This window comes from Dorea sp. D27, from assembly GCF_001185345.1.
Taxonomy (GTDB): Bacteria; Bacillota; Clostridia; order Lachnospirales; family Lachnospiraceae; genus Extibacter.
In genome coordinates, this window is the sequence record NZ_KQ236746.1 from 23,553 (window position 1) to 81,223 (window position 57,671).

The window sequence follows — 57,671 nt, forward strand, 5'->3', positions numbered from 1 at the left end:
CGGCCTCTTGTTTTCTGTTTTTGTTGCATCATATGCAACTCCATTTGCAGAATACAAAACTTTGATTCACACTTTAAAATCATATTTCGCCGGCGGGAAAAGAAAGCCGCGTCTATTGCTATTTTGCGCCGTGCATCTGTATAATACAGGCAAGTTAAAGCATGGAGGAGGAGAAGGACCATGAATACAAAAAACGCTTCATCTACATTCTGCTAGGGCCTGTTATATTTGCCCTGTCAGCCCTGCTGCTTAAGGATGCCCTCACGCTTCGGGGCGCACAGGCAGTAGGTACTGCGTTTTGGCTGATCTTCTGGTGGATAACACGTCCCGTACATATTACGGTTACTGGTATCATGCCCGTTGTCGTCAACGCAATATTTAATATCGTCCCCATGGCATCGGTCACTGCACAATATGCATCTGACAGTATTATCCTGATTTTCGGTTCGACTCTCATATGCCTGCCCTGGGCGGCATGCGGGCTGGACCGTAGGGTTGCGCTGAAAGCACTGTCCCTGATCGGGCCATCCATGAAGTCGCAGATTACGGTCTGGCTCCTTGCAAGCATCGTGCTTTCCATGGCGCTGCCAAACGTAATGGTCTGCGCTTTGTTCACACCGATTGCGGTGGCGATGCTGTCAGCAGCAGGATATGACGATATTCCAAATTGTGCCCCTGCGATACCTATCTTACTTGCCATTGGATGGGGAGTCAGCCTGGGCGGGTCCGGCACACCGCTCGGCGGGGCGATGAACCTTGTCGCAATCTCCTATCTGGAGGAATTTACCGGGCACGAGTTCATGTACATAGACTGGGTGGTACGTGTCTTGCCTTATCTCGTCATCGCTGCGGCTGTCCTGCTGATCAGTATGCTGCTGATGCCGATGAAAGTAAAAAGGTTAGATGGTACGAAGGAATACTTTGTAGAGAGCTACCGGGAACTTGGACCTATGAAGAGAGATGAAAAGATCTGCTCTGTACTTTTCATCGTTGCCATGTTAGCCGCATTTACCCGCCCTCTGTATGCTGATATCTTACCTGGCCTTGCGCCGGCCTATGTATATCTTACGCTTGGCTGCCTCTGTTTCTTCATCACGGCATCCGATAAAGGCTTCCTGCTGAAATGGGAAACAGCGCAGAAAGGAATGATGTGGGGGATGATGATTCTCTTCGCAGGAGGTATGGCGCTCGGAAAGCTTATCAACGACTCTGGTGCAACGGCCAGGATTGCAGACATCGTGTCCAACCTGGCCCTGGATGGGGGACTGCTGACGGTTGTCGTCTTAGTCATCTTTACACGTATGATATCCGAGGTGACTAACGGTACGACGGCTGCCGCCGTGTCTGTACCTATTGTATTCGGCTTTACAAGCGAGCTTGGACTGAACCCGATACCTTACTGGTTCATAACCACACTAGCTTATAATGCGGAATTCCTGCTGCCGTTAAGCGTTCGTGCAATTCCCGTCGCTTACGGGCTGGATGCGAATAAGATGCTGAAATACGGTACCCCTATGACCATCATAAGCATGGTCGTTGTTGTTATCTTCGGCTATGCGGCTCTTAAGCTGTGGCCGATGTTCGGTGAACTGCCGTATCTTATTAATTAGCAAGTCATAAAAAAAGAAAAGGATAGGAGTGGTCTGACATGAATGAGACAAAACAAAGTGGAACAAAGACAGTAGAGGAACTGGTGTTACGTTCAAGAGCAGCACAAGAGCAATTTGCTTTTGCAACGCAGGAGGAGGCAGATGCCGCGGCCCGCGCAATCTGTAAAGTAATCTATGACAATGCAGAGATGCTCGGCCCTATGGCGGCAGAAGAGACACGTCTTGGCAGTGTGGCGGATAAGATTACCAAGTGCCGAATGAAGTCCGCACTCATCTGGAACAGCCTGAAAGGGAAGAAATCCGTAGGTATCATCAACAGGATAGAAGACCGACGCATGATTGAGATTGCCAAGCCTATGGGCGTCGTTGCCAGTATCGTACCTTCTACGAACCCAGTCGTTACGCCGATGAGCAACGCGGCTTTTGTGCTTAAGACCCGCAACTCCGTTATCTTTGCCCCACATCCACGGGCGGTTAAGTGCACAAAGCTTCTCGTGGATATGTTCCGCACAGAACTTGCGAAGCTTGGATTTCCTGAGGATCTTGTGCTTGGACTGGAGCAGGTATCCATCGAAGACAGTGGCAGGCTCATGAGTTCGGCTGATGTTATCGTTGCCACCGGCGGCATGGGTATGGTGAAGGCGGCGTATTCAAGTGGGAAACCGGCGTTTGGCGTAGGGGCAGGCAATGTCCAGTGCATTGTGGACCGTGACGTGGATCTGGAGGATGCAGTATCAAAGATAATCATCGGGCGCAGCTTTGACAACGGCCTTATCTGCCTGGGAGAACAGACAGCCTTTATCCCGGAAGAAAAATTCGATGCATTTATAGGAGAAATGGAGAAGCAGGGGGGCTATTACGTTGCACAGCCTGCTCTCGTGGAGAAACTGCGCGAAGGCATATTCCCCGGCGGCGGCGCTATCAGCCGTGACGTGGTAGGCCTCACGGCTGAACAGGTGGCGGCGAATATCGGCCTTGATGTGCCGGAGGGCACCCGTGTTATCGTTGCGAAGGCAAACGCTCTTGGGCATGGGGATGTCCTCTGCCGTGAAAAGATGTGTCCGGTCCTCACCGTGTATCCTTACGGTACATTTGAAGAAGGGGTGGCCATGATGGTAGAGAACCTCAACTGCGAAGGGAAGGGCCACAGCATCGGCATCCACTCCAACACACCGGAACATGTGGAGTATGCCGCGATACAGTGTTCGGTATCCCGCGTGATTGTAAACCAGCCTGCCGGTACTACCGGCGGAGGCAGCCCGACAAATGGATTCACTGCAACGACTACGCTAGGCTGTGGTTCCTGGGGCAACAACAGTTTCAGCGGGAACCTCGATTATGTTCATCTTATGAATATCACACGTGTCGGCTACCCTTATGAGGAGTCCTACCTTCCAGATCCAGAACTGGCCTGGCAGTAATGTACAATGCCTGTTACCAGTATGAATCAATATAGTATCAGCGCCACAGTACCGTATGAGATGCGGTGCCGTGGCATATAGAAAGGAAGCAGCCTATGGATTACTTAGAAATAGAAGGAAAAGCCCAGTTAGAACGCTTCGGCATTCCCATCAACGAAAGCATACTGCTGACGGATGATGAAGTGCCGGACCGTGTTACCTATCCGTGCGTGCTGAAAGGCCAGATTCTATCCGGAAAACGTGGCAAAGCAGGAGCGGTACGCGCTGTAAAGACAGAGGAAGAATTGCTTGAAGTCAAGAAAATCATTGAAGGGATCCGTATAAACGAACGTACGATGGAAGGCATCATCGCCTGCAGCTTCCTGCCTATCGCGCAGGAGTATTATCTGGGCATGACGCTGGATGTAAAGAACCGTGCCATGATAATGCTGTTTACTCCATATGGAGGAATGGACATTGAAGAACTTGCGGCATCTGCTCCTGAGAAACTGCTGCGTTTTGACTGTACTGCAGGCTTTGACGCCCAGGCATTCGTGGCGGAGGCTTCGGTCTTTGAACTCCCGGACACCCATATGAACCAGGTTGCGGATATTGCAGAGAAGCTTTGCAATGCCTGTTTTGCGCTGGATGCGACAACGTTTGAGATCAATCCCCTTGCAGTCCTTAAAGATAACAGCCTGCTTGCCATTGATGCAAAGCTGGTCATCGATGACAACAGCCTTTACCGCCAGGACGACTATACGATACTTCCACGCACCGCACAGCGAAAATCCCGTCAGGAAGCTGAAGCAGAAGCCCACGATCTCACCTATGTCGAACTGGACGCAGAAGGGGATATCGGCACGATGGCAGGCGGCGCCGGTATCGGCATGGCGACGATGGACACCATCCGCCACTACGGCGGCCGTGTGAACAATTTCCTTGATCTCGGGGGCGGCGTGACGGCAGAGAAAACGTACCAGGCCATGAGAATTCTGCTTCAGAATGAAAGTACAGACTATATTCTGGTAAATGTCTTTGGGGGCATCAACAATTGTGCGGATATGGCGGTCGGAATCTCTCGGGCCTGCAACGAACTTGGCATTCAGAAGCCGGTTGTCGTTAAAAGCCGCGGCTTCAATCAGGAACAGGGCTGGAACATATATGAAAAGCTCGGCTTTGCACAGACAAAGTATGGTACGACGGACGAGGCGGTGCAGACATTACTCAGATTGAAGGAGGGAAAGGAACATGAGCATATTAATTGATCAGGATACCTCCATGTTGATTATCGGCATTACGGGAAAACAGGGCAGGATTCACTGTAAGCATACATTGGAGAGCGGTGCTAAGCTCCTTGCAGGTGTTGCGCCGGGAAAAGGCGGTCAGACGGTAGAGGGCGTCCCGGTATTTGAGACTGTTGCCGAAGCCCGCGCCACATTTCCGGAAATCCGCGCCGCTATGCTTCTCGTTCCAAAGCAGTTTGTGCTGGAGGCAGCACTTAAGGCGCTGCGGGAAGGGATTGAGCTGCTGGTCATCGTTACAGAATTTGTTCCTGTCATGGATGCGCTGAAGATTGTGCATGAAGCGAAGCAGCTGGGGGCGAAAATCGTGGGGCCCAACACGATAGGAGTGATTTCACCAGGCAAGTCAAAGCTCGGGATCATGCCTGACTACATCTACGGTAAAGGGCATATCGGCATCATTTCCCGCAGCGGCACGCTCACCCATGAAACAGCCTCCAACCTGACATTCAAAGGGTTTGGCCTCTCCACTTGCGTAGGAATCGGCGGTGATGCTATCATCGGTATGGACCATGCGGATGTGATGGAACTATTCGCACAGGATGACGAGACAGATGCCATAGTCATCATTGGGGAGATCGGCGGCACGAGCGAGGAGATGGCGGCAGCCAAGATAAAGGAGATAGGACTTAAAAAGCCGGTCTGTGCCTATATTGCGGGTATGCATGCACCGGAGAACAAACGTATGGGGCATGCAGGTGCTATCGTAAGTGGAGGTATGGGCACTGTGAAGTCCAAGATCGCCGCACTTGAAGAAGCAGGCGTAGTCATCTGTCCGACCCTTGGCAAGATCGTGGAATTCATAAGTGAATATAATGCCCGTACAGGCGGAAGGATGCAGTCGCTGAAACCCCAGATTGATTAGGAAACGGATGTTGCACCCGTCAGCAGTGGCTGTCCGTTATGAAGGAGGAGAAGAATGAAAGATTATAGTTTTAAAATACCACAGAACATTGAATTTGGTATGGGAAGTTTGAAGAAGCTTCCTGATATATTGGATAAGAGCCAGTCAGATAGTGTTCTGCTCGTCTCGGACCGAGGTCTCGAACAACTGGGGGTAGTAAAGAAGGTCCAGGATATCATTGAGGCCGGAGAAATCAAATGCACGGCATATCTGGATGTCATTCCGAATCCGACGGTAGATGTTGTAAACGCTGCGGCAGCGCTTTATAAGGAATGCAAGGCGACAGGCATCGTTGCACTTGGAGGAGGCAGTTCCATGGATGTGGCCAAGGCCGTAGGGGTGCTCGTCAACTACGGCGGAAATATTACGGAATACGAGGGTTTTGACACTGTTCCAGGCCCGATTGTTCCGATAATCGCGATTCCGACGACCGCGGGGACAGGAAGCGAAGTGACGGCATCGTCCGTCATCACAGATGAAGCCAGGAATTATAAGCTGTCTGTAATCAGCTATGAGCTGCTGCCGAAATATGCAGTGCTCGATCCGGAGCTTATCATGACAGCACCCGCATCTATCGCCGCTTCCTGTGGGGTGGATGCGCTGATTCATGCTATGGAGGCATACATCTCCACAAAGGCTTCTCCATTTTCGGATGCAATGGCGGAAAAAGCGATGGAGCTGATTGGACACAATATCCGTAAGTTTGTGGCGAACAGACAGGATGAAGATGCCGCTTGCGCCATGATGGCAGGCTGCAACTTTGCCGGAATTGCCTTTGCATGGGCAAAGCTTGGTAACGTGCATGCCATGAGTCATCCGGTAAGTGCTTATTTCCACATTGCACACGGTGTTGCCAATTCCATACTCCTTCCAACGGTACTTGAGTTCAATGCACTTGCTGACAATGGACGTTATGAAGTGATGTATAACTACATCAGTGAAGGCGGCGGGGCAGCAGATAGCTTTAGACCGGAGATGCTTGTGGATGAGATAATAAAGCTGAATGCTGACCTTGGAATCCCGAAAACGCTTTCAGATGTAGGAGTAAAAGAAGAACTGATTCCGGTCATGGCTGAAGATGCCATGAAGAGCGGAAATATCCTGGCAAATCCGAGACAGACGAATGTGAAGGATATCATTGAATTATATAAGAAAGCACTATAGGGCAACCTGTAATTGCCGGCACGCTGTGTGTTTGGAGAAAATTCCAGACACCCGGCGTGTCTTTTTGGGTTATAATGAAGCTGCAGGCTCCTGCCTGTTCAGAAGACGGAGGTGTCAGAATGAAGCAAGATGTGAAGATAGCGGTGATAGGACTAGGCGGTGTGGGGGGATATATTGGGGCCGCTCTGGCAGATACGTATGAGAATGTAACGTTTGCCGCAAGGGGCGGTCGGAAAGAATCCCTCGAAGAGAAAGGGCTTATCCTTCATAGCGATTGCCTGGGGGAACGGATCGTATACCCGAAGCAGGTGGTGGAGAGCGTGAGAGAGCTGCCGGCGCAGGACTTTATATTCGTATGTGTGAAGAATTATACTCTGGAGGAAGTGTGTGATGATATCCGTGAAGCCGCCGGTGAGGACACGGTAATCATTCCGGTTATGAACGGTGCAGATCCGGGGGCAAAGGCCCGCCGGCATATCGGGAGGGGAACGGTACTGGATTCTCTGATTTATATCGTCTCATATATGGATGAGGCTTATGAGGTTATCCAGAAAGGTGATTATGCGCATATCCATATCGGTCTGGAGAATCCGGACAGACAGGAGCGGGATATGATGAATGAGGCAGCGGAGCTGATGCGCAAGGCAGGCCTCGACTGCCGGATAGATGAAGACATACAGAAGGCAATCTGGAAAAAGTATAGCCTGAACTGTGCGTTTAACGTCATGACAGCCTATTATTCTACAGATACGGAAGGAATCCGGGGCATCCCTGAACGGCTTGCAGATTTTAAAGCTATCCTGTATGAAGCACGTGAGGTGGCAAGGGCAAAGGGGATTGACCTGTCGGACACGTTTTTGAACCGTCAGCTGGAGCATTTTATAAAGGTACAGGAGCCGGACGCTTCGAGCTCTCTTTGCCGGGATATGGATGCCGGCAGAAGATGCGAACTTGAGACATTCAGCGGATACCTGGTCAGCGAGGCGGAGCGTCTTAACATAGCTGTTCCGGTATCAGAACGATATTATGAAGGGTTAAAGGAGAAGCAGATACAACCTGAAGGCAGATAGCTTTCGTTAAAGTGCGTGGTATCATTCGGGCTTCTTGTGGCTTCGGGTGGATTTTCCCCCCGCCGCATGCTATAATTTTTAATAAACGCAGAGACGTATGAGGGGAAAAGGAGGTGCGGCGGGATGAATCTGGTATTCTATTGGTATTACTGCCTTCCGGTTCTTCTGGCTGTGCTGTATGGCTGTATGCTTTATTATGTCGTACCGCCACGGGGCCTTCCGGTCTGGAAGCTGCGTCGGGACCTGTCTTTGATCCTTCTGGCAGAGGGAGTGCTCGTAGCGGCGTGGCTCTCCAAGGGCTTTCCGCTGCCGGTATTCTATGCCCTGACTTATCTTATACAGGCTGCGGCTACATGTATTAGAAGGAATGTACAGATAAGGTACTGGTTTTTTATAAATTTGAATTTTGTCAATATGATGGTGCTTCATATGGCGTTTACCGGCTTTGCCTCCCTTGTCCGGGGCCCGGCTATGTATACGCTGATGGCAGATGCCGTTTGGCGTACCGCCAGCGTCACTTTCGTTCTGGCAGTCTGTATGATAGAAAATCTAATCTTTCTGTCTCATAGGCGCCTTTTTTTCCTGCTTGTTATTGAAGCGAAGAGCGATGAAGCTCGCCCTTTCATGGCGTTTCTCTCGTTCTGCACCGGCTATCTGCTGCTGGACAGCCTGCTATGCGAAGCAGAGCTTATGTCGGCATATCCTGCCCTTTTCCTTCTAGGCAGCAGCGCCGTGCTGACATTCTGCATTCTCCGCTTCTTAATGCGTATCCGTACGATTATGCGCGAGGAATATCTCAGGAAAGAGCATGATGAGTTGTCAGCCAGGCTAAAATCGGCGAAGGAAAGCGCGGGCAGCCTGAAGCGCATGACAGAACGGGATGCCTTGACGGGGGCGTTCTCACGGAGATACCTGATAGACTATATAGACAGGATGCTAGAGAAGGATCAATTATTTTCTCTTGCTTTTCTCGATCTGGACGGGCTTAAACTGCTCAATGACAAGGAGGGTCACGATGCCGGAGACCATTATCTGATCATGTTTTCCAGAGAGATAGAAGCAAGGATCGGTTCCGGCAGCCTGCTTTCGCGTGTCGGGGGAGATGAATTTATCGTATTTATGCCGGATACTGCGGCAGAGGCGGCGGACAGGCGGATGGAGACAATCAGGGAGATGCTGGAGTCTGGGTATTGGGTAAGGCCGATGCATTTTTCTTATGGCATTACGACATATATGCCGGGAGACCAAAAAGAAGCGGACGCCTTATTAAAAGAAGCGGATCGGGCGATGTACCGGGATAAGATTTACCGGCGCTAAAGAGAAGGGAGGTCCAAAAGACATGTATATTAATATTATCGTGGCGGTATCTTACTTCTATTTTAACTGGAGCTATTTCAGGCTCGTTTCCAAGGTCCTCCGTTTTCCGCCCATGCCGAAGATTTTTGTAGCGGGGTCCTTTCTTGTGAACTACGCCATGTTCTTCCTGTGCAGTATCTTACAGTTCAACCTGCTTGTGAACTGGGGCCTGTTTTTTCTGGTGCTTTTGACGGAGTCTTTTTTTTATTGCAGGAAGGAGTTCCAGACGGCGCTTTTCTTTTCGATGAACGGTATACTGTATGGGCTTACGATTAATGTTTTCTGCCGTTGTGCAGTCGCGATATACAGCTCGCAGCCGCTCATGTCTTTTGACAACAGTATCACCAGCCTGAAGGCGCTTCCGGTATTTCTTGGATTTCTGTTCGGAGGTGTCGTATTTCATATGATGGCATTACGAAAGACGCAGAATTCATTCCGGGTTGTGCTGGACCACCCGGGCCATTTGAAGTTTCAGCTGGAGATTATGGCAGGGATGTTTCTCTACTTGTACCTGAACCTGCTGCTTTATCAGACGCCAGGCAACTCAATTGTACTGAAACTGTGGGGAATCAAATCGTGCATTTTTTCTCTGGCGGGTGCCGGCCTTGGAATGCGCTATTCCCTCAAGATGTGCCGTCTGGCTGACTATCGTGAGCAGAACCGGGACATCAGGCGTAAGATTGAGCAGAAAGAAAGAGAAGAGCGCGAGCTTCGCTCCACTGCCTATTGTGATGCCTTGACAGGTACGTATAACCGTCAGTATATCCGGGAGCAGCTAAAGAACCTGCTTCAGAAAGAGCTGCCATTTGCACTATGCTTTCTGGATTTGGACAATCTCAAGGGGGTCAATGACTCTTACGGGCATGGTGAAGGAGACCGGTATCTGATAACTGCTGCCAGGGAGCTGGAACTGGCCTGCAGACAAGGCCGTGATCTGATAGCCAGGTATGGCGGGGACGAGTTTCTGATCTTGTTCACGGAAACGGGCGCGATAGCTGCAGAAGAGCGGGTCCGGCAGGCAGATGAGAGGATTCGGGCAATTAGCAGGAAAGGAGAGGTTCCTTTTGAGATGTCATTTAGCTACGGAATTGTAGACAGCAGCGTGGCGGCGGACGCCGACGCCTTGATAGCAGAAGCCGATAAGGTAATGTATGACAGGAAATCGGTAAGAAGAGTTACCGGATAAAAGGATGCATTTCTTGTGCCGCAGCTATCTGTCAGAAGATTTTTATTGACACCTGCGAAAACAATGCTATGATTACATCATGTGATATTTTATACCAGGGGGGAAAGCGATGGATTATAATAAGATAGTGCAGGGCATACTCGACATTGGAGAGGCGATGCTGATCTGCGGGGCAGAAAATTTCAGGCTGGATGACAGCCTTTACAGAATGTGCAGAAGTTATGGGTTCAAACGGTATGATGTATTTGCCATACCGAGCAACATCCAGATAACGGTTGAAACCCCGGAGGGAGAGATTATTACCCAGGTCCGCCATATCGAATCGACGGATATTGATTTTGACAGGCTTGATTATCTGAACAATCTGTCCAGGTATGTCTGCCAGCATACGCCCGATGAAATATTACTTCAGGAAAAATACGAGGAAGTCATGAACAGGCCTCCCCAGAAGCCATATACGAAATATTTTGCTGCTGTAATGGGAGGAACCGGCTTTGCGGTCTTTTTTGGGTGCGATTTTGCTGACGCGGCGGTGGCAGTAATCGTATCACTTATGATTGCCCTTGTCGGAGGCTGGCTTAGCAGAAGAGAAGAGAACTTAATGGCATATAATCTGATACTTTCGTTTTTGTCGGAGGTTATCATTATTCTTGCAGTCCGGGTTGGAATCGGAAGCCATCCGGAGAGAATCATGATTGGCATTGTCATGCTGCTGATCAGCGGGCTCAGCACTACAAACGGGATCCGGGAAGTGCTCCAGCGGGACTTTATATCTGGTTCGCTGAATATTATGAACTCCATGCTCGGGGCGGCCGGCATCGCGTTTGGAACCGCGCTGGCGATGCTGCTGCTGGACGGGGTATCTGCGGAAGGATATGTGCTGAACCATAATATCCCAATCCAGCTCATTTCCTGTACGGTTGCCTGTATCGGCTTCGCTTTCTGGTTTAAGATACGCGGCCGACAGGTCGTGTATTCCGGTGTGGGCGCCTTTTTCACATGGGGAATCTACGTGGTGGTATATCATTTCTGGCCGAGCAACTTTCTGGCAACGCTGATAGCATCTATTTTTGTTGCGCTCTATGCATTTATCATGTCCAGAATCAACAAGGCGCCGTCTACCATCTTTTTGACAGCTTCTGTATTCCCGCTCATTCCGGGACCTAACTTGTATTATATGATGTATGGCTGCGTCAGCGGCGATTATGGAATGGTTATCGGCGAAACCATCGTGCTGCTGGCAACGTGCCTTGCGATTGCCTTTGGATTCAACATTGTGGATATCTTGTCGAGGACCGGCATGAGGATGCTCAAAAGAGAATATCACATTGGGAAAAATTCGTAAATACATACGTAGGCCCTCTTCACTTGCGCTACAGGTGAAGAGGGCCCCTTTTTTGTATCTTAATCCGCATCTTCCGATGTGACAAGGAGCCGTATGGCAGGTGTCAGGCGCAGTTCCGACTGACCGATTCCGTGGCGGAGCAGATACTGCTCTGCCGCGGGGAACTGCCCGCTGACCAGTTCCTTTATGGCATTTCCACAGCGGTCGATGTTATGCTCCTTCAGACCTTGTAGCATAACGACTGTGAAATGATGCATTGCTTCGTCCAGCTCTGGGGTGCCGCCGGAGGATCCCTTCAAAGGATAGCCCCATTGGAACAGGCTGTATATGCGGCCGTAAATCTCCCGTATCCCGTTCAGCCGGCTATGCCTGTGGACAAACAGGAGGCAGCACCAAAGGGCAAGTTCCTGCCGGCCGGTATGGAGATGGGCTTCCAGCTCATGGATGAGGGAATCCCTTTCTTCATCGGTAATTCCGGTCAGGATGTACTTCATAACGGGTTGGATGGAGTATGCGAGCAATTCAAATGACTGGACAAAATAAGCGATGCTTCGGCGGACAACCGGGCTGCTAAAGTCAGGCGTATCACAGCAAGCCCCGGCTCCAAAGACGTGAATCCCCTTTCCGTTGATTGGCCGGACCGCACCGAGCTGATGGAGTATCTTGATTGTCCTTCGGACCGTGCTGACAGAAACACAGTATTCTTCTGCCAACTTTTTATAAGAGGGAAGCAGTTGCGTATTCCGAAATCTGCCCATGTAGATTTCGTGCAGAAGCTTTGAAGCCAGACTGTAGCAGACCTGCGGGCGGCCCCGGTATATGCGCCACTCAAACGGAACCTGCTCCTCCTGGGGGGCAGGCGTGACGGCCTGCTTTAAGAGGCTGACCGCGTTTCCCACGGAATCCTGCCGGAAGATTTGCAGTTCCTCATGCAAAAGGTCCCAGTCTCCGTTTTCCGCATAGGAGACGCAGCGTCTCATCTCCTCGTGCATCCGTTCCACATCGCTTAGATCTTTTTCGGGATCCTGTTTCAGAAAGAGCAATCCCCAGAACAGAGACGTCTCCCAGTATAGGTTCATTGCCAGCGGATTGTCCATCTTTTGCAGGACAAAACAGAAGAAGTGTAGCACATCATCTGTACTTGTACCGTCTGCAAGACGGGCAAGATAAGCGAGATCTTCTTTGGCGGACCGGCGGAAGCCCTCCATGAGCAAAGGCATGATAACGAGATGAGTTGAGTCATAGAGGTCGCGGAAGCTGTCCACTCTCATGGAAAAATATTGAAGCAGGAGCTGTTCGGCGTTTTCCTGCGTCTGCTGGAAAATAATCTTAGTAGAGCGGCCGTTATGCATATCAATATAGCCCTCTGCCCGTAGACGCTGCAGTGCCATTTTCACCGTTTGGGAAGAGACGCTGAATTCCTGGCAGAGCGTGTCGATGGACGGAAGGTAATCTCCATATTTATAATAGCGGAATTGTATCCGCATGAAAAAATATTCATAGACTAGATTTGAAAACTGGTGTTTACTTTGCAAATGACCGCAGCCTCCGCTCATATATGTTTGTCTAATATTTTAGCATTTTATCGGGTGATTTTCCAGAAGCGATTGAGTTTTTATCCGTAATACATTATACTTGTAACAAACAGTCTAACATGAACAAGGTAGAGGATGCGGCCATGGGAAGCCAATTTTCCGACATCAGATAGGAATGCGTATACGATTAGGAGGAAGTGAATTTATGGCTGGACAAAAGGATTATCAAAAGCCAGTTCCGGGCGAAGCTGATATTACGCCTGCAGAATATGAATACAACACGTTGATGCGCCTGCTGCACGTCAGTGTGAGCAAGCACCTGCTGGATGAACACTTTACTCTGATCTGGGCGAACGAGTTCTATTATGAGCTCATCGGCTGGCCCAAAGAGGAGTATGAGGAGGCGTTCCACAACCGCCCCGACCTATATTACAAAGAGGATCCGGATGAATGGAAAAAGCTCTCGGATACAGTTTTGAACGCGCTCGGCGCGGGACAGGACGGGTACCGGCTGCTGTCGAGGATCCGCCGCAGAAATGGAGATTATGTCTGGGTACAATTTTCTACCCAGTTTGCAGATGAATATATAGACGGCTGTCAGGTGGCCTATTCTGTGCTTACGAACGTAGACGACCTCGTTAAGATGCAGAAAGAGCAGTCTGTCACCTATGAGAGCCTGCCGGGCTTTGTCGCGAAGTATAGGATTGATAACGCGGGCGGTGAATTGGATCTGACTCTGCTGTCCGCCAACGGCCGCTTCATGGAATACTTTGGCGATTCGGGCAGCCGCGGAGGGAGTCCGCTGTACCGTAAGAACATACAGGACAATATCGAGATTATCAATGAAAATAAACGTAAGATGATGGCTGGTGAGCCGCTGCATTTTACAATGCACGTCAAAAGCCGGGATGGACAGTCGCTGTGGCTGCAGGTCAACGCTACCTGCATAGACTGGCAGGAAGGCCGGCCGGTATACCTCGTCATATTTATTGATATCACTGATGTGACGGAACTGCGGGAGATGCAGAGGAAGCTGACCGCCCAGGCGGAGGCGCTGAAAGATGCACTTGCCGTGGCGGAGCATGCCAACCGTGCCAAATCGGATTTCCTCTCCCGGATGTCCCATGAGATACGTACGCCTATGAACGCTATCATCGGCATGACTACGATAGCCGCCGCATATATTGAAGACCGTAAAAGGGTGGAAAACTGCCTGGAGAAAATAGGATATTCGTCCAAGCATCTGATGACGCTTATCAACGACGTGCTGGATATGTCTAAAATCGATGCCGGGAAGTTGCAGATTGTCCATGACACGTTTAATCTGGAGACTGTCGTGGAATCCATTACATCCATCGTCTACCCGCAGGCGGTGGAAAAGGGGCTGACCTTTACGGTACCGCTCGTTCACATTACGGATACGGTACTGATTGGCGACGAACTGCGCCTGAATCAGGTTCTGCTCAACCTGCTGTCCAATTCCCTTAAGTTCACTCCCGAGGGAGGCTCGCTCCGGCTTGAAATCCGGCAGTTGCAGCGTACGGCGGAACGCGTGCGTCTGCGCTTCACTGTATGTGATACCGGTATCGGCATGAGTGAAGCATTTTTAAGCCGTATATTCAATCCTTTTGAGCAGGAGAGCGCGGTCATCGGACAGAAATACGGCGGTACAGGGCTTGGCATGCCGATAACGAAGAATCTTGTGACACTGATGGGCGGAACCATCTCTGTGAAGAGCAGGCTGGAGCAGGGCACCACATTTATCATCGAGCTGGATTTTGGACGGCCGGAAAGTGACACCGACAAGCTGGAGCAGAGACCGCATGCATTGCAGGTGCTAAAGGTACTGGTAGCTGATGACGACCGCGACAGCTGCGTCCACACGTCCCTTCTTCTGAAGAACCTTGGAATCGAATCGGAGTGGGTGCAGACGGGCCGGGAATGTATAGAAAAGGTGCGCGGCGGGTATCAGTCCGGGGAAAGCTATGATGTCTGCCTCGTGGACTGGAGAATGCCTGACATTGACGGCATAGAAGTTACCCGGCGCATGAGGGAGATTGTGGGCGATGACACGCTTATCATCATTATCACTGCCTATGACTGGGGTGCTATAGAAAAAAATGCGCGGGCGGCCGGAGCCAATGCCTTCCTTGCCAAGCCGATATTTGCGTCCACACTTTATAATGCATTGCTGTCAGCGACCGGAATTGAGAAGGCGGTTATGCTGCCCAATCGTGACAGCAGCTTTCTGCGGCCGGACCTGGCAGGACATCATGTACTGCTTGTGGAAGATAATGATATCAACAGGGAGATTGCAGTGGAACTGCTCAAAATGACGGATATCGATGTGGATTGTGCAAAAGATGGCAGAGAGGCTGTGGATAAATTTCTCGCGGACGGAGACCGCTATGACCTGATCTTGATGGATGTGCAGATGCCTGTGATGGATGGCTATCTGGCTACAGAGACAATCCGGCATTCTGACCATCCGAAAGCGGCGGCGATTCCCATTATCGCAATGACCGCGGACGCTTTCCACGAAGATGTAGTGAGGGCTGCAGAGTCAGGCATGGACGGACATCTGGCAAAGCCGATAGACCCGGAGCTGCTCTATCAGACGCTGGCAGATAATCTGGCGTAAGAAAGTCATAAAGTACGGTAGAGGACCGGCTGACGAAGGGGGATGTCAGCCGGTCCTTATCTATCACGTATGCGGCGTTATGAAGCCACGGTGATACCTGCGTTATCGAGCATTGTTCTTACAGCCGCAGTGTCGATATTCATCTCTTCGGCCAGGTATTCTATCTCTGCCGCGGTAAGATTGGTATATCCATGTTCTCTTACATTCACCTCCACATATGTGCGCCTCATCTTATCGAGATCTACCGGTATGGTCCTGATATCGGCAGGCGAGGCGGGGATAATGATATTAGTGCCCGGTATTTCCTCTTCATGTGCGCCGATTCTTACCTCTACGCCGTGGTCTTCGGCAAAGGTAAGCTGCGCTGTATGTGCCTTGCCGGCACCTGTATACTCAGATTCTTCGACGACGATAATCTGGTCTGCGTCCATCTCTCTGGCAAGGCTGATCGCCGCTGCCAGCCCGGTATTTCCCGCGGGTCCTCTCTGAAGCCCTTCCAGCTGGTTGAGAAGCTCGGTGGCGTAGTACACTTCCCCCTGAGTGACCGTGTAGAATTCATCCATATATCTGAGAGGCCTTGCGGCGTTCAGAGGAACATCTACGCTTTCCGGATTATAAAGTGAAGGAAAGCCATAGCCGGTATGCCCTGTAGAAAACGACTTCCGTGCAAAGACAGAGTCGTCATGGGAATCAAGGCCGGCAAGATTGACCGATACCCCTACGGTCTTGCCGGTGTATCCGGCTTTGCGCAGTCCTCTTGCGGCGCCGGTAAAATTGCCGCCGCCTGCATGAGTGACGAGCACGACATCGGGCTGGCGTCCTGTCATAGCTTTTGTCTGCTCCATAATCTCGACGCCGACGGTCTCGATTCCGGCGATGCTGAAGGGGAGATAAAGAGACGCGCTGAAGTATCCAAGGTCATCTAGCAGTTTGAGGATGACGTATGTAAATACTTCCGGCCCGACGGTATATTGCTGGACTTCAGCACCGTAAGCCTCGCACGCCCGTCCTTTTTCGAGAGATTCCGGCTGTCCGTTTCCGGCATCGTCATAGACTTCCTGGCAGATGATCGCCTTCAGGCCCCTGCGGGCGGCCTGCGAAGCGACAGCGGCCCCGTAGTTGCCGCTTGTGGATGCGATAACGCCTGGATATCCCGCTCTTTTTGCCTCATAGACAGGCAGCAGCGCTCTCCGGTCTTTAAAGCTGCCGGTCGGATTATTGGCCTCGTCTTTTAAAAATATCCTCGCGCCTTTCCCCCGGTCTGAGATGGAACGGACGAGCCGGTTGATATTGCTGAGCTCCACGAGAGGTGTATTTCCGACATATACTTCTGCCGCAATTTTCCGTATTTCATCCATGGAAAGCCCGACAATATCCATGAACTTTTCGTAGTCCCAGGCGAGCCGCCCGGTCTTGTACTCGTCATAGTTGATATTGACAGAATGGAATAGAATATCTTTGTTTTTAGCTGTAATATCAGAAACTGCCTGATTACTCATTTTTACCCGCCTCCTTCATTATCCTGCGCACTTCATTTCCGGCATGTATCAGGGCAGGCTGCTGCCGCCCGAAGCCATGGCTATAGCAGGGCCACGCTTCATATAGCGTACCGCTGACCTTTCGCCCGATCAATGTCTCGATTGTCACCATGTCCCCCGGCTCAGCCGTGTCGTCCTGAAGAAAACCGTTGATCCAGCATTTTAAAGGTACCTTTTTTGTACTTTCAGGCAGTGAATCCAGCCTCTCCTCCGGGGTAAGGATAATCTGCATGATCCTTACCCAGTCATTTTTCTTTGCCGTTTGTTTCATAACGTCATGCTCCCTTCTTGTCATTTTCCGATAAGTTACGGATATCTTTGCGTTTTACTACTGTTTTATAAAAGCCCACCGCCATAATAACGAGGCCGAGATAGCCAAGCAGTGGATAGACGGTGCCGACAAGCTTGCTGAAAGGTACGAGGCCTGCCGCGAATGCAATGCATCCGGCCGCAAGGGTCAACACTTTGAACTTGGCCGTGCCGTCTTCCGCGAACCGTACGGAGAAGCCGTACAGGATGGGAACGGAAGTCGTATAGACGGCAAACAGAAGGATGAATGCAAAGATGCCTCCGATGAGAGGGCTCATCTGCCGGGCCACTTCCAGGAAGGGGACCTCCATGGCAGACACGTCCACGATACGCGACAGCGTGGCAAGCACCATAAATAGGATTGCGATGCCGAGAAGCGAGCCACCGAGTATCCCTGATCTGCGTATTACCTTTTCGTCTTTTTCACTGTTGCCGATAGAGGCGAGTGCGGGCACTGCAGGCAGTACACAGTAGGAGATGTAGATAAATACAGATGTCCACCAGAAAGGCGTGGCTTTTGCAATCTCCAGATTGTGTATCTGCGTGCCGGCTTCTGCAATCCCTCCAAAGTTTGCGCCAATCGTACCGATAGATATGGCGAGGGTGGCGATTACGATGAGAGGGGAGAGGAAGCCGAGTGCATTGAGCGATGAATTGAAGCCCAGGATGACGGTCCCCACCGTCAGGACGGCGATGATGACCCGCCCTACCATCAGGTTGACTCCAAAGTACTGGTTCAGCGACGCTCCTCCTCCGGCTATCATGATAGACAATACGCCGAACAGAAAGAATACGAGTATCCAGTCGAATACGGCTCCTATTTTAGGGCCGCACAAGTATGTAAATACTTCTTTGTGTGAATTCGTGTGCAGCTTATGACCAAGTTCCATAAACATCGTTCCATACCAGGCAAATAAGACGATAGCGATTAACGTGCCGATGATGCCCGCGTATCCGTAACTTACGAAGAACTGCAGCGTCTCCTGGCCGCTTGCGTAACCTGCTCCTATGATGGCGCCGACATACATGCCGGCATAGCGGATGCAGTTGATGATCCATTTGCTTGAATTGTGCTGTTTGCTTCCCATAGCTTCCCTCCTCTGTAAGACATTTGCATAGTCGCGGTCAAAACGTTTTGAATGATATAAGAGTATATGATTCGGTCGAAAGGTGTCAAAATTTAGCCGGGATGCTGCGGGTTAAGTGATAATTGCACGGCCACAGACGCTGAAATGCCTTAAGAACGATAATTTGGGATTTATAAAAAAGCAGTTTTGCCAGACAATTCGTTGGGAAAGGGTGTAAAATAATGTTAATTTATTAATTAATGAAGAATATTGTGACTGGAAGCCTGCAATGTGGTACTATTATGACATTATAAGGCGATTCAGGAAAGGAGGAAGCAGGTACAATGAATAAGAGCGAACTAGACAAAATGCTGGCTGAAAATCCATTTTTAGTATTGAGTGATGTGATATACCAGTCGCTCTATAATGATATAATCCAGTTAAGGATGTCCCCGGATTCCCGGCTGAACGAAAGCAAGATAGCAGAGGAGCTTGGCATCAGCCGGAGCCCTGTAAAAAGCGCACTGTCAAGGCTGGAAAAAGATGGTCTCGTATATAAGAAGAGCGGGAAGATAATGGCAGTGTCATGGATGACGAAAGAGGATGGCTATAATCTGTACGAGGCGCGCAGCGCACTGGAAGGCTTTGCGGCCTCCCTTGCTGTCATCAGAATCACTTCAAATCAGATGGAGGAGCTGGAACTCCTGACAAAGCAGTACATAGCGGTATGCAATGGAAGCAACAAAGACCTGAACGCTAATGACTATGCGGAAATCGACCACAAGTTCCACTCGCTGATCGTCACGGCTTCCTGCAACCCATACATCCTGCGTATGTACAAGAGCCTGGAAGGCTATCTTCTTCACTACAGGTACTGCCTGTATTACTCCCTCGGCCCGGAGAAGCTTCAACGTATCCTGTTCCATGCAGGGAAGCGACATCAGGCCATCTTTAATGCCTTCAAGATGGGCTTTACCGATATCGTCAGACATGAAGTAGAAGAAGATGTCCACAGCATGCTGAATGCCTTCAACCAGTGGGAATGAGGAATGAGGAGGAACGAAGGGGTCAGACCCCTATGCAAATTCTTCAAATAGTCTGACAAAAGGAATTGGCAGGAGGCACACTGACAAAGGAGAGCAGATGGATTATAAAGTAAATAATATTCCTGTGACAATTGAATACCGCAGTGTTAAGAATATCAACCTCTATATAAAGCCGCCGGACGGCCGGATACTGGTTACGGCTCCAAAGCGGGTATCTAAGAAAAAGGTGATGGAATTTATTGATTCAAAGGCGGGCTGGATAGAGCAGGCCCGCAGCAGGATGCTAAAAGCGCAGGAGAGGGCTGATAAGCTGACCGGGGTGACTAAGGAGCAGCTTGGAATGATGAGGAGGAATGTGGAAAAATATGTGGACAGATGGGAGCCGGTGATGGGTGTACATGCGTCCGCATGGACGCTGAGAGATATGAAGACGAGATGGGGAAGCTGCAGCGTGGTCAGCGGGCGTATCCGTCTGAACAAGCGTCTTGCGCTCTATCCGGAAGAATGCCTGGAATACGTCATAGTACACGAACTGTGCCATCTCCTCGAACCCAGCCATAATGAAAGATTCAAAACGCTCATGGGAAGCTTCCTGCCAGATTGGAAAGAACGGAAGAAACGCCTGGGGACAGGTTAAAGGGCGGCTGGGGACGGGGGAAATCTAGATTTCCCCGTCCCCAGCCGCCCTTTAACCTGTCCCCCTAGCTCTTGTGCTTCATGAGAAAGATTCCGGTCAGAGCCAGGAGCAGTCCGCTTCCAGTCATAATCCACCGGATGTCAATCCAGTCTGCCATCGGGCCGAATATGAGCATACCTGCAGGCATTACCGCTGCAGAAATAATCTGGAAGACAGAGAAGACTCTGCCGAGCCTCTGTTCTTCAACCTGCTCCTGGAGCATAACTGTGGAGGCGGTTGCCAATGACGGCATGAACGTGCCGGATAGGAACATGACAGCCAGATACATCCAGAAATACGGGCTGACTCCTAGCAGGGCGAAGGTGATTCCAAACCCGATATAGGATACGGCGATTACAAGCCACTTGTTTTTGAAGCTGCCTTTCCATGATACATAGACGCCACCGGCGAGCGAGCCGGCCGTCCATATAATTTCGTTGGCGGAGAGCCGCCATACTTCGCTGCCGAAGATTCGTTCCACCATCAGCGGGGACAAGAAAGCCGCAGGTGTGATGAGAAAGAACGCGATTCCATAAAATACAAGAATGCGGGAGACGACAGGATGGCCTGTCGTGTAGGCGATGCCTTCTTTCAAGTCATGCCACATGGACAGGACTCCTTCGGACTCCGGTTTTCTGACCTTTAAAAATGCCATGACGCAGATTGCCATAGCGGCGGTGATAACGTCCGCCATCATCGCCCATACGATACCTGCGGCTCCAAGCAGCGCGCCGCCTACCGCAGGAGATACCATCATGAGCAGGGAACTGCACGTCTGGTTTATCCCATTGATTCTCGTCAGCTTTTCCATCGGTACGATCTGAGGCAGAAGGGCTCCCACGGCAGGCGTCTGAACACCGGCTCCCACAGAACGGATGGCAGAGACGACCATCAGCATGGAGAGAGAGGCTTTTCCCTCGAAGAACATGATGACAAGACCAAGGGTTGCTAAAGCGATAAAGCCATCTGCACACATAATGAGATATTTGCGGTTATAGCGGTCTGCCCAGACACCGGCGAACAATGATATGAGCAGCTGCGGCAGCAGGCTGCACAGGATAGACGCTGTCATCCAGACACCAGAGGAGGTTTCCAGCGTAATATACCAGGTAATTGCATAGCTTACGATAGAGGAGCCGAATAAGCTGATATTCTGGCTCACAAGAAACAGTATACTTTTTTTCTTCCAGTCTTTCATATAAACCTCATTTCATAAAATAAAAACAGACAAATGCACTTGAAAGGACTTTTGCCTGCTGCTTTTCGATATAAATGGGTACGTGAAAACAGACTTCCCGCTACATAAAGGGGGACTCTGTTCCATCTCCATTCCTACAAAATAAGCACAAGAAAAAATCCCATCAGGGAACTGCATTTTCTCAATAACTTATCGTATCTGAATGGAAAACATGAACGTACCTCCTAGTCTTATGAATTGTCTATTAAAATAGCACAGATGCAAGTGGTTTGTCAACACAATACTGCATATTAAAAGGACCAGGAAATAGTTCGAGGTCCTTTTTATTGAATAATCTAGAGATTGGATTAGGAATTACAAAATCGGGGTCATATAAATATTTTGTATCCTAGATACAATATATCATGTAATATATTCTTTGAAAATAGTCTTGGAATACATAAAATCTATAAAGGATTGTGCTTGGAGCACAAAAGAAGTATAATTGTATTAGTATATGAACAGGAGAATGAAATATGGCAGTAGAATTAGAAGATTTGTATGCTGAAATCAAGCCCCAGTATGATATAAAACTGCATACCAATGGCTGCTTTCGGAGGATGATAGACTGGATTCATATGGTAGAAGAGGCCAGTTTCGTATCCCTGCTTCACGGAGATGAACTTGTGTTTAATTCGGGGCTCCATTATACATCCGAAGAGTGGCTCGTAAATTTTATAAAAGAACTGGATAAGGTGCATGCGGGCGGGCTGATTATTGCACTGGAGGAAGGGCATATGTTTGCAAGCGAGACGGTGGATTACTGCAACAGTATACGGTTTCCACTTTTCTCCGCTACTATGACGTCGCCATTTATCGATATCATGCGTATGTTTTCTGCAATTCTGCTGCGAAATGAGCAGAGAGATACCAATTTGATTGCGGCACTTAAAAACGCAGTTTTTTACCCGGAGAATGAGGAATTATATACAAACCATCTAGAACGGAACGGATTTTTTAGAAATATGAGTTACCTCGTAGTAATGCTGAGCTGCCACACTTATGATACGGAAAATGGAAATGAGAGGCTTGAAGGACTTCATAAGTCGCTGAACCACGAAATAAAGAGTGGTATCGTCTACGAAGAAAAAGGGCTTCTGGTTATACTGCTGGCCGGATATGAGCAGAAAATGGTAAGGGAGAAGATGCAGGCGCTCTGCCGGAAAGATGGCAATATTTACATCGGGATTGGTTCTCAAGAGAACGATATGCGGCATATATACAAATCTTACCACAATGCAAACACCGCCTATCAGCTGACAAAGACGGCAATTAACAAAAACTTCTTAGTATACGAGGAACTGGGAGCATATAAACTGCTTGCAGATGTAAAAGAAAAAGAAATATATCCTGCATTCGTGCAAGAGACGCTAGGGGCATTGCTTGCATACGACCGGGATAACAAGACGGAGTACACGGAGGTGCTGAAAGCATTTTTTGAAAATGAATGCAGCATCCTGAATACATCCAAGGCATTATACTGCCATAAGAATACAATGGCTTACAAGATAAATAAAGTAAAAGACCTGCTTGGCTATGACATACTCAGCAACGAAAACAGGATGCGAATAATGATAGCATTCTACATCATGAAAATGCAGGAAAACTAGGGGAAAGCGTGGCTGGGGACGGGGGAAATTTAAATTTCCCCCGTCCCCAGCCACGCTTTCCCCTGTCCCTTTTTGAAAATTCCCTGTCCCAAAAAAATGTGTTATAATATAGCAAGAACCGAATATAATAAAAAGGAGGGAACAGATATGGATATTAATCGTGTTAAAAGAAATAAGCTGCTGGGCGAGCGAATCATCAAAGGACTAGAATCACGCAGCATGGAAGGCTACTATGCAGAGACGAAGGAAGAGGCCCTCGCAAAGGCACTGGAACTGATTCCAGAAGGAAGCTCTGTCGGATGGGGAGGTTCCATGTCTATCAAGGAGATTGGTCTGAAGGATGCAGTCTGTACGGGTAATTATAAGGTGTTTAACCGCGATGTCTGTAAGAGTCCTGAAGAGAAGCGCCAGGTGGAGCTTGCTACATACGACTGTGATTTCTTTATCACAAGTACCAATGCGATTACGGAAGATGGTGTAATGGTTAATATAGACGGGAATGCGAACAGAGTTTCTGCTATTGCATACGGTCCAAAGAACGTGGTGATGATAGTCGGCATGAATAAGGCGGTCAAGAGTGTAGAAGATGCAATGTCACGGGCCAGAAATGAAGCAGCTCCAATCAATGCCGAAAGGTTTGAAATTGATACCCCATGCTGCAAAAACGGTATGTGCTTTGACTGCAAGTCTCCGGATACGATATGCTGCCAGATTTTGATTACCAGATTTTCAAAAACACCGAATAGAATAAAAATTATCCTTGTAAATGAAGAATTAGGGTTTTAAATTATTGACTATAAAAGGAGCATTTGTTATAATATACAAGTGCTCGATATGGCGCCATAGCCAAGCGGTAAGGCAAAGGTCTGCAACACCTCTATCACCAGTTCGATTCTGGTTGGCGCCTTTTAAAAAAAGTCTGGGAATGTATAGTTCCCGAGGCTTTTTTTGTTTTATAAGAATGATTAGTTCTTCACTAATCAATGTGCCGCACATTCTTGAATTTCTATCAGATATCCATAGAGGATTGCTTCTGCCAAAGGGGTGGCTAAACCCTGACAGAACATGATTTCCATTCGTTTTTACCCCTATAATTACACAAATGTACAGAAAATAAAAGTTTGTTAGAAAGAGTGTTATATTGTTATTCTTGAAAATAAACAATAAAAAATATAAATTAAAACAAAATAACAGATAATTAATCGTTAATTAATTATTTATATTGACAATAAAAATAAACGGTGATATTATTCGAATAAGAACAAATGTGTAATAAATGAACAAATGACAATTAATGAAGGAGGGAAGGCATGAAAATTTTAGTTACCGCGACAATGGCACAGGAATGTCTGCAGCAGTTAGAGAAAGCGTTTGGTAGTGTCGCTTACAAACCGTGGACAGACAATGAAGGAGGAGGAGGGTTTTCCGAGAAGGAGATTTTAGAGCTGCTTAAGAAATATCAGCCGGATATTTTAATTACGGAACTTGATAATGTTACGGAACATGTAATCCGCACCTATGGGAACTTGAAGGTGATAGGAGACTGCAGAGCAAATCCAGTCAATATTGATATGAAAGCCTGTAATGAATTGAAGATTCCGGTTTTCTGCACACCGGCGAGAAATGCACAGGCAGTGGCTGAATTGCTGGTTGGGATGCTGATTAACTTTTACAGAAATATTCAGCCTTCCATTCAGTGGGTGGAGAACGGTAACTGGAGACAGGGCGGAGATGAGCCTTATGGTAAGTTCATGGGGAATGAGCTGTATGGCAAAAAAGTTGGTTTTGTCGGATTTGGTGCGGTAGGGCAAAAAACAGCCGGACTTCTGGAGGCCTTTGGCTGTCAGATTTTCTTTTGCGACCCATTTGTAGCATCAGTAAAAGAAAGTTACAGGAAAACAGATATGGAAAACATATTCAGCAATAGCGATATTATTTCGGTACACCTTCCTGTTCTGAAAAGCACAATTCGTATAATTGGCGAGGAATTGCTGGAACGTATGAAACCAACAGCAGTATTTGTCAATACCGCAAGAGCAGCAGTCGTAGATACGAAAGCTTTGGAGTCTATATTGAAAAGTGGGAAGATTAGAGGAGCAGTCCTGGATGTGCTGGATCATGAGCCGCCAACCGCGGAAGACCTAAAAATCGCAGACTTGCCAAATGTACTGCTGACGCCGCACATCTGTGGGGCGACATATGAAGTGATTGACCACCACTCCATAATTATGCTGGAGCGGCTGATGAAATGGAAAGAAGGTACAGACTGGAAAGGTGTTGTTTTCAATAAGCAGATGTTAAGCTGAAGGCTTGGATGTGACTTAAACAATAGAAAATCAGGAGGAGAAGAAATGAAGAGACGGATGAAGAAGATAGCAGTGTTGTTCATGAGTGTTGTGATCGTTCTTGTAATGATCGGATGTAGTTCTACATCTGAAAAGTCATCAAAGACTGGAACTAAGGATAATAAAGAATCTGATAATAAAGAGACGGGAAGCGGAAATGATGCATCTGGCGTGAAGGGTGTTTTAGATGGCATGGATGTGCCATCACTAGAGGGCTATACGATAGGTGTTGCAGTTCTCGGAACAGACCATGAATTTGACTTACATGCATATCAGGGTCAGATAGATCGAATCAAGGAGTTAGGTGGAGAAGCAGTAGCCGTGGATGGTGAGAGAAACGATCAAAAACACATTGCTGACATTGAGAATATGATTACACAGAAACCAGATGCAATTATAAAACAGTTGGGCGATGCAGATGTATACGAACCGGTTATGAAAAAGATCAGCGATGCCGGCATCCCGTTATTTACGGTAGATCTGGTAAGCCAATATTCGATTTGCAACAGCACATCCGATAACTATCTGATTGGAGAAGAGCTGGCGCGCAATATGTTTGAAGATTTAGGCGGTGAAGGAAAGATTGCAGTATTCAATGGATTCTATGGAGTCCGGGTATGCGGCATCCGATATGACATGATGAAGTATGTGGCGAAGGATTATCCGGGGATTGAATTTATAGAACCAGAGCTTCAGGACGTCATTACCGGGGCAGCAGAAGATGCCAGAAAGAAGACGCTAGATCTGCTGACAAAGGAGCCGGATGTGGATGCGATCTGGCTGGCATGGGATACGCCGTGTATTGGAGTTGCACAGGCATGTGCAGAGGCAGGAAGAGAGGAAGTGAAGATCTATGCGGTAGACGGTTCTTCAACTGTGCTGGAATTGGTGGCAGACCAGAATTCTACAATGTACGGTGATATGGCTCAGAATCCATATCAGATAGGCCAGGCAGCAGTGGATCAATGTGCCAGATATCTTGCAGGGGAACAGGTGCCAAGTACTGTATATTCCGCGCCGGTGTATGTGAACAAGCTGAATTGGGAGACTGCGATTAAAGAATTGGGAATTGAATTGAACATCAAATAAGCAGAAGCAACTGTAGGAAGGTGAAGATATGGCTGGAGCAGAATATATACTGGAAATGCTTGATGTTACAAAGGAATTTCCGGGAGTAAAAGCGTTGTCTAATGTGACAATTCAGGTTAAAGCAGGTGAAGTACATGGTCTTGTCGGCGAAAATGGGGCAGGAAAGTCAACCATTATGAAGATACTTGCGGGACTTTATAGCAATGATGAGGGCAGGATTATCTTTGACGGTGAAGATATTACGAAGAAATTAAATGCCCGTACCGCAGAACATCTTGGAATCAGTTTTATCCATCAGGAGCGATATGTTGTTCGGCATCTTACAGTTGCTGAAATGCTATTTTTAGGAATTGAGAAAACAAAATCTCTTTTTCGGTTTATGGACAGAAAGGGGATGATTAAGTTAGCGGAGAAGATGCTGAAAGAAAAAGTGGGGGTAGAATTGCCGGGAGACAGACTGGTTAGTCAACTGACGGTTGGTGAGCAGCAATTGATACAGATATGCAGGGCATTGATGAATGACCCCAAAGTAATCGTATTTGATGAGCCAACAGCGGTACTGGCCAAGAAGGAATCGGAGCGTCTGTTTAAAATCATCCATCAGTTAAAAAAAGAAAAAGGTGTTATCTATATCTCCCACTATTTCGGTGAGATATTGGAGTTATGTGATAGGGTGACGGTTCTTAGAAATGGCGAAAAAATAGATACTGTGAATGCAGCAGATGTGACAATTGATTCTCTGGTGACGATGATGGTGGGGCGCAATATTCTGGAACAGTATCCTCAAAAACAACGAAAACCGGGAGAGACGATATTATCCGTAAAAGGGCTTACCCATAAAAAAGAGTTCCGCGATTTGAATTTTCAGGTGCGAAGAGGTGAGATTCTTGGGATTACGGGGCTTATGGGTTCCGGACACGATAAGGTTGGAATCAGCATCTATGACAATGCAGATATCATCAGCGGCGAGATAGAATTCAAAGGAAAGAAGATGAGTTACATTAGCCCTCAGAAGGCAGTACAGGAAAAGATGGGATATGTCCCGGATGACAGGAGAGGACTGGGGGCCATTCAGAAGATGTCGGTCCAGGAGAACATTACACTTGCCTGCCTGAAAAAGTTGGCGAGGTATGGAATTATTTCATATAAAGCAGAAGCTGCGGCGGCAGATGCGCAGATCGAACATCTTGGAATCAGGACGCCTGGAAGAGATGCACAGACCGGAAACCTGAGCGGTGGCAACCAACAGAAGGTTGTGCTGTCAAGGTGGCTTAGTGATGAGTCGGAACTATATATATTAAACCAGCCTACATCAGGAATTGATATAGGTGCAAGAGCCGATATATATAAGATAATTGATAAAATGGCCCGAAGTGGTGCGGCGGTCATTATAATCACGCAGGACATCCAAGAGCTGTATGGGATGTCGGACCGGGTGATTGTTATGTACCGGGGAGTGACAAAATTGGAAATGGAAATAAGGGATCAGGATATTACGAACCAAATCATTGTTGCTTCCATGGGAGGGGGTGCCGAAGATGAAACATAAAGGAGAAAATGCCGGCGACGTGATTATGAGATACAGCGGTTACATTGCATTTGCTGTGATTATTATTTTCTTTGTAATCAAGGCCCCTATATTTTTGAGGTATAGCAATCTTGTCAATATATTGGCACAATCGGCGGTTCTTGGAATATGCGGGTTTGGTTTGACTGGTATTTTTATAGGAGGCGGGGATGATGTTATCCGGGGCGGGACGGATTTATCCATTACGCTTAATATGGCAGTTGCCGGAGCCATTATTGCAGTTATGGCAGGTGGCGGTAAGCCGCTTTGGCTGGCATTTGCAACGGCTGCACTGGTAAGTATCACTATTGAGGCGGTGAATGCATATACAATCGTAAAACTTAAAATGGTACCTCTTCTTTCCACAATATGTATGATGTATCTGCTTCAGGGAGTGGAGCGGATTATTACAAATAATGTTGTAGTGCCGGCGAATCATAAAGCTCTGGTCATAATATCAAATACAGCAATACTTGGAATTCCCGTCATAGCATGGATATTTGTTGTAGTGGCAATCGTTATGTATGTTCTATTTAATGTGTGTTCCTACGGAAATAAAGTCAGTGCGTCAGGAGGAAGCGAACTGGCAGCAAAGGCCAGTGGAATTAATGTTTCCCTGATGGTAGCAAGTACATACATAATTGGCGGTGTCATGGCATCAGTTTCTGCTTTTTTAATGGTCGCAAGGCTGTCTAGCTATACGCCGGGAGCGGGAGACCTGCAGCTGTTTGATGTGATGCTAGTCAGCTATCTTGGGGCTGTGTTCTCAAGAAGATACCGGCCAAATATACCGGGGACTTTTATAGCCGCATTATTTATCGGGGTGCTGACTAACGGGTTTACATTGATTAATGTTCCATCTTACTGGGTGTATGCAATAAAAGGTGCACTGATTCTGATTACCGTTTCCATCACAACAATACAGAAGAGGAGGGTGGAATAATATGAAAAAGGAATCATTTTCACTTGGCAGATTTTTATATGATAACACAACGGCATTCATGATGCTTGGAATATTTGTTTTCTTTTCTATTTTTGCAGAAGGTTTTCTGTCGATTGGAAACATTACTACAGTTTTGAGTTCCTCCTCAGTTTTATTGCTCGTATCAATTGGGATGTGCTTTGTCGTAATCAGCGGAGGGACGGATTTGTCGGTTGCGGCTGCATACGGAATGGGGGGACTGGTCTGCGTGTATGCAATTCAGGGCGGAATCCCGGCAGAGGCAGGGATTGTGCTGGCTCTGGCAGCGGGGCTTATGTTTGGGCTGATCAACAGCTTCCTTATCTTGAAAGTAGGGATTTCTGTCTGGCTCGCCACACTTGGGACGCTGTTTATTGGTGAGAGTATTGAGCGGATTGTGACAAAAGGTGGTACGCCGGTATATCTTTCAGGTGTGGATGGAGTTTTTAAAAGTATCGGGCAGGGAACGGTTGTTAATATTGTGCAGGAAGGCGCAAATATTACAATAAAGTCATCCATTGTCCTGGCAATGATTATAGCCGTTGCAGCCGCCTTTGTTTTGAAAAAGACAGTATTAGGGAGACACTTATACGCGGCAGGTCTGCAACGCAGGGCCGCTGAGCTTTCGGGTGTGTCTGTCGAAAGATGTGTGACCATTGCGTTTGTCGTAAGTGGGGCTTGCTGCTGTCTGGCAGGGGTGATTGGAGGGGCGCAGTTATCTTCGTATATTCCGGTAAACGGGCGCTATTATCTACTGGATGCGATTGGCACAGTATTTATAGGAAGTACTATGCACAGACGGGGATTTGCCAATGTGGGCGGAACGGTTGTGGGGGTCATATTTTTTGGGTTCTTGACAAACGGTCTAAATCTCATTGGAGTGCAGTTCTATTGGCAGTACGTAATCAGGGGCGGATTGATTTTATTTGTTCTTGCGGTCAATGCATATCAGAGAAATGTCTGGGCGCTGCGTACGAGGAGACATTAATAATCAAATAAAGCATAAAAAGGAGCGAAAAGACATGGGAAAATATGTATCAGATGAAGAAGCAAAGGAACTCATATGTGAGATTGGAAGAAGGGTGTTTGACAAGGGGCTGGTGGCAGCAAATGATGGAAACATTACCCTCCGGGTGGGGGAGCGGGAGGTATGGGCAACGCCCACCGGTGTCAGCAAGGGATATATGACACCGGAGATGCTGGTGAAAATGGATTTTGACGGAAATGTTCTGGAAGGGACCTGGGCCCCTTCCTCAGAAGTAAAAATGCATCTCAGAGTATATAACGAGAATAAAGCGGTGGGAGGAACAGTTCACGCACATCCGCCGATTGCGACAGCGTATGCAATAACCGGGGAATGGATTGACCAGCCGGTCTTTGCAGAGGCAATCGTTATGCTGGGTGTGGTTCCGGTTGCAAGTTACGCAACTCCGGGAACGCAGGCAGTGCCTGATTCCGTAGCGCCATATTGCAAAGATTATAATTGCTGTCTTCTGGCAGCACATGGTGCGTTGACATGGGGGGCAGATTTGATGCAGGCGTACTATAGGATGGAGGCGTTAGAGCATTTTGCCAAAATCCACATGGCCGCAGTTGGACTTCAGAAACCGGCACAGATGCTAACAGAGAGCCAGGTGGATGAATTGCTGGCAATCAGAGAGCGGGTAAATAATGGAAGCAAGGCAGGACAAGTTCCTTCAAACAGAGAGGTATAGATATGAATAATTTTGAGTATTATAACCCGACAAAAGTTGTGTTTGGACAGGGCAGATTTGCAGACTTAGGGGCAGAGGTGAAGTCCCTGGGGAACATAGCGCTTCTGGTAAAGCAGGAGGGTCCGTTAGAACAGATGGGTGTATATGAAAGGGCGGTCAAAATTCTAGAGGAAGCTCAGGTTACAGTACAGGTATTGGAGTATGTTTCAAGTAATCCTAAACTATCAAAGATTAGGGAGGGAATCGCTCTGGCAAAAGAAGAAGGAGTTGAGGTTGTTGTAGCCGTAGGAGGGGGAAGCGCTATAGATGCAGGAAAAGCGATAGCAATTGGCACCGCCTGTGGTGGAGATGTATGGGAATTTTTCCGAAGAGAAAAAGATGTATCAGCTTCACTGCCAATGATAGCAGTCAGTACGATATCTGCAACAGGTGCTGAGACAAGCTGCCATGTGGTTATAACCAATGATGAGCCGGAAGATACGGCAAAGTGGCAGAAATGGGCAATACACGATTCACATGCATTTCCTGAAACAGCCATTATCGATCCGGAGCTTCTGGTATCTGTTCCTAAAAAAATCACAGCAGCAGGAATGGCAGACACAATTTCCCATGTTTTAGAAGGATATTTTGACGGGGTTCCTCATAATCCGCTTTCCGACAGAATAGGCGAAGGGATTGTGATGACTGTAATCGAGAATGAAAAAGTGCTGGATAATCCGGAAGATCTGAATGCGAGAGCAGCGCTTAGCTGGGCCGCTACATTGGCTATGAGCGGGCTTCAGGATTGTGGCAGATCCAATGCAGGTTTTCCTGCACATTGGATTCAACATGCAGTGGGTGCGCTGACTGATTCTTCGCATGGAGAGGGGCTGGCGGTGATTAACCCTGCATGGCTGGAGTTGGAAAATGAGAAGTCACCGGTTAAATTCATGCAATTTGCCGAGAGAGTCTTTGGCATTGAGAGAACCGAACAAATGACAGACGCAGAGTATGGGATGGCAGGAATCCAGGCGTTAAAAGCGGTATTTAAACGATGGGGACTTCCAGAAACGTTGGGGGAATTAGGCGTTACAAGTGAGATGATTCCAACTATCGTTCGGGGGGTTATGGAAAGTCCGGAAACCTATGTTTTTGAAGAAGGAACCGTGGAACAGGTGCTGCGAAGATGTTTGTAAAATAGAGGCTGACAGGGTTGTTCAGGGAGGTTGGATAACCCTGTGTGAATTTGACTATATTACCAGTTTATGGTATTATCATAGCACTGAATTGGACCACTAAATGTGCTATGCATAGGAGAAAAGAATGTGTAATGAGGCATATTTTATCGTGGACATCGGTACAGGTAATTCAAGAGTCGTGCTTATGTCGGTGGAAGGTGAACTGATTGGGATAAGGTCGTTTGCAAATCCATATCACAGGGACTATGCATATGAAGATGCATTGTACTTTTTACCCGAAGACTGGTCAGCGCTCATCTTTTCCTATGTGAAGGAAATGCTCATATCTTATCCGGGATATAGCATCAAGGCATTCACATCTACGAGTGCCCGGGAGTCTGTCGTGCTTCTTAATAAGGAAGGGAAAGCGTTCTATGGACTTCCTAATATAGACAACCGTGGAGACAAGTGGATAGGAGAAATCCCAAACGGACATGAGATATATTATAAGACAGGGCGTTGGCTGTCTGGTGTTTTTTCGGCGGGTAAGTTGTTAGGACTTCGGAAAAGGCAGCCGGAAATATACAAAAAGATTTTTAAAATAACAAGCATGAGTGATTGGATTGGCTATCTTTTTACAGGAAATCTCAGAATGGAGCACTCTCAGGCGTGTGAGACGCAGGTTTTTGATATCGGACGGCAGGAGTGGTCTGGGGAATTGTGCAGTGTATTTGGAATTGAGCCTGATATTCTTCCTGCACTTGTAACGGCGGGCAAAAATCTTGGGCATGTAAATGCATCCGTCTGCCAAGAACTAGGAATTTCTGCGGATGTGGTGTTTGTCGTTGGCGGTGCGGATACCCAGATGGCGGTCAAAGGGATGGATGCAAAACAAAAGGATGTAGTCATTGTTTCAGGAACGACCTCTCCGATTGTTACAATTGTTCCATATAAGTTTTATGATGAGAGGCAGAGATGCTGGACAGATTCTTATATTGATGGAAAGAGTTACCAGATAGAGACGAATGCGGGGGTCACAGGTTTAAACTATCAGCGTATGAAATCGTTCCTTTTTCCAGATGTTACTTATGAGAAGATAGAGGAAGAACTACAGAAAATAGATAGAGTCAGGTGCATTGCAAGTTTTGGTACATTGATTTTTTCGGAAAACAGGTCATTGCAAAACGGGGGATTTTATATGTCGGCTCCGCTTGATGAAAATCTGAACCGATATGATCTGGCATATGCCTTGATAGCCGATATTGCCTGTGGAATCAGCAAGCAATATCATAGCTTATGTGAGATGACATCGCATGATGAAAATTATGTTCTTGGGTGTGGAGGCGGATTTCGGTCTGCCATGCTGGGACAATTGACTGCGAATCTTCTGCAGAGGAAATTGATATTGCGGGAAGGATATGGGCAGGCATCGGCCAGGGGTTGTGTAAGAATCTGTAATGATTATTTTGGATACAATTGCTGTAATGCGGCTGTTGATAAAGTATATGAGCCGGAAAATAATCAAATGATACAGGAGTATTCTATTCGTTGGGAAGCAGTAAGAAATAAGATAGGAACATGAAAATTAAGCAATGAAAGGGGAATATGGATCTTTATAATCAGATCCATATAAAGCATATGAGACCGGTAAAACTACGTAGTCACGCTTTGATAGAACAGGTAGGCAGAATGTACTACATCTTACAGATGAATCAGCAGGAGATTGCGGAGAAGCTTGGAATCAGCAGGACTACGGTAGTGCGTCTGCTGACAGAGGGCAGGGAACTGGGAATTATACAGATCTACATCCATGGTCAGGATGATGGAGTGCGCCAGGAAGAGCTGGAAGCGAAGCTGATGAAGCGTTATGGTATGCGGGATATTATAGTGGCGAGGAACGTGGAGCCAAATTCAACTTATAATGTGGCAGCACGTTACATTCAAGGCATTATGCCACGGAAAGGTACTATCGCGATATCTGGTGGGAAGACCATGAACGCCGTGGCCAATTATTTTCATCCGATAGAAGGTGAAAATGAGTTGAACATCACTCAATTGACTGGAATGTTTGGGGAAAATATTCCAAGTGTTACAGTTGCGCAGAATTGGGCGGAAAAGCTAAATGCAAATGCGGTCTATCTGGCAGCCCCGGGTATCGTAAGTTCACCGGAAAAAAGAGACCTGTTTTTAAACGATGCAAATATCATAAACACATATAAAGAAATATGTAATGCCGAATATGCGATAACAGGAATAGGAATTACAGATTCTGTAAAAGAGAATCTTAAAAACCTGGAATTTCCCCCGAATCTCTTTGAAGAATTAGATCAAAGATGTGTTGGAGATATTATGTTTCATTTTTATGATAACAACGGCAGATTTAATGCCGAGAAGATATCCAGCTGCGTAGTAGGGGCAACGACGGCCGATTACTTAAGGATACAGGTAAGAATTGCTGTAGCATTTGGAGAAGAAAAGGTGAAAGCGATACATGCGGCCATGAAAGGTAAGATTATTAATATCATGATTACAGATGAAGACACGGCAAGATGCATTTTGCGGCTGTGACAGTGTCGTTTGCCTGGCGAGCTGATAAGTGATAAAAAAGATAAAAGTATCGTGGCTTAGGACACATTACAGAAAAAACGATTGTGGAGGAAGCGGCATGGCAAAATTGACACATTTTGATGACAAGGGAAAAGCGGTAATGGTGGACGTGTCCGGGAAAGCAGATACGGCAAGAGAAGCCGTGGCGACAGGGAAAATTACAGTAAATGAGGCTGTCTACAGCGCCATAGAGACCGGGAGCATAGAAAAAGGCGATGTGCTTGGAGTCGCTGCGACGGCTGGAATCATGGGGGCGAAAAAGACATCAGAACTCATACCGATGTGCCATATCCTGCCCATTTCTAACTGCCGGGTCACCTTTGATAAGAATCCTGAAAAGAAAGAAATCCACTGTACATGCGTCGTAAAGGTGAACGGTAAGACCGGCGTAGAGATGGAGGCGCTGACAGGGGTAAGCGTGGCATTGCTGACCATATATGATATGTGCAAGGCTTTGGATAAGTCCATGGAAATTGGGGATATCTACCTTCAGAAAAAAACAGGCGGTAAAAGTGGAGAGATAAATAATACGAAAAACAGATAGAGGGACACGTTAAATCAAGTTGGGGACGGGGGATTTTTAAAAATCCCCCGTCCCCAACTTGCGTTCCCACATAGCGAATAAAGTCGAAAAATCAGAAAAAATTATTCGGATGCTGGAAATGTATCCACTATTTATACACAATTTGTGGATTAATAGGATAATAAATGTGGAAAACTCTGGAATTATATGGAAAATGATGACGGCATGTAAAAAAAATGACGAATAAAGTAAGATTTTATTGCGTGTATGCAGGATTCGGATATACCATCATTTTTCCGTTCTTCCCGCGTATTTGGAATACGCTGTCTATATCGTCCAGTAGTAGCCTGTCAGAAATCAGTTCTGACAATTTCAGCTTTCCTGTATTTACAAGATGTACTGCTTTGTAGTGTGAGAATGGGTTTACATAAGAGGCTGTAATCGTAATTTCTTTCTGGAATATCTCGTAAGGTTTCAACGGTATCTCGCAGTCTGGCGCTGTCAGTCCAAATAGAAGTACATGTCCGCCATTTCCGACATATTGCAGGGCGTCCAGCATCGTTTGCTTTTGTCCCACACATTCTATCGTAACATTGATTTCACGGAGTTCTATTTCCTCGATGAGCTGTGCCGGGGTCTTCTTCAAGGGGTCCACTACATAGTCTGCCCCTAGCTTAAGAGCCATGGAATGTTTCGCCTCAACCGGCTCTGAGACGATGACCGTAGCAGCCCCCGCAAGTCTTGCAAGCTGTACCATAATCAGGCCGATGGTGCCGCCGCCGATAATCAGTACGGTATCGCCTGTTTTGATATGTGCACGGCCGATACCGTGTACACAGCAACCGAGGGGTTCGCACATGGCCGCTTCTTCAAAAGATACTTCCGGTTGCAGCACATACACCTGCTCTTCCTTTGCTTTGGCGAGCTCTGCAAAACCACCGTCATACGTAACACCTGTTGCAGAATAAGTTTCACAGAAGTGAGGTTTACCCATCTTGCATGCATAGCATTTCCCACACATAATACTAGGGTCTACGGTAACATGGTCTCCAACTTTTACGTGCGTGACATTCTCCCCCACTGCTTCAACAATTCCTGCGAACTCGTGCCCAAGTACAACCGGGGGAGAACATTCGGAAGCCCCTTTGGCACCGTCGTAAATGTGTATATCCGTGCCGCAGACTCCTGCAGCCATTACACGTATCAGCACCTCGTCATGATTTATACTTGGAACTGCTTTTTCTTCTACCTTTACCACGCCTGGTCCATAAAATACTGCTGCTTTCATACTTTATTTCCTTTCTTGAACTTGATTTACTTCGATATTATCCAAATGGCCGTAGGCAAAGCTGGTCAATACCTTAGCTATCCTGCAACTTCGTACAGCCATATCCTTTTACGTTATTGCAGATTTCTTGCTTTTCCGATTCCTCAATTGTCTTTTGACCGGATAATGCATACTGCCTTCCAATCTGCGCCGCTTTTCCCTTTCCCATGTCATGGTACGTAAGCAGATGTACCTGTTCGATTCCATCATACTTCTGAGACAATCTGGCGATACTCTTGTAGTGTTCTGAGTTATCATTGATACCCGGTATGATGGGACAGCGAAGAAACACCCTGCTTCCACCCGTACAAAGTAAGTCAAGATTATTTAAAATGAGGCGGTTCTCGACGCCGGTATATTTTTCGTGGACTTCTGAATCTGCCACCTTATAGTCGAATAGGAATACATCCACATATGGGGTTACAGCCATGTATTGCTCTGTGGGCGCCAGGCCCGAAGTGTCCAAACATACATGGAGCCCTCTTTCTTTTGAAATCTTTAATAATTCCAGAAGGCCCTGGAACTGGTACATGGGTTCCCCGCCGCTTATGGTCAATCCCCCTCCGCTTCTCTGATAGAAATCCCAATCCTTCATTACAGACTTTAGAATCTCATCATTTGACATCTTTTTACCATACAATTTCAGTGCGTGGTTCGGACACGCCTCTATACAGGCACCGCAATGGATACATTTTTGAAGATTGATGGTATGGATCCCTTTATTATCTAATATGTGTACCAACTGTCTGCACACATCAACGCATTTTCTGCATGACGTGCATCTCTTATCCACAAAGCCAAGCTGCGGATCTGGACTCTTGGATTCAGGGTTATGGCACCATATACAGTCCAAGGGACACCCTTTTAGGAATATAGTGGTGCGGATTCCAGGCCCGTCATGCAGCGCAAATCTTTGCAGATCAAAAACTATTAAATCTTCCATATGACATTACCCTAGTTTAACGTACGGTTTAGAATATCTAACTGCACGTCATCTGCCAGCTCCACGTATCTGGCGCTGAACCCGCCGACACGCACGATGAGATTTGTATATTTTTCAGGATCCAATCTGGCATTCTCAAGATCTTCCTTCCCGACTACATTGATCATAACCTGTGTGCCTCCCCGCCCAAAATACGAGTCCATAAGGGGCAGTATGACGGTCCGCCTCAAATTGTTAAATGTTTCTTTAGAAAATTTCATATTCTGTACGGTTCCGAAGTGGATATCACCCCGCGCTTTCAGCAGAGAATTTACAAATGCTGTCACCCCATTTTTGTCCATGCCGGCCGTAGGATTGTTGGCGTTGGAAAGGGAATCTCCTGCATGTCTTCCGTCCGGCGTGGCGCCAGTATTTCTTCCGTAGGTCGTATTATCGCGATTGTTGATGTTGACCATGCCGAAACAGTCCAGTCCGTAGCATTTTCCTGATATTCCGAGCATCTTTTCGCAGACCATCTCATGTACCGCTTTCATCATATCATCCACGTCATCCAAGTCATTGCCGAACTTATCCAGATTTAGAAGCAAAGAGCGCTCTTCTTCATATCCTGCGAAGTCTGACTTAAGCGCCGCCAGCATCTGAGCGGCATTCATTGTCTTGTCATCATAGATACATTTCTTAATGGCATATAATGAATCGGAACATGTAACGATGCCGTAAATCTCATCACTTCCGCCGCATTTTTTCGTCCCTCCGCTTATAACGCCCTTTCCTGCATCCAGACAGCCATCATATAAGAGGTTGTGGAGGTTGAGCGACATGTCACCGGCTATAATCTCATATCCGCGGGAGTGGTTTCTTGCACTTACGTCAGTCAGAAAAGCTACGTTGCTGCAAAAGACGTCCCACAGCTCATCAAACGTCTTGTAATCTGCCAGCGTCGTCTCGTTTGGCGTCAGGCGGTATTGTCCCGTCGCATCATATCCGCCGTTCATCGTGCCCCACAATACATTGGCCATATTCAGCACGGAGTTGGGACTCGTTATGATGCTGTGGTCGATGGTAAACTCACCGCAGCCAAGAGGCAGCCAGCCGAGCGCCTCTTCATAACTGATGCCAAACACATTCATAACTCCGGGAATGATATTTTCATCCTGATAGAGCATGGGATAGGTGATACCTTCTCCGATACAGTCCATGGCCTTTTCGTAAAGTCTCATATCCATACCTTCGTACATGCGCAGAGTAAGCTGCGGCACGATATCTTTTACCCTTCTGGACACTTCCATAATCACCAGCGCAAGTGCATCTGCTTCTTTCGGATGTTTCCTTCCCAATCCTCCTATGATCACCCTGTCATCTGTTACCTGCTCTTTAACAATCATCAGCTGCCAGAAGCTGGTCAGAAGGCGAATGGCCTCTTCCTCGTCAAGCCTTCCTTTATCCAGATCTTCGGCATAGTATAAAGCAAGATAGTCATCCATCCTTCCCCATTCACGTGCACCGTCTAAAAGCGTGTAGATTATGACAAGCTGTATCGCTTCACGGAAAGTCTCCGGTTTCCCGGTAATTAGTTTTCGGCAGATTCTTTCCATCTCCTCCAGGTCTGCCTTTCTCTGGGCGTCTGTCTCGATCTGGCGCATTGCATATGCCTGCCCGGCATACCATTCCAAGGTTTTCATAACAGTTGTCAGCGCCATTCGCATTCCCTCGTAAAAATTGGAATCATTCTCGGGATGGGCCGCCTTCTTTTCCAAGGCCAGATGATAGAGACCGGGCAGGCCGTAATCCAAGAGCTTGTGATAATCAAGAAATATACCTGCAACTCTCTGCAGCGCCGTCGCTGCGTGGGGCTGGCCGGAGAGATTCAGAACCGCCCCGTCCGATACGCCGCCTGTGACCATATATACCTTATCGGAAGGAGACATTTCGGCAAGAAACTTTTTGGTAGAAGTATGGCTGTTCCAGAACATACGAAGCTCCCGCAGCCGCTTTTTGTCCTGTGCTGCGATGGATGAATCCCGCATTTTTTCATCAAACCAGTCGAAATTCATGGCAAAGCCCCACTCGCTGTTTATATACTGCGCATTCATTCCCAACGGCAGGATGTCAGCCCTCCCGCAGAAGAGGTCGTTCGGCATGATTCCAAGCATCATCTGCGGATACTGTGCGTCAAAGCACTTTGCTTCACGGATTGCTGGAGGATCATTTATACATGCCTTGTAGACTTCGGTAAATGCCTCCATATGGTCTAAAAGCTCTGAAAAGTGTAAACGTGGTTCGTTGTTATAAATCGTTGCACGGCCGCTGTATGCGTCTGCCGTGCGAGTCTTATATGCTTCTTTCCAGTACATGCGAATCCTCCCGTATGCCTCGACAATATGTCAACCAGAGTTAAAGCGGTTAAACGTTTATCCTATATCATGATTTTAGTATTGGTTAAAGCATTAGTCAATTGGCATTAATTCATATATTTATCCGCTGCATTTTGTGCATTATTGCGCTGCGTAGTATTGACAATAAAACCGTCCGGATTTAGAATGAATTTAACTAAACGTTTAACTGGAGGTGCATGGGTTGAGTACTATCAAAGATGTAGCAAAACGTGCAGGTGTCTCTATCGCCACCGTTTCTTATGTGATGAATGGAACGAAAAATATCAGCCGTCAGACGAGGGATCGTGTAATTGCTGCGATTAGAGAATTGAATTACGCTCCGAACCAGGCTGCAAAGAGCTTTAAGACAGGAAAGAAAAATATAATTGCTTTTATAGTTCCGGATATTTCAAACAATTATTTTGCTAATATAATAGAATCTTTAGAGGACGAAATCGGCAGATCCGCATACAGGCTCATTCTTGCAAACACGAAAGAATCAAAAGAAAATGAGATTTCACAGATTAAATATTTGACATCTGGAACGGTGGACGGCATTGTACTTGCATCTACGGTCCAGGATTATTCTGAAATCAAAGAATACCTGCCAGAAAATTTTCCTGTAGTGCTCATCGACAGACGTCTTGAGAATTCTCCACTTGATATCGTCAGCGTGTCGGATGCCTCCGCGATTGCGGAAGGCATCCAACAGCTGATATGCAACGGACACAGACAAATCGGGTATATCGGGGATGTTCCCCGCCTGAGTACAGCAAAGGAGCGGCTGCAGGCCTATAAAGATACTCTGAGGATGCATGGCATAACTGTAGATGACGGATTGATAAAAACAACAAGTTCCCTTACCCATGAAGCCTATCATCTGACGGGAGAGCTGCTGGATAATCAATGTACGGCTCTCGTCATCGGTAATAATCTGATGACTGTAGACGCCTGCTGCTATGTTGCCAACCATGCACAGCAGTATGGCGATACCGAGATACTTGGCTATCAGCATAAAGAGCTTTCTTATCTGTTCCAGTCGGATATAGGGCTGATCATACAAAATGAAACAGATATGGGAAGCGCTGCCGGACGGCAGATTCTCAGCAGAATACAGCATCCTGACCAGCCACAGAAGGAAATTATCGTATGCAACAAATTAAAAATAGCCTGTCCCTATTAAAAATTGGCAAAAAAAGAAGGCATTATCTCGGCTGAGATATGCCTTTTTTTCAATGGTCCATTTCCTCCAGCTTCTTCAGGCATTTCTGTGTGAATACCTTTGCGTGTTCGATATCCAGGCTGTCCGGATGTGTCAATGCTTCGTCGAAGTTGCGGATATACATATCCATCTGTGCCTCATTCTCAGGTACTCTTCTGGATTCGTATTTTTCCCGTACCTTCCGGGGCATTTTGCCCTGGCAGATGAACGCGCCAAGGTAGTCGTTATCATTTTCAATCCATGCATTGACGCTTTTTTCTATCGCTTTATAATAATCAGGGGAGTCGCCCATGCCGCACGTGCCAAATAAGGCAATCCTCTTTCCGCCAAGCCCGTTTATAAAATCGCTCACTTCCATACTGCACGTGCCGCAGTTCACGCAGAAGCCGATAAAGTAGACGTTCGCTTCCGGAATCGACTTGTCTGTCGTGATATCGATGAGATCTTTCGAGTTGCCGGGCAGGTTAGAAAATATGGCAGCTGCGATTTTCTTCGTGTTGCCGGACCGGCTCTCATATAGTACGAGGTATTCTAACATATCAGTCACCCCTCCTTTAAAATATCTTAGCTGTTCTTGATGAATGTCGTGCTGCATTTCGGGCATCGGACCTCTATCTTGCCTTTTCCTTTCGGTATCCGTATCTTCTGCCTGCAAGAAGGGCACTTGTAGATATGGTACACCTTGCGCTGGGACGCCGAGTTTTTCTGCCGGGAGAACCAACAGCGTATCTTATACGTCTTGCTGAGCCACTTCTGATTTTCTGCGGCTCTCTTATAGACGTTCCGGGAGAATATACGGAAGTAAGAGTAGATAACGCAGGTCCAGGCAAGTGCGGTGAGGGCGGTAAACATAAGGCCGTCAAACCAGCCGGACAGTATGAGTGCCACTATTGCGGCAACTAAAGTAAACTTACCAAATGAATCAATGCCGTATCTTCCGGACATAAAACGAATAAACTTTTCTTTCAAATTAAATCACCTTCTTAATTAAGCATCATACGCCGTCTGGACGTAAAGTCAATAAACTCCCCATTAAAAAAATATTAAATAAAAAAGAAAGTCATATTAACACGTATGACAGATATTGACAGTCAAATTGAGATTGCAATTGCTTTCGTATTGGTATATGATGGAAATGTAATACGAGCTATAATACAAGTTGTTAGGAGAATGTATAAATGGGCGTTATTGAAAAGACGAACGCAACACCGTTATATCTGCAGTTGAAGAATAAGATCAAAAAGGAGATCAGAACAGGCATGCTGAAGCCGGGAGACAAGATTCCGTCGGAGGCGCAGCTGCAGAAAGAGTATCATATGAGCCGGGTCACTGTCCGTAATGCCATGGAGGAACTGACGGTTGAAGGGTACATTATAAAGGTGCAGGGGAAAGGCAGCTTCGTCGCAGACTCCGACATGCTCCGCCTGCCCATAGGGGTGACCAGCTTTACGGAGGATGCCAGGATGCAGGGGATAAACCTTACGTCTGAGGTCATCCAATTTGGGATAGAAGATATTAAGACAGATCTGGACAGGGAATTCTTCGGTGGCAATACGAACGGGGAAGTTCTTGTACTGAAACGAGTCAGAAGTGCGGATGGCGTACCGATTACGATTGAGGAAAACCATATGTCGCCGGACCTGATAGATATGCGTGAGGAGGATTTGACGAAGTCGTTCTATGACATACTAATAAATAAATACCATATGGTTCCTTCGAACAAGGGGCGAAGAAGTGTGAGGATAATATATGCGGACGATGAGATAGCTAAATATCTGAATCTGTCATTGGGGACGCCCGTAATCGAGTGCGAGGTGTGCGTGTTTGATATGAATGGCGACCCGATACATACGGTGAAAGATATTGTAAGAGGAGACAACGACCGGTTTTTAAAATGGTATGTATAATATGACTTGATACAAGTTAATGAGAGAGTAAACAGGCTTTTCTGATGAAGAGCCTGTTTTTTTTACTAAAAATGTAATGAAAATTTATAAAAAATGCACAAAAAAGCAATGTGAAAGAGAATATTATTGACAAAAAAGACAGTTGTCATTATAGTATTATATAAGACGTATTAATACATTTTAAACGGAGAGCCAGTATGAACAGAAAACCGAGGATTTTAGGAATTGGAATCGCCACAATGGATATCTACCAATATCAGAAGCGGATGTATCCAGGCGGGAATGAGTACAATGTCGCTTACAATGCAGCGCTGCAAGGAGCCGAGGCCGGGTTTATGGGAATTTTCGCAGATGATGCTGCAGGACATATTCTGGAGAAGACATTGACTGACGCGGGGATAGATACGAGCCATTCCCACCATGAAAAAGGATCGAGCGGATATGCGCTTGTGGATCTTAAGGATGGGGACCGCATCTTCCGCGACTGGAACAGGCAAGGTGTGACAGACCTTTATCCCTTTACTTTTACGGAAGAGGAAATTGCGTATATTAAGACGTTTGATGCCGCCTGTATCAGCTGGGGGGCCAGAGTGAGTGCAGATAAGGTCAGGAGGCTTGCCGGAGCAGGTGTCACGGTGTGCTACGACTTTAACGATAACTTTACGCGGGAAGATATAGAGAGCATCTCGCCGTTTATAAAATATGGCTTCTTTTCATGCAGCCATGTAAAGGAGAAGGAGACGAGGGATATCCTGAAAGAATGTGTCCGGCTCGGAGCCCGGATTGCAGTCGGGACAAGAGGCAGTGAACCGGCTGTCGCGTATGACGGCGCCAGGTACTATTCGCAGGACATTATCAAGGTGCAACCTATTGACACAATGGGTGCGGGAGATTCCTATATCAGCGCATTTCTTACGAATTATTTATCAGCGGAGGCTGACGAGCCTTTGTCTGCTGAAGATAAGATAACTGCTTCGTTAAAAAAAGCGGCAGAATTTGCAGCCGAAGTAGTAGTAAAAGACGGTTCGTTAGGTGTGGGGTACGACGTCGACCCGGAGAACCTGTCGGAGATTATTAACATCTAATTGCCACTTGCAGAAAGGAAGGAAAGGGATTATGAAGAAAAAGGTTCTAACAGTTGTTTTGATGATTGCTATGACAGCATCGCTCATCGCCGGGTGCGGCGGCAAGGAAAAAGAGACGGATGGCGGCAAGATGAAGCTGACGTTTCTGGACAAACATCCAGAAGAAGAGTATAAAGGATATTTTGAACAGGCGATAGCAGATTTTGAAGACGCCCATCCAGATGTCGATATCGAGTACGAGAATATCAGTGACCAGGCTATAAAGGAGAAGCTAAGCGTGCTGGCAGCAGGCGGCGGTCTGCCGGATATATTCTTTGCATGGGGAGGAGAATGCCTGAACCGCTTCTCGCGTGCAGGGCGGATACTCGACCTTACCCCCTATATGAAGGACGACCCGGAATGGAAAGACAGCTTTCTCCCGTCATTTTTAAACAGCAGCGTGTACGACGGCAAAAATTATGCAGTGCCTTACAGAAGTTCCGTACTATATATGCTCTACAGCAGACAGGTATTTGCAGACAATGATCTCGACGTGCCGGAGACGTGGGACGAATTTATAGATGTATGCGAGAAGCTAAAGGGAAATGATGTCACCCCGATTGCATTTGGCAATTCGGACAAGTGGTACACAATGTGGTATGTAGGACAGTTCAATGCAAATTATGTAGATGCCGGTACACGCACGAGTGATTATAATCCGGCATCCGGACAATTTGCAGATCCGGGATATACGGAATCCATACAGACATTTCTCGACCTGAACGATGAGGGGTACCTCGGGACAAATGTCAATTCACAGGATTACTATCAGGTACGTGAAGAGTTCGCGGCTGGAAGATATGGCATGATTCTGGATGCGACGAGCCAGTTCTCCTTTTATACAGACACAATGGGTGAAAATGGTTACGGATATTTTAAGATCCCGGTTCCAAATGATGCGTCAGGTGATGAAGCTTCAAGCATCGTGACGGGGGGATCGGAGAACTATGCTGTCTCGGCGGAGTGCAAACATCCGGATGAAGCGGTTGCATTTCTCAAATTTATGACATCCAAAGAGCAGGCGCTGAAGCAGACGAAAGAGACCGGACTTCCAAATGCACTGATTGGCGGCATCACGGAGGATAATTCGGATTCCGTCACTGCGGCCGCATATGAGACCGCAGAAGACTACACCGCTATTGCCGAATGGCTGGACCAGTGCGTGGACGGAAATGTGGCCAATACATATATGGCAAGCCTTCAGGAAGGGCTGGACGGCAAGACGGCGGAAGATATCATAGCAGATGTGCAGAAAGCGGCAAAAGAGGTCGCGGAATCGAACAAGTAAGAAGCGGCAGGGGAGCGGGCGTGCCCCTCCCTTACCTGAAGAGGAGGATAGTGTCGTGAGAAAAAAGAATCAAAGGACGGTAGGGCTATATCTCTTCCCGGCGCTTTTCATCGTAATCGTCGTATTGTATCTTCCGATTTTCATCAACCTGTATGAGAGCTTCTTCAGCTGGGGCGCGATGACCACGAAGCATGAGTTCGTAGGCCTCGCTAATTATATCAAGATGTTTAAGGACGAGGTGTTCTACGTTGCGCTGAAGAACAACGTGATATTTATGGTGACGTCCGTCGTATTCCAGATTGGCATTTCTCTTATCATAGCAAATGTGCTGGAGTGCAAGTTCATGAGGAGGACGCAGAACTTTTTCCGGTCCATATACTTTGTCCCGTCCCTTCTCATGGTGACGGTAGTCGGCATCGCGTTCAAGATGATTGTAAGTCCGTCAATCGGGGTTCTGAACCCACTGCTTGAACTGGCCGGGGCTGACGCATCGAAGATAGATCTGCTCGGCAATGCAGGCAGCGCCACCTATGCGATTGCGGCAATGTCCCAGTGGCAGTACATAGGATATACGGTAATCCTGTTCATCGTGGCGATACAGAATATACCAGGGGAACTTTATGAAGCGGCGGATATCGACGGCGCGAATGCAGTGAAGAAGTTTTTCTATATTACAGTGCCGGAAATCAAAGATACGATACTGATCAATACGATTATAACGGTGACAGGTTCTATCAGAGAGTATGACGAAGTATTCGTAACTACAAACGGAGGGCCCGGGTATGCGACAGAGACGCTGGCAACGTACCTGTATAAGGCAGGATTTCGGAACGACCAGATGGGGTATGCGTCTGCACTGGCATTTTTCATCTTCATTGTAACATTCATCATCGGTCTGGCGCAGATGAAGGGCTACCGCCTGGACGACCAGCAGTAGGAGGGGAGATATGAAGAAGACAGTTTCACATGTGGCGGCTTATGCGCTCTTTATAGCATTTGCATTCATTATCATCCTGCCGCTCATCTGGATGATAATCACGGGATTCAAAACGAACCAGGAACTGTTCCTGTCGCCCTTTTCCCTGCCTGAACAGTGGAAGTGGGAGAATTATGTGGATGCCTGGAACCAGGGGATAGGCATCTACCTTTCTAATAGCGTGATCATAACAGTGGGTGCGACCGTATTGTCTACATTCGTCAGCTGCCTTGCGGCATATCCGCTGGCAAGACTCAATTTCAGATCCAAAAAGCTGTGGATATATGTCATACTCGGCGGCCTCATGCTGGCGCCCCAGTCATCGGTCATCTCTTTATTTAAGATGGTAAAGATTGCGGGGCTCTATGATACAAGAACGAGCCTCATATTGATAGACGCGGCATTCCGTATACCATTTGCTGCGTTTTTGATAATGACGTTCTACAAAAGCATCAGCTACAGCCTGGATGAGTCGGCCTATATTGATGGCGCTACGACATGGCAGATATTTGGCAAGATTATCGTGCCTCTGAGCAAGCCGATTATCGCATCCTGCGCTATCGTCAGCTTCCGGGCAGTCTGGAATGAATTGATGTTTGCAAATATTATGCTGCAGAGTACGGATAAAAAGACCGTGCCGGTGGGCCTTATGAATTTCCAGGGCATGACGACGACGAACTGGACGCTCGTCGTCGCAAGCATGGTGATAGCATCGCTTCCGCTGGTCATAGCGTTCCTGCTCCTGCAGAAGCAGTTCGTACGCGGCCTGACGGCGGGGAGCGTGAAAGGATAAGTGAGGAATGAAGCATTTGAAGGAGTCTCAGATATTAACATCGAATTATCCATATTATAAATATTCTTTAGATTTTGCATTAGATTCATTAAGAAGGATGGAGGCCGGGCCGGTCGAATTCTATGCGTGTTATCCCCACTTTCATCTTGATGATGTGGATTACTGGGATGTGAAGAGGATAACGAAGAAGCTGGCCCATAACAAGCTGAATGTAGTCTGCTTTACCCCGGAGCAGTGCCTGTATCCTGTCAACATCGCAGCACGTGATATCAATGCAAGGAAAAGGAGCATGGACGTATTTAAGAAAGCAATCCGGTACGGCGCGGAGATGGGGGCGGAGTATATCGTCACGCTGGCGGGGTATGGGATGCTGGACGAGGACGAATCCTCCGTCTGGGACAGGTCTGCGGAGTCGCTGGGGATACTGGGAGAGATGGCGGGCAGCTACGGCGTGAAGCTGGTACTGGAGACAGCGCCGAGAGAATATACGACGACCCATAATTCAAAAGATGTCGTACGCATGATTCGTGATGCCGGCGCTTCTGCAGTCAGAGGGATGATAGATACAGCGACGCTCGGATTTTCAGGTGAGACTATGGAGCAGGCGATTGCAGATCTGGAAGGCCATCTGGCACATGTACATGTGGCGGACGGCATCCCCAATGGACATCTGATACTGGGGGAGGGCAGCCTGGATATACAGGATATGCTAAAGAAGCTGGACGATGTGGGTTATAAGGGTCCCCTCAGCCTGGAGATACTGAACGACAAGTATATGCGTCATCCGCATGAGGCGATGGAGACCTCTTATAAAAGGTTAAAAGAATATATTTCAAAATAAACAGTTAAGGAGACAAGTCATGGAAATCAGGGAGATTATTGAAAAAATTGCAAAAGATAAAGAGGAGTACGGAGGCATTAAAAGTGTCGTATGGCTGGCAGCAGGGGGTTCTAACGGCGGCAACTATCCGGCGCAGTATTTTATGGATCGGGAGTCAAAGACCATCCGTTCCCAGATGTTCACAAGCAATGAATTCGTATACGCGGCACCGAGATTTGTCGATGAGAATACGGTAGCTGTCGTAACCTCTATGAGAGGGACACCGGAAACATGTGTTGCGGCACAGGTGGCCAAAGACTTGGGAGCGACGACAATCGGGCTGTATGTACAGGAGTCGCTTCTGACAGAGACGTGCGACTACAATATCAGATATGACAGCATCATGTTTGATGAATCCGATCAGAGCAGGACGAATGCAGCGCTCGGGATGCGGATAGCAATTGACATCGTGGATGTCATGGAAGGATATGAGCATTATGCGGACGCTATGGCGGCATATGAGATTCTCGATAAAGTGTATAACGACGCTAAGGCATACTGCATGCCCCTCGCAGAAAAGTGGGCCGGAAAGAACAAAGAGGAGCATGTGATCACCGTTATGGCAAGCGGTCCCGCCTATGCCGCAGGCTATATCTTCTCGATATGTAATATCATGGAGATGCTGCAGATTCAGTCCCCTACGATAAACTGCTGTGAATTCTTCCACGGTCCGTTTGAAGTGCTGGATAAGAACGAGTCGTTTTTCCTTCTCGTTTCGGAGGGGAGGACGAGGAGAGCGGATGAAAGAGCCGTCAAGTTCTTAAAAGAATACGGGGGGGATAAGGTATATATTCTGGATGCGAAAGAGATAGGCATCAACAGATTCAAAGATTCTGTTGCGGAGTATTTCAACCATATGCTATTCTCTCCAATATTAAATAACACATACATGAAGCAGCTTTCCGCAGCGGCTAAGATTGACTATATGACACGCCGGTATATGTGGAAAGTACAGTATTAGAGGTATCTGCATTGGACAATCCTATTATCATAAGAATCCTGACCCGTATTTTTGACCTCATAGTTTTGAATATGCTGTGGCTCGTCTGCTCTGTCCCGCTTGTAACGATAGGGGCATCCACGACAGCTCTATATTCGGTTATGCTGAAAATCGTGGCAGGCGAGGAAGGCTACATCATGAAAGACTTTTTTAAAGCCTTCCGTGTAAGCTTCAGGCAGAGCACAGCCATGTGGCTCATACTGCTTATGGCAGGCACCGCGCTCGGGGCAGATATTGTAATGTTCCAGAGGGCATCAGGCCCCGCCCTGGCAGGGCTGGCGGTGTTCTATATCATTGCATTTTTTTATGCAATCGAAGTCATATTCGTATTTCCGTTGATTGCAAAGTTTGAAAACTCGACAGGAAATATGCTGAAGAATGCCATACTGATTCCGGCCTCCCGGCTGCCGTTCGCCGCGGCTGTCCTCGTCATGACAGGCGCGTGCCTTGCCCTTACCTTCCTGAACTATACTACGATTATGGTGGGCGCGGCAGTGTGGGGCATAATCGGAGTGGCTCTGCTTGCATATGTGAATTCCATCTTTATCCGAAAGATGATAGAACCATACATATAAAATCAGGTCAGCCATTCTATAATGCTTGATTCCATTAGAGAATGGCTGACCTTTTTCCCCTGCTTTTTCACTGTCCATGTTCACTACGGTATATTGATACGCACAGGAGTATCGGATATTTTTGCATATGAAATAACTTCAAATGAGGCATCTGGCCGGTAAATCTTACGGTCTGCTGATATGATGCTGGTATCCGAGTCATTTAAGGTAAAGATATTCTCACCGGCTTCTGTATAAGTTCCCTCTTCGAGTATCTTTGATTGCCGGTACAGGCAATAAGAACCATCCTTTGTAAATGTCAGGTATTCATCTTCTTCATCTCTCCCATCGCCCGTGCAGTACGTCCCCACAATATCATCGGAGTATTCCCTGGAAGATACATATTGGAAGATATTTATTGCCAGAGATATTAACAATAAAAACATAAGTATAGAAATGGTTACATGCTTTTTCATAAAATTTATCCCCCCCCCTTTTGCCATCATATGGCTTTAACCTGGTTTTGGCAAGTAATTTCATAAAATAATTGAGCAGTTGCCGCTTGAATGCTATAATGGGAGCATAGCGTAACTACGGAAGCCAGCCGGGTATATGGAGCAAGGAGGGAAAAGGCATGCAGCAGCTTACGAGACTGATTAAAGAGGATATGAGGCCGGCACTCGGGGTAACAGAACCCGGAGCGATTGCCTTTGCGGTTGCAAGGGCGAGGGAACACACGGCAGGAGAGGTCCGACGAGTACGGGTGGCGCTGAACTCGGGCATGTACAAGAATGCATTTACGTGCGGCATCCCTAATTCCGGGCATTTCGGCAATCTGTACGCTGCAGCGCTTGGAGCGGTGGCGGCAGATGCGTCACTAGGGCTGCAGTCTCTGGAACATATAACGGAAGAAGACGACGCACATGCGGCAGAGCTTGTAAAGGAAGGCCGGGTGGAGGTGGTTCTGGACCATATCGGCTCAGAGATAACGATTGACGCATCGGTCACGGCGGGACAAGATGAATGCACGGTCCATATCCGTGGAGGCCATACAGATATCACATGCATAGAAAAAAATGGGGCCATCATTTTCAGTGCCGGAGAAGAAGCGGCAGATGAACAGGAATCTGCACAGGAGATGCCAACCATACACGAGTATACGCTTCACGAGATATTGGATTATGTCAGGGCTGTACAGGAAGAGGAAATCAGCTTTATTCGGGATGCGTTTACGATGAATATGGATCTTCTGGAAGAAGGGATACAGTCGCCCAAGACGAAAATCGTACATCAGCTTCTGAAAGAGAATGAGAGCAGGATCATTTCCGACGATGCGAGGAAGACCGCGCAGCTTCTCTGCAACGGTGCGATCGAGGCGAGGGTCCTTGGGCTGGCGCGGCCGGCTATGAGCATAACCGGGAGCGGCGCGCACGGAATTATCGCAACCATGCCGCTGTTTGCGTTTTATGAAGTGAATTATGAAGTGGTGGACGACGATATCCTGCTGCGTGCGACGGCACTGAGCTACCTGATTACGATGTACATCAAAGAGTATTCCGGGAAGCTGTCGGCATTCTGCGGGTGTGGGATAGCCGCAGGTACAGGGATGGCTTGCGGGCTTGCATATATGAGAAATGCTTCTGAAGAGCAGATTACGATGGTCATCCAGAATATGGCGAGCGGGCTCACGGGCATGATTTGTGACGGAGGGAACCAGGGATGTGCCATGAAGGGAATCGTGGCCGTAGATGCGGCGTTCCGGGCTGTGGATATGGCCATGGAACATGTATGCATCGACAACATCCATGGTATTAACGGCAAGACGCCGGAAGACACGATGCGGAATATGGGATTGATTGCATCCCCCGGCATGGTGGAGACAGAGAAGACGATAGTAGAGATAATGGAGCATAAATAATACAGAGGAGAAACGGTACATGGGTTCAGACACGAGGAACAAAAAGCATCACAGAGGGAGAAGAAAGAAGAAGGCAAAGAGCAGCCTTGTTACAAGTATTGTGCTGGCTGCCGCGGTAGTCGTATTTTGTGTATCGGCCTTCCAGCTGATCAAGATTGCCAAAGGCTATCTGGATGGGCGGAGCGAGTATGAGAAGATTGCAGAGCTGGCACTGAAGGATACCGATGACAAAGATAAGTTCCGGGTGGATTTCGACGAGCTTTTGAAATTGAATCCGGATACGGTGGGCTGGCTGCGTTTCCATCCGGAACCCTCTATCATAAACTATCCGGTAGTACAGGGAAAGGATAACCAGGAATATCTGCACAAGACATTTTCCGCCAACGAAAATACGCTGGGAACTATTTTCCTCAATGTAGATAACAGTAAGGATTTTGCGGATAAAAATTCTATCATATACGGACACAGGATGAAGGACGGTTCCATGTTCCGGCATCTGTGGGATTATGATGATAAGGAATTCTACAGCAAGAATCCGTACTTTTATATCTATACGCCGGATGGCAGGGAAATTACGTATCATATCTTTGCTGCCGCGAAAGTGGGGGATACGTCCAAGGCTTATACGACAGTTTTTGGTTCAGAGGCGCAGTTTGAAGAAGTTGTCAAAAGTATGAAGGAAGCATCGTTCTATAACACGAACGTAGAGGTAGGAGGGGACGATTCGATCGTCACGCTGTCCACCTGTACGGCGGAGAGCGACGATAACCGCATGATAGTATGCGGTGTGAAAGAAAAGGAAGTGAAACTGGAGGATTGATGATGGATTATACTTATGAAATCGGAGATATTGTCACGATGAAGAAGCAGCATCCGTGTGGAAGCAGAAAATGGGAGATTCTGCGGATAGGTGCGGATTTTCGCCTGAAGTGCCTCGGATGCGGGCATCAGATAATGATAGCCCGTAAACTAGTAGAAAAAAATACGAAGCAATTAAGGAAAAAAGCTTGAAACAAGCATCATTTTATGCTATCATATTAAATCGTGATACATGAAATGTCCGTACGCATACGGCGGCGGATATCCTTGCTCCCACCAATGAGCGGGGGCCAAAAGACCAGAAGGAGGTGCGAAGACGACATGAACAAATATGAATTAGCTGTTGTTGTCAATGCAAAAATCGAAGATGACGAAAGAGCACAGGTTATCGAAAAGGTAAAAGCGTTAGTAGAACGTTTCGGTGGCAATGTGACAGACGTCGATGAATGGGGTAAGAAAAGATTAGCTTACGAGATTCAGAAGATGAAAGAAGCATATTACTATTTCATCCACTTCGAATCTGCAGCAGAAGTTCCAGGCGAGATTGAACAGAGAATCCGCATTATGGACAACGTGCTCAGATATTTATGCGTGAAACAAGAGGCATAAGCAGGAAGAAGAGGTATAAATATGAATAAAGTAATTTTGATGGGACGCTTAACGAGAGATCCGGAAGTCAGATACTCACAGGGGGATAACCCTCTGGCCATTGCAAGATATACGCTGGCTGTCGACCGCAGATTCAAGCGGGACGGAGAGGCTACTGCGGATTTCATTTCGTGTGTTGCTTTCGGAAAACAGGCGGAGCATACGGAAAAGTATTACCGTCAGGGGCTCAAGGTTACGATCAGCGGCCGTATCCAGACAGGAAGCTATACGAATAAAGACGGCGTTAAAGTATATACGACCGAGGTTGTCGTTGAAGAGCAGGAATTTGCTGAGAGCAAGGCTGCAAGCGATGCCAATGCAGGAAGTTTCCATCAGGCGGCCCCAGCACCGGCACCGGTGTCAGACGCTGGTGACGGCTTCATGAATATTCCAGATGGAATAGATGAAGAATTACCGTTCAATTAAGCGAAAGCAATCGAATATTCATTTTCAGAAAGGAGAACAGCTATGGCTTACGATAAAGGAAATCGTCCGGAAGGCGGCTTCAAAAGAAGAGGCGGCGGACGCAGAAGAAAGAAAGTATGTGTATTCTGTGGTAAAGAGAATAACGAGATAGATTACAAAGATGTAGCAAAGTTGAGAAAATATATCTCTGAGAGAGGCAAAATTCTTCCAAGAAGAATCACAGGAAACTGTGCGAAGCATCAGAGAGCTCTGACTGTTGCAATCAAGAGAGCAAGACATATCGCTATCATGCCATATGTCCAGGAGTAATCCGAACAGAAGATATATGACCGCCGCTGCTTTGCAGCGGCGGTTTTTGGTATCATAGGATTAGGGTGTCAAAAGGTTATGCCACAGGTGCTTGATGCCGACGCAGAGCAGCGGCAGGAATACTACAATTCCTATGTGGACACTTACTTGATGCGCGATGTCGCGGAGGCGGGCGGCATCACAGATGCAGTGCGCTTCCGCAAGTTTTTGAACGCCTGCACAGCCCTGGTGGCCGAGCAGGTTAATTATAAGACGCAGGCCGAAGCCGCCGATATCGCACAGCCTACAGCAAAGGAGTGGGTGCGGGTGCTGCAAGGGCTGGGGATTATCTACCTTTTACAGCCGTTTTCCAACAACGAATTGAAGCGGCTCACCAAAACGCCAAAGCTGTATTTCTGCGATACTGGCCTTTGCGCCTATCTCTCCATGTGGCTTACGCGGGACACCTTAATGAACGGCGCGGTCAACGGACATTACTTTGAAAACTATGTGGTGATGGAGCTGTTGAAATACTATACCTATGCAAAGGCAAAGGCCAACCTGACCTATTACCGCGATTCCAACGCCAAGGAGATCGACGTTTTTGTAGAGGAAAACAATCTGATACACCCGCTGGAGATCAAGAAGTCCGCCAACCCTGGCCGCCGCGATGCGGCGGCATACTCTGCATGTGCGAGGAAGTTATACCCATTGACGATAAAAACTGCTTCATCCCCTGTAATCTGATTTAGACGCGAAAACGGTTAAGGTAGATTAGAGTTGACGGTATATATCGTGCAAATTCTGAAAGTATAAGTACACAACTGTCTGAAAAAGAGTTATAATAATCATATAATCAAGGGAACCAGAGTCGGGCAGAAGGCGAGGAGATGGTTAATATGAAGAAGAACACGATTATCACGATAGGGAGACAGTTTGGAAGCGGCGGACACGAGATTGGCAACCGGCTGGCAGAGCGCCTGGACATACCGCTCTATGACCGGAACCTGATTCAGATGGCGGCGAAGGAACTGGGCATCAGCCACGAGACGGCAGAGACGGTTGATGAGACGATCCTCGGAAAGTTCCTGTCGGCATATGTGGTGAATATGGGTGAGTACACTTCTTTCGTGGACGGAGAGGCGACAGAACCTTTGAGCGACCAGGTATACCAGACGCAGTCGGACATCATCAGGAAATTGGCGCAGAGAAGCCCGTGCATCATGGTAGGGAGGTGTGCGGATTACATTCTGGAATATGATTTTAACGTCATCAATGCATTTATCTATGCGGAAAAAGATGACAGGGTGCGCCGCGTCATGAAGATATACAACCTGAGTGAAAAACAGGCGCAGGAAAAGATGAAAAAAACGGATAAAGAGAGAAAGCTTTACTATGAAGCCCACACAGGCCGTGCTTGGGGCAGCATAGAATCACACCAGATGCTGTTCAACGTGAGCAGGCTCGGGATAGATGATATCGTTGATGTACTGGCCGCCATGTTCCGCGCCAGAAGGTAATGCAAGAACGCGGAAAACGCAGACTCCAGATGGATTCGACAGGAAAGCTGAATGCTTTCCCGTCTCAGCCATCTCAAAAACCGGACTTGAGTTCCGGTTTTTGGTCTGTGTTCGCCGCGCTCTTTTTGTTAACATCTTGGCAAAGCTCCCTCCAACAGCCAGGAACCATCCCACATCTTCCCGCTGTCTGATACACCTCAAAGCTCAAATTTTCCAAATCTGCAGGATTCCCTGCACTGTTCCAATGGATAGAATTATTGGTGGATAATGGCAGGCATGTTTGCTACTTTGACCGCCAGAGAATCTCGCATGGCTGTAGTGTTATGGTCTCGCGGTTGCCTTCTCCGTCGTAGAAGGCTGTCGTCTGCACTTCATTGGAGTTGTTGAGGATTGCGTATTTTCCGCTCTCGGGGTAGGCGTTGACCTCGCAGTTCAGGTTGTCGGCGTACCATCTTAGGAATTGGTCTTCTTTATGGGCGGCGTAGTATAGAGCCCGCATCAGGAGCCGGGTGTTCTCATAGCTGTACGGAAGTCCCGCGATGTATACGCCGCGGCCTTTTCCGTACGTATTGGAGGCAAGATGCACTTCGTTGTCAGAGTATTCGATAATCTCCGTTCTGGCAGAGAGGGCGTAGATATCATGCTTGCTTTCTCCAAAGTCGAAGGCGGCGGACCGGTCCTCTGTGATAAAGTGTGTATCAAGCGCATCTTTATAATATTTGTCCGTAGAAAGGGTGAAGCCAAGCTCCTTGTCCACGCCGAGTGCATCCGCAAGCTGGAAGAAGCGGCCGCCGTGGTGGACCGCAGACGGCTCGCCCACACCGACGAACCCGCCGCCTGCATGTATCCACCGGCGTATGGTGGTGAGAAGCTGCGTATCCAGCCATTCCTCCCCGCCTGAGAACGCGGTTCCGGCATCGCCGGCGTTGAGGATGACATCGATATCCTCCGGAATGCCGTTGCTGCGGATGTCGTCAAAGCTCATGAATACGACGTCCACCGCAGCGCCGCTCAATGATTCCAGGATACCGAAGTAGGAGTAGGTCTGCTTGTACCAGAGTGCGTGGGCCACCATATAAGACTGCCAGGACCGTAAGTGCCCCCAGGAGTTGAGGATGGCGACCTTGAGGCCGCAGTAAGGCTTCTTTCCTTTTACATTGTCGTATATCAGACGGAATTCGTCCGTAACCTTTTCGATGTAGTCTACAAATTTCGGGAATTTGTAAGCCAGGCTCAGATACCCCCCGTAGCCGATTCTGTCTACCGGATTTCTCATAAGCGCCCTTCTAGCACTGAGCCAGTTGTCGATTGCCTCGATGCACGGGTCGTTCCCCTCGTAGAAGGTGTCCGGGAAGAAGTAGGGAAGGAAACGACCCTCCGTATACTTTACTCCAGGGATATCGGAGATGAGGCGCAGGGTGGCTCCTCCGCCCACGCTGCCGACTACCGCGTCGAGCCCGATGCTTTTAAAGTGCGGGCCGTATGGTTCTGTGCCAATCCAGTTATCCCCGAGGAACATCATGGCTTCTCTCCCGGCATCGTGCACCAGGTCTACGAGCTCTTTCGCTTTTTTGGCCACGAACTTCTGGATAAATGCCATGTAATCCCGGTATGCTTTAGAGGGAACACGGAATGTCGTGTTGTAATATCCATTGTCTACGATATCCTCCGGGCGGAGCGCATAGCCATATTCCTGCTCGAATTCTTCCAGAGCGCGGATGGAGACGGTGGCTCCGTAACCAAACCAGTCTACAAACTTTTCCCGGGCATCCGAATTGAATACGAGCGTAAAGTGGTAGAAGAAGGTCGTGAACCTGACCACATCTGTGTCCGGATTATCTAGAAGCCATTGCTTCAGGTAGTCTTTTGCGAACGTTCCGGAGGCCGGCTGACGGACGTCAAACGGTATATCGTGAGGCTTGTCCCCCCAGTTGTTGGTAATATGATTGTACATCTGTGTCGGATCCCAAACTGCATATACGAAGAAGGACACGGTATATTCGTGGAATGGGACGGCTTGCTCAACCGTTACAAGATCCTTTTCGGTATCGACAGACCAGTGGCTGGCCGGAACCACTTCCCCGGTCGTACGGTCGATGACTTCCCACCACTTTTTTGGATCATGTACGTAGTCGGCCTGTACCTGTTCACGGTAATAGCCGTCCAGGAAATCGATGGTGACGGTCGTATCGACGGCAAGATTGTGCCTGGACATGAGCAGCATCTGCTGGCATTCGTCCATATGTTCTTCGGCGAATGCATTATGGCCTCTTGCAACAAAGTACGTCGTATATATTTTTGCATCTAAAGATTTGATTTCATCATCCAGCTTCGTGCCATCGCTGTCACGCAGTGCATCCGCGCCCCAGCGGTCAAGCATCTCCTGGGTTTCTTTTAAAAAATCGGATTCGCTCGGCAGCGTGACTCTTCCTTTTGTTTTAGACATAGTTAACCTCCCTGATTCAACGCGTGCAGAACGAAAGGGCTCTGTACACGGTATTTAATTTGAGTATATGGAATAACGGGTAAGAATACAATAGCACGATTGTTGGTTTTTTTTGCACATTTGTGTCTTATCATTTGTACAATCTTGTATTTCACAATGCTGTCTGCTACATTTAAGGCAGAGTAACAGGATGTGAACAATTGAATATGAATGTAGAAAAGGAGCTGCAAGATTGTCTATGGAGTCTATGGAAGT

55 protein-coding genes and 1 tRNA gene (1 of these 56 only partly in view) are annotated in these 57,671 nt (G+C 47.6%); 44 read left to right on the forward strand and 12 right to left on the reverse strand.

The features are described 5' to 3' along the window. The 10 genes from HMPREF0980_RS19260 to HMPREF0980_RS13925 all read left to right on the forward strand — a co-directional run. Positions 1-184 (forward strand): hypothetical protein (locus tag HMPREF0980_RS19260; RefSeq protein ID WP_207643611.1); only part of this gene is annotated, 184 nt, incomplete at its 5' end. Then, positions 162-1,610: an SLC13 family permease gene (locus tag HMPREF0980_RS13885; protein ID WP_049729708.1), complete on the forward strand. Its 1,449-nt coding sequence runs from the start codon at positions 162-164 to the stop codon at positions 1,608-1,610. The genes HMPREF0980_RS19260 and HMPREF0980_RS13885, both read left to right, overlap by 23 nt. Positions 1,611-1,648: 38 nt before the next feature. Next, positions 1,649-3,031 (forward strand): aldehyde dehydrogenase family protein, encoded by a 1,383-nt coding sequence (locus tag HMPREF0980_RS13890; RefSeq protein ID WP_049729709.1) that lies wholly within the window; start codon positions 1,649-1,651, stop codon positions 3,029-3,031. 95 nt (positions 3,032-3,126) lie between these two features. Next, on the forward strand, positions 3,127-4,278 hold the full coding sequence (locus tag HMPREF0980_RS13895; protein ID WP_049729710.1) for an ATP-grasp domain-containing protein: 1,152 nt from the start codon (positions 3,127-3,129) through the stop codon (positions 4,276-4,278). Further along, a complete protein-coding gene (gene sucD, locus HMPREF0980_RS13900; protein ID WP_049729711.1) occupies positions 4,262-5,179 on the forward strand; it encodes a succinate--CoA ligase subunit alpha in 918 nt (305 codons plus the stop codon). The genes HMPREF0980_RS13895 and sucD overlap by 17 nt, the downstream gene beginning before the upstream one ends. A gap of 54 nt (positions 5,180-5,233) precedes the next feature. Then, positions 5,234-6,382 carry an iron-containing alcohol dehydrogenase gene (locus tag HMPREF0980_RS13905; RefSeq protein ID WP_049729712.1) on the forward strand — a complete coding sequence of 383 codons (1,149 nt, stop codon included), beginning with the start codon at positions 5,234-5,236 and terminating at the stop codon, positions 6,380-6,382. A gap of 119 nt (positions 6,383-6,501) precedes the next feature. Further along, positions 6,502-7,452 (forward strand): ketopantoate reductase family protein, encoded by a 951-nt coding sequence (locus HMPREF0980_RS13910; protein WP_049729713.1) that lies wholly within the window; start codon positions 6,502-6,504, stop codon positions 7,450-7,452. A gap of 123 nt (positions 7,453-7,575) precedes the next feature. After that, positions 7,576-8,769, forward strand: a complete 1,194-nt coding sequence (locus tag HMPREF0980_RS13915) for a GGDEF domain-containing protein (RefSeq protein ID WP_049729714.1) — start codon at positions 7,576-7,578, stop codon at positions 8,767-8,769. A 22-nt stretch (positions 8,770-8,791) separates the two neighbouring features. Continuing rightward, a complete protein-coding gene (locus HMPREF0980_RS13920) occupies positions 8,792-9,994 on the forward strand; it encodes a GGDEF domain-containing protein (RefSeq protein ID WP_049729715.1) in 1,203 nt (400 codons plus the stop codon). Positions 9,995-10,103: 109 nt separating this feature from the next. Continuing rightward, entirely contained in the window at positions 10,104-11,339 is a 1,236-nt protein-coding gene (locus HMPREF0980_RS13925; RefSeq protein ID WP_049729716.1) for a threonine/serine exporter family protein, read from the forward strand. A gap of 59 nt (positions 11,340-11,398) precedes the next feature. Here HMPREF0980_RS13925 and HMPREF0980_RS13930 read toward each other — a convergent pair whose 3' ends face one another. Next, positions 11,399-12,874: a GntR family transcriptional regulator gene (locus HMPREF0980_RS13930; RefSeq protein WP_049729717.1), complete on the reverse strand. Its 1,476-nt coding sequence runs from the start codon at positions 12,872-12,874 to the stop codon at positions 11,399-11,401. A 205-nt stretch (positions 12,875-13,079) separates the two neighbouring features. Between HMPREF0980_RS13930 and HMPREF0980_RS13935 the strand changes: the two genes are divergently transcribed. Further along, positions 13,080-15,515 carry a response regulator gene (locus HMPREF0980_RS13935; protein ID WP_049729718.1) on the forward strand — a complete coding sequence of 812 codons (2,436 nt, stop codon included), beginning with the start codon at positions 13,080-13,082 and terminating at the stop codon, positions 15,513-15,515. A gap of 77 nt (positions 15,516-15,592) precedes the next feature. Here HMPREF0980_RS13935 and ortB read toward each other — a convergent pair whose 3' ends face one another. From ortB to HMPREF0980_RS13950, 3 genes are read right to left on the reverse strand one after another with little or no spacing between them, the layout of a single operon-like run. Next, on the reverse strand, positions 15,593-17,014 hold the full coding sequence (gene ortB, locus HMPREF0980_RS13940; RefSeq protein ID WP_049729719.1) for a 2-amino-4-oxopentanoate thiolase subunit OrtB: 1,422 nt from the start codon (positions 17,012-17,014) through the stop codon (positions 15,593-15,595). Beyond that, complete coding sequence (gene ortA, locus HMPREF0980_RS13945; protein ID WP_049729720.1) at positions 17,007-17,324, reverse strand: 2-amino-4-oxopentanoate thiolase subunit OrtA; 318 nt, start codon at positions 17,322-17,324, stop codon at positions 17,007-17,009. Before ortA ends, ortB begins: the two co-directional genes overlap by 8 nt. A 4-nt stretch (positions 17,325-17,328) precedes the next feature. Further along, entirely contained in the window at positions 17,329-18,450 is a 1,122-nt protein-coding gene (locus tag HMPREF0980_RS13950; protein WP_049729721.1) for a YkvI family membrane protein, read from the reverse strand. A gap of 323 nt (positions 18,451-18,773) precedes the next feature. On the opposite strand from HMPREF0980_RS13950, the gene HMPREF0980_RS13955 reads away from it, so the two are divergent. Together HMPREF0980_RS13955 and HMPREF0980_RS13960 are read left to right on the forward strand one after the other, a co-directional pair. Further along, a complete protein-coding gene (locus HMPREF0980_RS13955) occupies positions 18,774-19,475 on the forward strand; it encodes a GntR family transcriptional regulator (protein WP_049729722.1) in 702 nt (233 codons plus the stop codon). Between the two features lie 97 nt (positions 19,476-19,572). After that, on the forward strand, positions 19,573-20,112 hold the full coding sequence (locus tag HMPREF0980_RS13960) for a M48 family metallopeptidase (RefSeq protein WP_049729723.1): 540 nt from the start codon (positions 19,573-19,575) through the stop codon (positions 20,110-20,112). Positions 20,113-20,176: 64 nt separating this feature from the next. Here HMPREF0980_RS13960 and HMPREF0980_RS13965 read toward each other — a convergent pair whose 3' ends face one another. Further along, positions 20,177-21,349: an MFS transporter gene (locus tag HMPREF0980_RS13965; protein ID WP_049729724.1), complete on the reverse strand. Its 1,173-nt coding sequence runs from the start codon at positions 21,347-21,349 to the stop codon at positions 20,177-20,179. A 515-nt stretch (positions 21,350-21,864) separates the two neighbouring features. Between HMPREF0980_RS13965 and HMPREF0980_RS13970 the strand changes: the two genes are divergently transcribed. The 13 genes from HMPREF0980_RS13970 to moaC all read left to right on the forward strand — a co-directional run bounded on the left by HMPREF0980_RS13970 (position 21,865) and on the right by moaC (position 34,983). Next, positions 21,865-22,998, forward strand: coding sequence for a helix-turn-helix domain-containing protein (locus HMPREF0980_RS13970; RefSeq protein WP_049729725.1), 1,134 nt, complete (start codon positions 21,865-21,867; stop codon positions 22,996-22,998). 147 nt (positions 22,999-23,145) lie between these two features. After that, on the forward strand, positions 23,146-23,784 hold the full coding sequence (locus tag HMPREF0980_RS13975) for a lactate utilization protein (protein ID WP_049729726.1): 639 nt from the start codon (positions 23,146-23,148) through the stop codon (positions 23,782-23,784). Between the two features lie 50 nt (positions 23,785-23,834). After that, positions 23,835-23,905, forward strand: a tRNA-Cys gene (locus HMPREF0980_RS13980). Positions 23,906-24,308: 403 nt separating this feature from the next. After that, positions 24,309-25,304 (forward strand): 2-hydroxyacid dehydrogenase, encoded by a 996-nt coding sequence (locus HMPREF0980_RS13985; RefSeq protein ID WP_049729727.1) that lies wholly within the window; start codon positions 24,309-24,311, stop codon positions 25,302-25,304. A gap of 45 nt (positions 25,305-25,349) precedes the next feature. Next, positions 25,350-26,432, forward strand: a complete 1,083-nt coding sequence (locus HMPREF0980_RS13990; protein ID WP_049729728.1) for a sugar ABC transporter substrate-binding protein — start codon at positions 25,350-25,352, stop codon at positions 26,430-26,432. Between the two features lie 28 nt (positions 26,433-26,460). Beyond that, positions 26,461-27,981 carry a sugar ABC transporter ATP-binding protein gene (locus HMPREF0980_RS13995; protein WP_049729729.1) on the forward strand — a complete coding sequence of 507 codons (1,521 nt, stop codon included), beginning with the start codon at positions 26,461-26,463 and terminating at the stop codon, positions 27,979-27,981. Further along, positions 27,971-28,942 carry an ABC transporter permease gene (locus tag HMPREF0980_RS14000; protein ID WP_049729730.1) on the forward strand — a complete coding sequence of 324 codons (972 nt, stop codon included), beginning with the start codon at positions 27,971-27,973 and terminating at the stop codon, positions 28,940-28,942. Before HMPREF0980_RS13995 ends, HMPREF0980_RS14000 begins: the two co-directional genes overlap by 11 nt. A gap of 1 nt (position 28,943) precedes the next feature. Further along, positions 28,944-29,948: an ABC transporter permease gene (locus tag HMPREF0980_RS14005; protein ID WP_049729731.1), complete on the forward strand. Its 1,005-nt coding sequence runs from the start codon at positions 28,944-28,946 to the stop codon at positions 29,946-29,948. A gap of 34 nt (positions 29,949-29,982) precedes the next feature. Beyond that, complete coding sequence (locus tag HMPREF0980_RS14010; RefSeq protein ID WP_084002808.1) at positions 29,983-30,675, forward strand: class II aldolase/adducin family protein; 693 nt, start codon at positions 29,983-29,985, stop codon at positions 30,673-30,675. Positions 30,676-30,677: 2 nt separating this feature from the next. Further along, the gene (locus HMPREF0980_RS14015) at positions 30,678-31,850 is read left to right on the forward strand and encodes an iron-containing alcohol dehydrogenase (protein WP_049729732.1); all 1,173 of its coding nucleotides are present in this window, start codon (positions 30,678-30,680) and stop codon (positions 31,848-31,850) included. A gap of 127 nt (positions 31,851-31,977) precedes the next feature. Then, positions 31,978-33,414 (forward strand): FGGY-family carbohydrate kinase, encoded by a 1,437-nt coding sequence (locus tag HMPREF0980_RS14020; RefSeq protein ID WP_049729733.1) that lies wholly within the window; start codon positions 31,978-31,980, stop codon positions 33,412-33,414. A 107-nt stretch (positions 33,415-33,521) separates the two neighbouring features. Next, the gene (locus tag HMPREF0980_RS14025) at positions 33,522-34,400 is read left to right on the forward strand and encodes a sugar-binding transcriptional regulator (RefSeq protein ID WP_049729734.1); all 879 of its coding nucleotides are present in this window, start codon (positions 33,522-33,524) and stop codon (positions 34,398-34,400) included. A 97-nt stretch (positions 34,401-34,497) separates the two neighbouring features. Continuing rightward, positions 34,498-34,983 (forward strand): cyclic pyranopterin monophosphate synthase MoaC, encoded by a 486-nt coding sequence (moaC, locus tag HMPREF0980_RS14030; protein ID WP_049729735.1) that lies wholly within the window; start codon positions 34,498-34,500, stop codon positions 34,981-34,983. A 235-nt stretch (positions 34,984-35,218) separates the two neighbouring features. Here the strand turns inward: moaC and HMPREF0980_RS14035 are convergent, their stop codons facing one another. The 3 genes from HMPREF0980_RS14035 to HMPREF0980_RS14045 form a co-directional block, all read right to left on the reverse strand. Further along, complete coding sequence (locus HMPREF0980_RS14035) at positions 35,219-36,250, reverse strand: zinc-dependent alcohol dehydrogenase family protein (protein ID WP_049729736.1); 1,032 nt, start codon at positions 36,248-36,250, stop codon at positions 35,219-35,221. A gap of 73 nt (positions 36,251-36,323) precedes the next feature. Then, positions 36,324-37,232 carry a glycyl-radical enzyme activating protein gene (locus HMPREF0980_RS14040; protein WP_084002812.1) on the reverse strand — a complete coding sequence of 303 codons (909 nt, stop codon included), beginning with the start codon at positions 37,230-37,232 and terminating at the stop codon, positions 36,324-36,326. A gap of 11 nt (positions 37,233-37,243) precedes the next feature. After that, positions 37,244-39,586, reverse strand: coding sequence for a pyruvate formate lyase family protein (locus HMPREF0980_RS14045; protein ID WP_049729738.1), 2,343 nt, complete (start codon positions 39,584-39,586; stop codon positions 37,244-37,246). A 223-nt stretch (positions 39,587-39,809) separates the two neighbouring features. Between HMPREF0980_RS14045 and HMPREF0980_RS14050 the strand changes: the two genes are divergently transcribed. Continuing rightward, positions 39,810-40,790, forward strand: a complete 981-nt coding sequence (locus HMPREF0980_RS14050) for a LacI family DNA-binding transcriptional regulator (RefSeq protein ID WP_049729739.1) — start codon at positions 39,810-39,812, stop codon at positions 40,788-40,790. A gap of 49 nt (positions 40,791-40,839) precedes the next feature. Here the strand turns inward: HMPREF0980_RS14050 and bilS are convergent, their stop codons facing one another. Next, on the reverse strand, positions 40,840-41,367 hold the full coding sequence (gene bilS, locus HMPREF0980_RS14055; protein ID WP_049729740.1) for a flavodoxin family protein BilS: 528 nt from the start codon (positions 41,365-41,367) through the stop codon (positions 40,840-40,842). A gap of 26 nt (positions 41,368-41,393) precedes the next feature. Next, positions 41,394-41,798, reverse strand: coding sequence for a zinc ribbon domain-containing protein (locus HMPREF0980_RS14060; RefSeq protein WP_049729741.1), 405 nt, complete (start codon positions 41,796-41,798; stop codon positions 41,394-41,396). 209 nt (positions 41,799-42,007) lie between these two features. Here HMPREF0980_RS14060 and HMPREF0980_RS14065 point away from each other — a divergent pair, with 209 nt between their 5' ends. The 8 genes from HMPREF0980_RS14065 (at position 42,008) to HMPREF0980_RS14100 (ending at position 49,372) form a co-directional block, all read left to right on the forward strand. Beyond that, positions 42,008-42,736, forward strand: a complete 729-nt coding sequence (locus tag HMPREF0980_RS14065) for a GntR family transcriptional regulator (RefSeq protein ID WP_049729742.1) — start codon at positions 42,008-42,010, stop codon at positions 42,734-42,736. 197 nt (positions 42,737-42,933) lie between these two features. Next, a complete protein-coding gene (locus HMPREF0980_RS14070; protein WP_049729743.1) occupies positions 42,934-43,821 on the forward strand; it encodes a PfkB family carbohydrate kinase in 888 nt (295 codons plus the stop codon). Positions 43,822-43,852: 31 nt separating this feature from the next. After that, positions 43,853-45,148, forward strand: a complete 1,296-nt coding sequence (locus HMPREF0980_RS14075; RefSeq protein WP_049729744.1) for an ABC transporter substrate-binding protein — start codon at positions 43,853-43,855, stop codon at positions 45,146-45,148. 55 nt (positions 45,149-45,203) lie between these two features. After that, positions 45,204-46,085 (forward strand): carbohydrate ABC transporter permease, encoded by an 882-nt coding sequence (locus HMPREF0980_RS14080; RefSeq protein WP_049729745.1) that lies wholly within the window; start codon positions 45,204-45,206, stop codon positions 46,083-46,085. Between the two features lie 10 nt (positions 46,086-46,095). Beyond that, positions 46,096-46,917: a carbohydrate ABC transporter permease gene (locus HMPREF0980_RS14085; protein ID WP_049729746.1), complete on the forward strand. Its 822-nt coding sequence runs from the start codon at positions 46,096-46,098 to the stop codon at positions 46,915-46,917. Positions 46,918-46,924: 7 nt separating this feature from the next. After that, a complete protein-coding gene (locus HMPREF0980_RS14090) occupies positions 46,925-47,758 on the forward strand; it encodes a sugar phosphate isomerase/epimerase family protein (protein WP_049729747.1) in 834 nt (277 codons plus the stop codon). Positions 47,759-47,777: 19 nt separating this feature from the next. Further along, complete coding sequence (locus tag HMPREF0980_RS14095; RefSeq protein WP_049729748.1) at positions 47,778-48,758, forward strand: sugar isomerase; 981 nt, start codon at positions 47,778-47,780, stop codon at positions 48,756-48,758. 11 nt (positions 48,759-48,769) lie between these two features. Then, the gene (locus tag HMPREF0980_RS14100; RefSeq protein WP_242847411.1) at positions 48,770-49,372 is read left to right on the forward strand and encodes a YesL family protein; all 603 of its coding nucleotides are present in this window, start codon (positions 48,770-48,772) and stop codon (positions 49,370-49,372) included. An 83-nt stretch (positions 49,373-49,455) separates the two neighbouring features. On the opposite strand, the gene HMPREF0980_RS14105 is transcribed toward HMPREF0980_RS14100, so the two are convergent. Next, positions 49,456-49,827 (reverse strand): hypothetical protein, encoded by a 372-nt coding sequence (locus tag HMPREF0980_RS14105; RefSeq protein WP_147629839.1) that lies wholly within the window; start codon positions 49,825-49,827, stop codon positions 49,456-49,458. A gap of 158 nt (positions 49,828-49,985) precedes the next feature. Between HMPREF0980_RS14105 and HMPREF0980_RS14110 the strand changes: the two genes are divergently transcribed. From HMPREF0980_RS14110 to HMPREF0980_RS14145, 8 genes are all read left to right on the forward strand, one after another. Continuing rightward, entirely contained in the window at positions 49,986-51,269 is a 1,284-nt protein-coding gene (locus HMPREF0980_RS14110; protein ID WP_049729751.1) for an L-cysteine desulfidase family protein, read from the forward strand. Positions 51,270-51,288: 19 nt separating this feature from the next. Further along, entirely contained in the window at positions 51,289-52,089 is an 801-nt protein-coding gene (gene srtB, locus HMPREF0980_RS14115; RefSeq protein ID WP_049729752.1) for a class B sortase, read from the forward strand. A gap of 2 nt (positions 52,090-52,091) precedes the next feature. Next, positions 52,092-52,280, forward strand: coding sequence for a DUF951 domain-containing protein (locus HMPREF0980_RS14120; protein ID WP_049729753.1), 189 nt, complete (start codon positions 52,092-52,094; stop codon positions 52,278-52,280). 129 nt (positions 52,281-52,409) lie between these two features. Then, the gene (gene rpsF, locus HMPREF0980_RS14125) at positions 52,410-52,697 is read left to right on the forward strand and encodes a 30S ribosomal protein S6 (protein WP_049729754.1); all 288 of its coding nucleotides are present in this window, start codon (positions 52,410-52,412) and stop codon (positions 52,695-52,697) included. A 21-nt stretch (positions 52,698-52,718) separates the two neighbouring features. Further along, positions 52,719-53,162 carry a single-stranded DNA-binding protein gene (locus HMPREF0980_RS14130; protein WP_049729755.1) on the forward strand — a complete coding sequence of 148 codons (444 nt, stop codon included), beginning with the start codon at positions 52,719-52,721 and terminating at the stop codon, positions 53,160-53,162. Between the two features lie 42 nt (positions 53,163-53,204). After that, the gene (rpsR, locus tag HMPREF0980_RS14135; protein WP_006444751.1) at positions 53,205-53,471 is read left to right on the forward strand and encodes a 30S ribosomal protein S18; all 267 of its coding nucleotides are present in this window, start codon (positions 53,205-53,207) and stop codon (positions 53,469-53,471) included. Positions 53,472-53,549: 78 nt separating this feature from the next. Beyond that, positions 53,550-54,197, forward strand: a complete 648-nt coding sequence (locus HMPREF0980_RS14140) for an ATP-binding protein (protein WP_242847412.1) — start codon at positions 53,550-53,552, stop codon at positions 54,195-54,197. Positions 54,198-54,349: 152 nt separating this feature from the next. Next, positions 54,350-54,970 carry a cytidylate kinase-like family protein gene (locus tag HMPREF0980_RS14145; protein ID WP_049729756.1) on the forward strand — a complete coding sequence of 207 codons (621 nt, stop codon included), beginning with the start codon at positions 54,350-54,352 and terminating at the stop codon, positions 54,968-54,970. A 283-nt stretch (positions 54,971-55,253) separates the two neighbouring features. Here HMPREF0980_RS14145 and gnpA read toward each other — a convergent pair whose 3' ends face one another. Then, positions 55,254-57,416 (reverse strand): 1,3-beta-galactosyl-N-acetylhexosamine phosphorylase, encoded by a 2,163-nt coding sequence (gene gnpA / locus HMPREF0980_RS14150; RefSeq protein WP_049729757.1) that lies wholly within the window; start codon positions 57,414-57,416, stop codon positions 55,254-55,256. Between the two features lie 238 nt (positions 57,417-57,654). Between gnpA and HMPREF0980_RS14155 the strand changes: the two genes are divergently transcribed. After that, positions 57,655-57,671, forward strand: the 5' end (the start) of a protein-coding gene (locus tag HMPREF0980_RS14155; RefSeq protein WP_198146285.1) for a carbohydrate-binding family 9-like protein. The gene runs 628 nt beyond the window's last position; 17 of the gene's 645 nt are visible here — the first part of the coding sequence; it begins with the start codon at positions 57,655-57,657; its stop codon lies beyond the right edge, outside the window.

What these genes read in the sequence shown, in the direction of transcription:
- HMPREF0980_RS13885 (WP_049729708.1), top strand. Translation starts at nt 162, where the DNA reads ATGGAGGAGGAGAAGGACCATGAATACAAAAAACGCTTCATCTACATT.
- HMPREF0980_RS13890 (WP_049729709.1), top strand. Translation starts at nt 1,649, where the DNA reads ATGAATGAGACAAAACAAAGTGGAACAAAGACAGTAGAGGAACTGGTG.
- HMPREF0980_RS13895 (WP_049729710.1), top strand. Translation starts at nt 3,127, where the DNA reads ATGGATTACTTAGAAATAGAAGGAAAAGCCCAGTTAGAACGCTTCGGC.
- sucD (WP_049729711.1), top strand. Translation starts at nt 4,262, where the DNA reads ATGAGCATATTAATTGATCAGGATACCTCCATGTTGATTATCGGCATT.
- HMPREF0980_RS13905 (WP_049729712.1), top strand. Translation starts at nt 5,234, where the DNA reads ATGAAAGATTATAGTTTTAAAATACCACAGAACATTGAATTTGGTATG.
- HMPREF0980_RS13910 (WP_049729713.1), top strand. Translation starts at nt 6,502, where the DNA reads ATGAAGCAAGATGTGAAGATAGCGGTGATAGGACTAGGCGGTGTGGGG.
- HMPREF0980_RS13915 (WP_049729714.1), top strand. Translation starts at nt 7,576, where the DNA reads ATGAATCTGGTATTCTATTGGTATTACTGCCTTCCGGTTCTTCTGGCT.
- HMPREF0980_RS13920 (WP_049729715.1), top strand. Translation starts at nt 8,792, where the DNA reads ATGTATATTAATATTATCGTGGCGGTATCTTACTTCTATTTTAACTGG.
- HMPREF0980_RS13925 (WP_049729716.1), top strand. Translation starts at nt 10,104, where the DNA reads ATGGATTATAATAAGATAGTGCAGGGCATACTCGACATTGGAGAGGCG.
- HMPREF0980_RS13935 (WP_049729718.1), top strand. Translation starts at nt 13,080, where the DNA reads ATGGCTGGACAAAAGGATTATCAAAAGCCAGTTCCGGGCGAAGCTGAT.
- ortB (WP_049729719.1), bottom strand. Translation starts at nt 17,014, where the DNA reads ATGAGTAATCAGGCAGTTTCTGATATTACAGCTAAAAACAAAGATATT.
- ortA (WP_049729720.1), bottom strand. Translation starts at nt 17,324, where the DNA reads ATGAAACAAACGGCAAAGAAAAATGACTGGGTAAGGATCATGCAGATT.
- HMPREF0980_RS13950 (WP_049729721.1), bottom strand. Translation starts at nt 18,450, where the DNA reads ATGGGAAGCAAACAGCACAATTCAAGCAAATGGATCATCAACTGCATC.
- HMPREF0980_RS13955 (WP_049729722.1), top strand. Translation starts at nt 18,774, where the DNA reads ATGAATAAGAGCGAACTAGACAAAATGCTGGCTGAAAATCCATTTTTA.
- HMPREF0980_RS13960 (WP_049729723.1), top strand. Translation starts at nt 19,573, where the DNA reads ATGGATTATAAAGTAAATAATATTCCTGTGACAATTGAATACCGCAGT.
- HMPREF0980_RS13965 (WP_049729724.1), bottom strand. Translation starts at nt 21,349, where the DNA reads ATGAAAGACTGGAAGAAAAAAAGTATACTGTTTCTTGTGAGCCAGAAT.
- HMPREF0980_RS13970 (WP_049729725.1), top strand. Translation starts at nt 21,865, where the DNA reads ATGGCAGTAGAATTAGAAGATTTGTATGCTGAAATCAAGCCCCAGTAT.
- HMPREF0980_RS13975 (WP_049729726.1), top strand. Translation starts at nt 23,146, where the DNA reads ATGGATATTAATCGTGTTAAAAGAAATAAGCTGCTGGGCGAGCGAATC.
- HMPREF0980_RS13985 (WP_049729727.1), top strand. Translation starts at nt 24,309, where the DNA reads ATGAAAATTTTAGTTACCGCGACAATGGCACAGGAATGTCTGCAGCAG.
- HMPREF0980_RS13990 (WP_049729728.1), top strand. Translation starts at nt 25,350, where the DNA reads ATGAAGAGACGGATGAAGAAGATAGCAGTGTTGTTCATGAGTGTTGTG.
- HMPREF0980_RS13995 (WP_049729729.1), top strand. Translation starts at nt 26,461, where the DNA reads ATGGCTGGAGCAGAATATATACTGGAAATGCTTGATGTTACAAAGGAA.
- HMPREF0980_RS14000 (WP_049729730.1), top strand. Translation starts at nt 27,971, where the DNA reads ATGAAACATAAAGGAGAAAATGCCGGCGACGTGATTATGAGATACAGC.
- HMPREF0980_RS14005 (WP_049729731.1), top strand. Translation starts at nt 28,944, where the DNA reads ATGAAAAAGGAATCATTTTCACTTGGCAGATTTTTATATGATAACACA.
- HMPREF0980_RS14010 (WP_084002808.1), top strand. Translation starts at nt 29,983, where the DNA reads ATGGGAAAATATGTATCAGATGAAGAAGCAAAGGAACTCATATGTGAG.
- HMPREF0980_RS14015 (WP_049729732.1), top strand. Translation starts at nt 30,678, where the DNA reads ATGAATAATTTTGAGTATTATAACCCGACAAAAGTTGTGTTTGGACAG.
- HMPREF0980_RS14020 (WP_049729733.1), top strand. Translation starts at nt 31,978, where the DNA reads ATGTGTAATGAGGCATATTTTATCGTGGACATCGGTACAGGTAATTCA.
- HMPREF0980_RS14025 (WP_049729734.1), top strand. Translation starts at nt 33,522, where the DNA reads ATGTACTACATCTTACAGATGAATCAGCAGGAGATTGCGGAGAAGCTT.
- moaC (WP_049729735.1), top strand. Translation starts at nt 34,498, where the DNA reads ATGGCAAAATTGACACATTTTGATGACAAGGGAAAAGCGGTAATGGTG.
- HMPREF0980_RS14035 (WP_049729736.1), bottom strand. Translation starts at nt 36,250, where the DNA reads ATGAAAGCAGCAGTATTTTATGGACCAGGCGTGGTAAAGGTAGAAGAA.
- HMPREF0980_RS14040 (WP_084002812.1), bottom strand. Translation starts at nt 37,232, where the DNA reads ATGGAAGATTTAATAGTTTTTGATCTGCAAAGATTTGCGCTGCATGAC.
- HMPREF0980_RS14045 (WP_049729738.1), bottom strand. Translation starts at nt 39,586, where the DNA reads ATGTACTGGAAAGAAGCATATAAGACTCGCACGGCAGACGCATACAGC.
- bilS (WP_049729740.1), bottom strand. Translation starts at nt 41,367, where the DNA reads ATGTTAGAATACCTCGTACTATATGAGAGCCGGTCCGGCAACACGAAG.
- HMPREF0980_RS14065 (WP_049729742.1), top strand. Translation starts at nt 42,008, where the DNA reads ATGGGCGTTATTGAAAAGACGAACGCAACACCGTTATATCTGCAGTTG.
- HMPREF0980_RS14070 (WP_049729743.1), top strand. Translation starts at nt 42,934, where the DNA reads ATGAACAGAAAACCGAGGATTTTAGGAATTGGAATCGCCACAATGGAT.
- HMPREF0980_RS14075 (WP_049729744.1), top strand. Translation starts at nt 43,853, where the DNA reads ATGAAGAAAAAGGTTCTAACAGTTGTTTTGATGATTGCTATGACAGCA.
- HMPREF0980_RS14085 (WP_049729746.1), top strand. Translation starts at nt 46,096, where the DNA reads ATGAAGAAGACAGTTTCACATGTGGCGGCTTATGCGCTCTTTATAGCA.
- HMPREF0980_RS14090 (WP_049729747.1), top strand. Translation starts at nt 46,925, where the DNA reads ATGAAGCATTTGAAGGAGTCTCAGATATTAACATCGAATTATCCATAT.
- HMPREF0980_RS14095 (WP_049729748.1), top strand. Translation starts at nt 47,778, where the DNA reads ATGGAAATCAGGGAGATTATTGAAAAAATTGCAAAAGATAAAGAGGAG.
- HMPREF0980_RS14105 (WP_147629839.1), bottom strand. Translation starts at nt 49,827, where the DNA reads ATGAAAAAGCATGTAACCATTTCTATACTTATGTTTTTATTGTTAATA.
- HMPREF0980_RS14110 (WP_049729751.1), top strand. Translation starts at nt 49,986, where the DNA reads ATGCAGCAGCTTACGAGACTGATTAAAGAGGATATGAGGCCGGCACTC.
- srtB (WP_049729752.1), top strand. Translation starts at nt 51,289, where the DNA reads ATGGGTTCAGACACGAGGAACAAAAAGCATCACAGAGGGAGAAGAAAG.
- HMPREF0980_RS14120 (WP_049729753.1), top strand. Translation starts at nt 52,092, where the DNA reads ATGGATTATACTTATGAAATCGGAGATATTGTCACGATGAAGAAGCAG.
- rpsF (WP_049729754.1), top strand. Translation starts at nt 52,410, where the DNA reads ATGAACAAATATGAATTAGCTGTTGTTGTCAATGCAAAAATCGAAGAT.
- HMPREF0980_RS14130 (WP_049729755.1), top strand. Translation starts at nt 52,719, where the DNA reads ATGAATAAAGTAATTTTGATGGGACGCTTAACGAGAGATCCGGAAGTC.
- rpsR (WP_006444751.1), top strand. Translation starts at nt 53,205, where the DNA reads ATGGCTTACGATAAAGGAAATCGTCCGGAAGGCGGCTTCAAAAGAAGA.
- HMPREF0980_RS14140 (WP_242847412.1), top strand. Translation starts at nt 53,550, where the DNA reads ATGCCACAGGTGCTTGATGCCGACGCAGAGCAGCGGCAGGAATACTAC.
- HMPREF0980_RS14145 (WP_049729756.1), top strand. Translation starts at nt 54,350, where the DNA reads ATGAAGAAGAACACGATTATCACGATAGGGAGACAGTTTGGAAGCGGC.
- gnpA (WP_049729757.1), bottom strand. Translation starts at nt 57,416, where the DNA reads ATGTCTAAAACAAAAGGAAGAGTCACGCTGCCGAGCGAATCCGATTTT.